We start from the raw sequence: 56861 nt of genomic DNA on the forward strand, positions 1-56861 counted from the left end.
CGAAGCTGTCGAGATTTATAGATAGAGCTACCGCGCGCTGTAGCTGCCATGATGGTATTGCAGCTTGCACCTCAGCAATCGAGTAGCCATGTCAGGCAGATGTATTTATGCCGATTTCGACCCTTGCTGCTCATGCTTGCTGGCCTGCTTGTGCTCGCCGGCTGCTCCAGTTTGATGCTTGCGTCAAGAGGTTCTGATGAGTTCAAAGGTGCGCCTGGCAAAGGTGCCCCTGGGCTTGGCGTCATCGAGTCCGTCGAGAGTGAACTGACCTCTGCGACTGGCTGCACCATTCGTTACCGGCTCTATCGGCCGGCTGAGGTGAGGTCATCCGTGCAGCTGTCTACGCAAGTGATTCTTGCACATGGCTTTCTTCGCTCGCAGCAGCGGATGGCAGGGCTGGCTGAGGCCATCGCGGCTGAGGGGATTCCAGTGGCCACGTTGGATCTGTGCAATATGCAGTTCTGGGATGGTCGGCATCAACAAAACGGGCTGGATATGATCGCCCTCGCACGGCATCTTGAAGCAGGAGCAGCAGCAGGAGCAGCAGGAGCAGCAGGAGCAGCAGATGCTGGCGCGAAGGCAGATCGCACCATTGGTGCTAGCCTTGCTGATCGTGCCGGGGAAGGTGGGCCAGGCGTCATCTATGCTGGCTTCTCGGCCGGTGCGCTGGCAGCACTGGTCGCGGCCCGCAATGATCCGAACGCATTAGGGGTGGTTACCTTGGATCTGGTCGATGCCCAGGGCATCGGCCAGCGTTCTGCTCGTGGCCTTGATAAGCCCTTGATCGGTCTCGCAGGCGAGTCGACCAACTGCAACGCGTATGACAATGCCCGTGAGCTGTTCTCGTCTGGGGATCAGGCTCGCTTGATGCGCATCGCTGGTGCCGGTCACTGTGACTTCGAGGCTCCGACCGATGCCCTCTGCGAGCTGATTTGCACTGATCCCGACCAAGCGGATGCGAGACGCACGGCGCAACTGCGTGAGCAGATCCAGAGCCAAACCCTTGCTGCGATTATGTCATTGATCAATGGTGATGCGGACAACTGGAATCAAACCGCAGTGCTAACCAAGCTACCAGGTCAAGGCTAAACGACGCTCTCTATGCCGGATCGAGATTCAGCGCTTGCGCTTGGCGAAGGCCCGCAGCCGTCCGCGCTTCTGGCGCTGGCGGGGTGTCAGCTCGTTCTTGCGGCCGGCGAAGGGGTTGGCGCCGCTCTTCAGCTCCAGGCGCAGCGGCGTGCCTTGTAACCGGAGCGCATCGCGCAGGCGTTTGATCAGGTAGCGCTGATAGCTCTCGGGTAGGGCTTCGGTCTGGTTGCCATGGATGACGATGATCGGTGGGTTGCGTCCGCCTTGGTGGGCATAGCGCAGCTTGATCCGGCGCCCATGCACCAAGGGTGGTGAATGCTCTTGCACCGCATCTTCCAGTAACCGCGTCAGTAATGGTGTCGGCAGGGTGCGCATCGCGCTCTCGTAGGCACGATCGGCGGCCTCGAGCAACAGCCCGACCCCGCTGCCATGCAGCGCTGAGATCAGGTGCTGCTCGGCAAAGCTGAGGAAAGGCAGTCGGCGCTCGATCGTTGACTTCAGCGCTGCGCGAGCGTCGGGCGTGAGGCCGTCCCACTTGTTCACCGCCACCACCAGCGCCCTGCCGCTGTCGATGAGATGCGCGGCGAGGGTCGCATCTTGCTCGCCGATTCCAGCATGGGCGTCCAACACCAGGATGGCGACATGGCAGGCCTCGATCGCCTGCAGCGTCTTGATCACGCTGAAGTGCTCGACCGGCTCGTTGATGCGCGCGCGGCGTCGCATGCCGGCGGTATCGATCAGCTTGTAGTGCCGCTCGCCAAGGGCGAACGGGATCTCGATGCTATCGCGCGTGGTTCCGGGGCTGTCGAAGACGACGACACGCTCCTCGCCCAAGAGCCGATTGATCAAGGTCGACTTGCCGGCATTCGGCCGGCCGACCACCGCGACCCGGATTGCGGCCTGATCCTCTTCTGTGGGTGGTGCGTCTTCGGCGGCCGGCAGTGCTTCGAGTACCCGCGTCATCAGCGCCGAGACGCCGCGGCCCTGGATGGCAGCGATCGGCTGCGGGTCGCCGAGGCCGAGCTGGTGCAGCTCAGCGGCGGCCAGGTTCCAATCCAGATGGTCGACCTTATTCGCGACCAGGGTCACTGGCTTGCCGGTACGTCGCAGCTCAGCGGCGATCTCGAGATCACCGGGGGTGGTGCCATCGCGTGTATCGACCAAGAACAGCAGCTGATCGGCCTCAGCGATGGCAACGCGAACCTGCTGCTCGCTGAGCGCCTCGATGCCGTCACCGCCGCTGATGCCGCCGGTGTCGACCACCACATAGGGTCTCGGCCCGATGCGGCCGACGCCGTACTGGCGGTCGCGTGTCAGTCCGGGGAAGTCTGCGACCAGGGCATCGCGCGTTCGGGTAAGCCGATTGAACAGCGTCGATTTGCCGACGTTCGGCCGACCCAGCAAGGCGATGACCGGCAGCATGGCGGTCAACCCTGGTGGCCAGAGGATGCTGAAGACGCCCTGGCCAGTCCTGGCAATGCCTTAGCCTCCGTTGCTGGTCCGACCTCAGAGTTTGATGAGATGCTCGATAGGGTAGGCGCCATCTCGGACTGGCTCGCCCGAGCGGCTGTGCTTGACCCTGCGCCGCTGGCGCGTACCGCGGCAATGGTTCCATTATCCAACTGCAGATAGAGCGTCTGACCAACGACCACCGGGGTTGAGGCGACCGCGGCCTTGGCCACGCGCACCCGCCCGAGCAAGCGGCCGTCGCGGCGCGAGACCCAGTGCACATAACCCTCCAGGTCGCCAACCGCCAGCGCGTTGCCGATCACGACAGGTGCGGTCAGCTGCCGAAAGCGCAAGGCGTCTTGGCGCCAGCGTCCGGCGCCATCGGTTGGATCGGCCGCCCACAGCTGATCTTCGGAATCGGTGATATAGAGTGCCTCGGTGGTTGCTGCCAAGCCGGCGTGCGCGGAGAGTTCGCGTCGCCAGAGCACCGCGCCGCTGCCAATGTCGACGGAGGCCAGGTCGCCGTTGAAGCTTGCCACCAACACCTGGCTGCCGAGCACGACCGGGTCGGTGTCGATGTCGGCGATGCGCTCAAGCTCGCTGCGGCCGCTGGGTGGCGAGACCACGACTTCCCAGATCGGGAGTCCTTGGGCCGGGTCGAGGTAGACCAGGCGACCGCTGGAGAGGCCGACGATGATTCCGTCGGGTCCGGCCGTGGGGCTACTACTCCCGCGTAGGGTCAGGATGGGCGCCTGATAGCCGAAGCGCCAGCGCTCGCTGCCGTCATTGCGGTCGAGGCCATAGACGCTGTCGTCGATGGTGTGGACGACGACCAGATCACCGATGATGCGCGGCACGGAGAGGACCTCGCTGCCGAGCTGGGCGCGCCAGCGCTGGCTGCCATCGCGGGCCGAGAAGAGCAGAACCTCGCCGTTCGAGGAGCCGACCACCAGCTGGTCGCCATCGACATCCGGACCGCCGCTGAAGGGAATCCGCGTCTTGCGCTCCCAAACCACGCGTCCATCAGCCGTATTCAGTGCACTGAGGGTGCCGCTATGATCCGCGGCATAGAGCCGATTGCCCGCTACCGCGGGGCGCAGACTGAGCGCGCGGCCGTCGTTGCCCTTGCCAATGCGCGTCGTCCACAGGGTGCGCACCTGCACCTCTTGGGGCGCGGCCTTGGCCAGCTCGGTGGGCGGATTGGGGTCTTTCTCGCGACCGAGGCCGATCCAGCCGAGACTGCCGCAGCCCTGTAACAACAAGGCGCTGGCAAGGCTGAACAGCAGTATCCGGCGTAGCATGCAAGGGGGGCGATGCGCGTTCATGGTGGCTCGGCTCAAGAAGCGGACTGAGGCGCGGCCGGCAGATCTTGGAGCTTGAGCTCGATCAGCCGCGAGAGGCCCGCATTGCCAGCGAGTGCGGCCTCGTAGGCGGCACGCGCGTCGGCGGTTTCACCCTTGGCGAGTGCGATGTCGCCGCGCAGGCCGGCGAAGTCGGCGCTGAAGGCGCCGCCGTCATCGTGCTGCTCGATCACAGCCATGGCTTCGTCGAGCGCCTCACTCGCAATCAAGACCTGCGCGAGGCGGAATGCGGCAAGCGTCGCCAGACTCGGGTCCGGGGCCTTGGAGATCGCAGAGCGCAGTGCTGTGGCCGCACCCTCGAGGTCATCCTGCTCGACGCGGACCTTGGCCAGCGCAAGATCGGCTAAGGCGGCATAAGGCGTGCCGGCGTGCTCATCCGCCAAGGCTTCGGCCTGTTTGGCGGCTGATTCTGGCTGGCCGCTGCTAGCGGTCATCAAGAGTTGCTCGAAGGCGAGCGAGGCGTTTTGGCCGACCTGATCCTGATGGTTGACCCAGGCGCGCCAGCCAAACACGGCGACCAGGCCGATGACGATGCCGGCGACCACCGCGGTCCCGTTCTCCTTCCACCATTTTTTGATCGCTTCGACCTTTTCGTCGTCTGTGGTCAGCTCAGCCATGGGAGTCCTCGGTCAGTGCTCAGAGAAAATCGGGGAGTTGGTCGGCTAGGGCGTCGATGGCGACGCTGGTCTGCTCGGTCTTGGCGTGTGTGTCTTCAGTGGCGCTGACACGCAGCGGCTTGATGCCGATGCGCTGCTGCGCCAGCTCGTCGTCGCCGAGCACCAGCGCGACCTTGGCGCCGCTGCGGTCGGCCCGCTTAAATTGGCTCTTGAAGCTGCCGCCGCCGCAGTGACAGACCAGCCGCAGCTGGGGTAGCGCATCGCGGATCTGCTCGGCGATCGCCATGGCGGCCGCGCTGGCCTGCTCGCCGACTGCGATGAGGTAGGCGTCAACGCTCGCTGGCGGCTCGGTGTGACTCAGCTCGAGCAGGCGTTCGAGTCCGAGCGCGAAGCCGACGGCCGGCGTGGCCTTGCCGCCGAGCTGCTCGACCAGCCCGTCATAACGGCCACCGGCGCAGACGGTACCTTGAGCGCCCAGCGCGTCGGTGATCCATTCGAAGACGGTGCGATTGTAGTAGTCGAGCCCGCGCACCAGTCGCGGATTGACCTGATAGGCGACGCCAGCCTGCTCAAGCCCGCTGCAGAGGGTCTCGAAGTGTGTTCGCGATTCGCTGCCCAGAGCATCGGTGAGGCTCGGTGCCTCGGCGATGAGCTCGGCGAGGTCTGGGTTCTTCGAATCCAGCACCCGCAATGGGTTGGTTTCTAGACGGCGGCGGCTGTCGTCATCGAGGCGGTCTTCGTGCTGGCGCAGGTAGCTCACCAGCTGTTCGCGATAGGCGGCGCGTTCGGCGCTGTCGCCGAGACTGTTGATCTCGAGCTTCAGGTCGGTCAGGCCGAGCGCATCCCAGAGCCGGCGCGTGAGTAGGATCACCTCGAGGTCGATATCGGGGCCGGTGAGACCGAAGACCTCGATGCCGATCTGGTGGAACTGACGATAGCGCCCGCGCTGCGGGCGCTCGCGGCGGAACATCGGTCCGCGATACCAGATGCGGCGTGGTTGATCGAGCAGGCCGTGCTCGATGGCTGCGCGCACGCAGCTCGCGGTGCCTTCGGGGCGCAGGCTGAGCTGGTCGCCACCGCGATCCGCGAAGCTGTACATCTCTTTCTCGACGATGTCGGTGACCTCGCCGATCGAGCGCTTGAACAGCTCGCTTTGCTCGACCAGCGGCGTGCGCATCTCCTTGTAGCCATAGCCTTCGAGGACGGCGCGGGCGCGGTCCTCAAGCTGCTGCCAGCGGGCGCTGTGGTCCGGGAGCAGGTCGTGCATTCCGCGGATTGCGCGCAGGGGGGTCTGCCTTGCCATCAAGTCTGTCCTATTCGCTCTGCCTAGTTGCTCTGCCCGAGTTGCTCTGCCTGGTTGCTCTACTCAGTGTCTGCGTCGGCGCTGGTGTCAGCGCTTGTATCGGTGGTTTGGCGGCTGACTTCGGCCGGGTCGAGCTTGAAGCGGGCCACGTTACCACGGGCGACCGAGGTCAAGTCGAAGGGTTGGCCGGCGACGGTGAGCTTGGCGGCTGCGGCGTTGCCGATCACCAGCGAGTAAGGAGGCTCACCGGCGAGGGTCTCGCGACTGTCGCGGTTCATCTCGCCGAACAGCAGCACCTTGCCGGTACTGTCGCGGATATCGACCCAGCAGGGGCCGCTGAAGGCCAGCTCGATGGTCTGCGAAGTGGAGCCGGTAGCCGCGCGGTCGGTCGCGGTCTCAGCCTCGGACTGCGCACTGGCCTCAGCGTTGGCTGTTGTCAGCGACGCGGCCTGGCGCACGGCGGGGCGCTCGTCCTCTGGACTCGCTGGGGTCGGTAATGGCTCGCTGGCCGGCTGCTGAGCGGAGGCATTGCCGGTTGACGCAGCGGTCAGCGGATCGCGGGGTGATGCGTTCGTGGCGCTTGCGGTTGGTTCGGTTTCGGTTGCTGTTTCCTGGCGCGCTTCGCCTGGCTGATCTGATGTCGAGGGCCGCTGTTGCTCATCTTGTCTTATGACCAGGACGTCGGCGCTTGCGGTTTGCGCTGGTGCAGTGCTGGCCGCCGGCTGAGTCGGCGGCGGCGTTGATGTTGAGCGATCGCCACGCTCTGGCGCCCGGGTCATTGGGGTTTCGGACTCCAGGGGCGAGGGCTGTTGGCGCGGCTCGTCGTCGATCGCTGCAGCGGTTGCTGGTAGCGCTGACGGGGGCTCCCTATCGAACTCGGATTGTTCGGTGGTCTGCTGACTCGGGCTCGGGCGCGAGACCCACCAGCCATAACCGCCTGCGGCCAGTGCAAGGACAACCAGCGCTGTGATGAGGTAGACCGCCAAGCCACCGCCTTCCGGATTGTCTTCATCGCTTTGATGGCTCTCCGTGCGAACGACATGCGGCGTTGGTGGCTCGACATTGGGGTGCAGGCGGCGAAAGCTCTGGTTCAATGGCTCAGGGTCGAGTCCGACCAGTCTGGCATAGCTGCGGATGTAGCCCGAGACAAAGACGGCGCTAGGTAACTGTTGGTAGTCGTCGTGCTCCAGTGCTTCGACCACCTCGGGCGCAATGCGCAGCGAGGTGGCAAGTTGCGAGATGTCGAGCTTGCGTGCCTCGCGCGCCTGCCGAAGCTGCTGACCGGGTGAGTCGGTTGCCGATGTGCTCGCGACGCTGCTCGCGACACTGCTCGCGACACTGCTCGCGACACTGCGGGCGGCGGGCTCGTTAGGGGTGATGGCGTCTGCCTCTTCGGCCATGCTCACAGTTCGATTACCTCGGGCGAATGGGGATAGCGGTTGCGTAAGGCCTGCTCAAGCGTGCGAGCGAGCGTTGCGTTGCCGAGCTGACGCTCGATCCGCGCGGCGAACAAGAGTGCCTCTGCAGAGACCTCGCCGGTGCGAGAATAACGCGTCATCAAAGATCGTGCGCTCTGATAATCGCCGCGCTGGTAAGCGAGCTTGGACAATTCGAGCAGTGCGGGGGCAAAGTTTGGGTTGCGCTCTAACGCTTGACGTAGATAGCGCTCGACATCGCCGCGGCGACCGGCCCGGCGGGAGCAGTCGGCGGCATTCATGAGTGCCACCTCGGGTCCCTGGTAGAGTGGGTCGGCCAGCGCAGTTTGAATCTCGCGCAGTCCTGCGTCGTATTGACCCTCAGCGCAAAGCACGGCGCCCCAAGCGTTGCGATAATCCGGGTTTTTCGGCGCTCGCTCAACCGCTTCAGCGAACTCGCGTTGTGCCTGCTTGCGGTCGCCGAGCCGTTCGTAGACGATGGCGAGGATGTAGCGCGCACGCGCGCTCTTACGGTCGGCGGCTACCGCCTGCTGGGCGCGTCCGAGCGCGGTGTCGAGCTGGCCGCGTTGAATGTACTCGGTGGCGAGGTCGACATAAAGGTCCGCTGGGCTTTCGCCCTCTGGGACATCGCTACGCCTCTCGGCGCTGCCGGCGCATCCGGCAAGTGATAGCGCGAGTGCGATGAGGGCGGGGACGAACGTCGGCCAGCGGCGGGTTGTCGGTTGCATCAGGGGTAGCGCTACATTGATAGACCAATGCTGACAGGCCTCTGGGCTCCGGCACGCGGCAGCCGACGGTTTTGGACCTGGCCAACGAGTTGGCCGCAGGCGGCTGCGATCTCCTCGCCGCGGGTCTTGCGTGTCGTTGCCACCAGGCCAGAGCGTTTCAGCCGTTGCCGGAAGGTCTCGATCCGCTCCGGGTCGCTGGTCTCAAAGCCGCTGTTGGGGAAGGGGTTGAATGGGATCAGATTGACCTTCGACGGGGTTCCTTCGAGCAGGCGGATCAGCGCCTTCGCCTGCCGGTCGCTGTCGTTGACGTCCTTGAGCATGACGTATTCCCAGGTGATGCGCCGGCGCGGCTCGCCACGCAGATAGGCCTTGCAGGCTGGGATGAGCTGTTCAAGGGGATATTTGCGGTTGATCGGGACGATCTGGTCGCGCAGCGCGTTGTCAGGTGCATGCAGCGAGACCGCCAGCGAGACCTCGCTGACCTCGGCCAACCGATAGATGTTGGGCACGATCCCGGAGGTCGAGAGGGTGACCCTGCTCTTGGCCAGCATGTAGGCGAAATCGTCTTGCATGATCGCCATCGCCTTGACCACGGCATCGAAATTGGCCAGTGGCTCGCCCATGCCCATCATGACGATGTTGGTCGGTGGCTTGCCGAGCGCCCGGGTCGCATGCCAGACCTGGCCGATGATCTCACCGGTGCTCAGGTTGCGGCTAAAGCCTTGGCGCGCCGTGGCGCAGAAGCGGCAGTCGAGGGCGCAGCCGACCTGCGACGAGACGCAGAGGGTGCTGCGGCTCTCCTCGGGGATGTAAACGGTCTCGACGCGCTGTCCGTCGTGTAGGTCGAGCAGCCATTTGATGGTGCCGTCGGCGGAGGGCTTCTCGACCGCGACGCGCGGAAGATCGATCCGCGTCTCGGTGGCCAGGCGTTCGCGCAGCGCCTTGGAGAGGTCAGACATTGCGTCGAGTTCTGAGACGCCGTGCTTGTGCAGCCAGCGGAAGAGGTTGCGGCCATGAAAGGGTTTGAAGCCCCAGCCAGCGGCGAGCGCCTCGAAGCCTGGGCGGTCGAGGTCGAGCAGCGGGATACGTAGATCCGGACTGGTGCGAGGGGCGGTTTGCATCGGTTCAGCGCGTACGCTTGCAGATGCCATCCGGGAAGAAGAAGCCGATCTCGCGCTCGGCGGTCTCTGGGGCATCGGAGCCATGCACGGCGTTCTCGGTGAAGGAGTCGGCGAAGTCGGCGCGGATGGTGCCGGGCGCGGCATTGGCTGGGTTGGTGGCGCCCATCAGCTCGCGGTTCTTGGCGATGGCGTCTTCGCCCTGCAGGGCCATAACCAGGACTGGGCCGGAGGTCATGAAACCGACCAGCTCATCGAAGAAGCCTTTACCTTGATGTTCGGCATAGAAGGCACTTGCCTGCTCAAGGCTCATGTGTAGCATGCGAGCGGCGACGATCTGCAGACCGGCTTGCTCGAACCGGCCGCAGATGGCGCCGATGGCGTTCTTGGCAACGGCATTGGGTTTGATGATGGAGAGCGTAAGCTGCTCGGCCATGGGAACTCCTAAAAGGGTGAGGATAAAGAAGACAGCCGCCTATGATAACGGCAGACGAGGCGCTAAATCTATCGCTCCGCCGCTCAATGCTTGCACGAACGGTGGCTGATGCGCGCCTCTCGATCGAGTGTGGTCTCGTCCATCGCAGCCAGCGCGTCGAGGAATTGAACCGCGAAGCTGCCCGGTCCCTGTGCCTGCTGGGCTGCTTGTTGGCCGGCTAGGCCGTAGTAGGCGAGGGCGGCGACGGTGCCTTCGAACGGCGCTGCTTGAGTACCCATCACTTCGGCACCCAGGAAGGCCCCAATGACGCCGGTCAGCGCGCAGCCGAGGGCCGTGACTCTCGGCATCAGAGGATGTCCGTTGTCGATCATTGCAATCCGCTCGCCATCGCAAACGAGGTCGCGCGGGCCGGTCACCGCGATGATGGCGCCGGTCGACCTAGCGAGTTGCTGTGCTGCGGCCTCGGCATGTTCGATCGAGTCGGTGGCGTCGACCCCCTTGCCGCCTCCAGTGGTACGGCTCTGATCATCGATCACCGCGTTCAGCGCGATGATTTCAGAGGTGTTGCCACGGATGACCGTTGGCCTGAGCCTGGCCAGTCGGCGTGCGGCTTGGCGACGAAACGCAGTGGCGCCGACGGCGACGGGGTCGAGCACCCAGGGTGTCCCGGCGCGATTGGCCGCATGCGCAGCCTCACCCATCGCACTGAGCCAGTCGATCGACGGTGTGCCGATGTTGATGGTCAGTGCGCTCGCTAAGCGGGCGAGTTCAGCGGCCTCTTCGCGCGCATGCGCCATGGCCGGTGAGGCGCCGATGGCGAGCAACACGTTGGCCATGGTCTGCATGGCAACATAGTTGGTGATGTTGTGGACGAGCGGCGTGCTGGCGCGCACGCGGGCGAGGGTGACACTGGGGTTGATCATGTCGGGGTCAGCCTTTATGCAAGAACAGCCAAGTCGCGAAGTCGGTCAAGGCGATAAAACCCGCGATGGCGGCGAGTCGATTGTCTTTCATATTGCGATCTTGCTCTGAAACAGTTGCTGTATCGTCGCGAGCGCTATGCCGACGCTGGACACGTTATATCAATGCCTGATGTTGGCGATAGTCTGAGGTGATGGTCGTCAAGGCTGGACTGCGGGCTGATTGCTAAAGTGCAACGCTGATGGTTGCGCCGATCTTGCTGCAGTGCACAAATCGCAGTAAGCTCCCTGCGGGTAATGGCCCTACTGGGCATAAGTGTATTGATGTTCTGTTGAAGAATCTGGGGTTCAGATGGGGACAATGACAGAGTACGCGTTGATCTTGGTCAGCACGGTGTTGGTCAACAACTTCGTGTTGGTCAAGTTTTTGGGACTCTGTCCGTTCATGGGGGTCTCGAAGAAGCTCGAGACCGCGATCGGCATGGGCTTTGCGACGACCTTCGTCCTGACCCTTGCTGCGGTGACGACCTGGATCGTCAATACCTATCTGCTCGTGCCGCTCGGCATCGAATATCTGCGCACCATCGCCTTTATTCTCGTGATTGCGGTGGTGGTGCAGTTCACCGAGACGGTCATGCACAAGACCAGCCCGGTGCTCTACCAGGTGCTCGGTATCTTTCTGCCGTTGATCACCACGAACTGCGCCGTACTGGGTGTTGCGCTGCTCAACCTGCAGGAAGAGCGCGGTTTTCTTGAGTCCGCACTCTACGGCTTCGGCGCCGCGATCGGCTTCTCGTTGGTGCTGGTGCTGTTTGCTGCGATGCGTGAGCGGGTCGCGGTTGCCGACGTGCCGGAGCCGTTCCAGGGCAGTGCCATCGCGATGGTAACAGCGGGCCTGATGTCCCTGGCTTTCATGGGGTTTGCCGGTCTGGTTTCGGTTTAAGCTGAGCGACTCAGGGTAATCAAGCAACGGGGTGGAGGCGATCAGTGTCGCCGCTGCGGATGGGTCAGCGACCCGTCGATGCCGCCTCAGGAGAAGATTGAGATGTTAATAGCAATCGCGGCGATAGCGGGCCTGGCCGTTGGCTTCGGGCTGCTGCTTGGGTACTCGGCGATTCGTTTCCGCGTCGAGGGTGACCCGATTGCCGATCAGGTCGATGCCCTACTGCCGCAGAGTCAGTGCGGCCAGTGCGGTTATCCGGGCTGCCGGCCCTATGCTGAGGCTGTCGCTTCTGGTGAGGCTGAGATCAATCTCTGCGCGCCGGGCGGTGAGGGTACGATGCTCGCGATCGCTGATCTGCTCGGGCGCGAGCCGGTCGAGGTGGGCGAGATCGAAGAGACGCCGAAGCAGGTTGCCGTGATCGACGAGCAGACCTGTATCGGCTGCACCAAGTGTCTGCAGTCTTGCCCCGTCGATGCCATCGTCGGCGCTGCGAAGCAGCTCCATGGCATCGTCGCCAGTGAGTGCACTGGCTGCGGTCTCTGCATTGCTCCATGCCCGGTCGATTGTATCCATCTACAGCCGCTGCCAGAGTCGATCTCGACCTGGAAATGGCCCTATCCGACGCCGCTGCGTCAGCCGGTTGTGCTGCCGCCAGCGTCTGAGCTGCTGCCCGAGCATCGCGAGGCCGCTTGAGGCCGCTTGAAGCCAATTAGAGTGGCCACTTAAGGTCCGCACAAGTCATGTCCAAGAGCGCGCGGCCTGTGTAGCGCTGATGCGCGCTCTCCGTCCGATGCTTGGCTCTTGAGCCGAGCCTCGATCGCATAAACAGCCCGAAACAATCGACTAGATTTATCCGATGTCAGGTCTCAGATCACTCCTTCCTGGTGGTCAGCGCAAGCTGTGGCATTTCCACGGCGGCGTCCATCTTCCCGATGAAAAGACGTTGTCGAACGGCTGTCCGGTCGCCGCTGCGCCGCTCCCCACTCAGCTCATGCTGCCCTTGCAGCAACACATTGGCGCGCCGGCGCGCTGTCGCGTCTCGGTTGGCGACAAGGTGCTGAAAGGGCAGCTCATCGCCGAGCCACAGGGCTACATTAGTGCGCCCGTGCATGCGTCGAGTTCGGGCACCGTGGTCGCGATCGAGTCTCGGCCGATCCCGCATCCGTCGGGGCTGAGTGCGCCTTGCGTGGTGATCGAGACCGATGGCGAGGAGCGCTGGGCGGAGTTGCCAGCGCCGCTGGCTGCGTCCGCGGCGGAGCTGGACGCCTGCGACCCGGCGGCGTTGCGCGAGCGCATCCGTGCGAGTGGCATCGTCGGCATGGGCGGTGCGTCCTTCCCGACCAACGTCAAACTGAATCCGGGCAAGGATCAGCCGATCGACACGGTCGTCATCAATGGAGCCGAGTGCGAGCCGTATATCACCTGCGATGACCTGCTGATGCGCGAGCGCGCCGCCGACATTGTCGACGGGGTGCGTGTGATGCTGCATCTGGTCCAGGCCAAGCGGGCGCTGATCGGCGTTGAGGATAATAAGCCTGACGCGGCGGCGGCGCTCAACCGCGCGATCGCCGATGCCGGGGTTGACGATCGGGTCGAGGTGGTGGTGATTCCGACCCTGTATCCGAGCGGTGGCGAGAAGCAGTTGATCCGCATCTTGACCGGCAAGGAGGTGCCCAGTCACGGCATTCCGGCCCAGATCGGCATCGTCTGCCAGAACGTTGGTACGGCCGCTGCGGTGGCTGATGCGGTCTTGCGCGGGCAGCCGCTGATCGAGCGTCTGGTCACCGTGACTGGGCGGGGTGTGGTCGAGCCGCGAAATTATCGGGTGCCGATCGGGATCTCGGCCGAGGCCTTGATCGCGGCGAGCGGTGGTTATCGTGGCGAACTTGCGAAGCTTGTCGCCGGTGGCCCGATGATGGGCTTCCGGCTCGACACCGATCTGGTGCCGATCACCAAGGCGACCAACTGTCTGCTGGCGCTCACGCCCGAGGAGAGCCCCGATCCGGGAGCGCCGCTGCCCTGCATCCGCTGTGGGCGTTGTGCCGAGGTCTGCCCGGCGAATCTCTTGCCGCAGCAGCTCTATTGGCACGCGCGCGCTAAAGAATTGGATAAGGTGCAGGACTACAATCTATTCGATTGCATTGAATGTGGCTGCTGCGCGCACGTCTGCCCCTCGCACATTCCGCTGGTGCAGTACTACCGTTTCGCCAAGACCGAGAGTTGGGCGCGCGAGCAGGAGAAGCGTGCCGCGGATCATGCCCGTGAGCGCCATGCGGCGCGTGAGGCTCGGCTCGAGCGCCAGGAGCGCGAGCGGAAGGCGAAGCTGCGGAAGAAGAAAGAGGCCGTCGCTGCGGGTGGTACCAAGCCGGCTGCTGCTGGCGCCAAGCCGGCTGCTGGCGGTGCCAAGCCAGCCGTTGGTGGTGCTAAATCTGCGCCTGCTGGCGCCCAGTCGACTGCTGACGCCAAGGCCAAGTCAGAGGCGGCTACGGCGGCTACGGAGGACAGGGCGGATAAACAGGCCTTGATCGAGGCGGCGCGTCGACGCGCTGCGGAGAAGAAGGCGATGCTGGCAAAGGCCCAAGAGACGACGGCGCCCCCTGCCGATCAGGACGCTTCTGCTCAAGACGATGCGGCCGCAACCACGAAACGAGCCCAGCCGCGTGAGGCGGTTGTGGCTGATCAGGAGTGATGCCGGTGGCCATGACCTTTGTCTCGTCGCCGCACAGCGCGCGCGTCAACCGTGTCGATCAGGTGATGTTGCAGGTCTGTCTGGCACTGGTGCCGGGCACCCTGGCCCTGGTCTGGTTCTTTGGCTGGGGCGTGCTCATCAATATGGCGCTGGCGACCCTGTTCGCGGTGCTGGCTGAAGCCTTGGTGATGAAGCTGCGCGGGCGTCCGGCGCTGCCGGCCATCAGTGACTATAGTGCCGTGGTGACGGCGCTGCTGTTTGCGCTGACGATTCCGCCGACCATGCCTTGGTGGATGACCATGCTGGGCATCGTCTTCGCGATCGTCATCGTCAAGCAGCTCTATGGGGGCATCGGCTATAACCCGTTCAATCCGGCGATGGCCGGCTATGTGTTCTTGCTGATCTCTTATCCAGTGGCAACCACGAGCTGGCTGCCCCCGGATGTGCCGGCGCTGCTTGAGGCGCGTGAGCTCTCAACGCTCTCGTTCCTGGACTCGGCTCGCCTGATCTTCATGGGCGCTCTGCCTGAGGGGTTGACCTGGGACGCGGTCAGCGCGGCGACGCCGCTCGACGAGATGCGCACGCTACTCGACCAGGGCCAAACCATCGATGAGATCCGAGCCAGCAGCCCGCTCTGGGGCAGTTTTGGTGGCCGTGGCTGGGAGTGGGTCGGGAACTGGTTCCTGCTCGGTGGGCTCTATCTGCTGTGGCGACGGGTGATCAGCTGGGAGATCCCAGTGGCGGTGTTGGGGGGCCTGTTAGCAGCCTCTGCGGCCTTTTGGCTGGTTGATCCGCAGCATTTTCCGTTCCCGGGCTTTCACCTGTTCTCGGGCGCGGCCATCCTCGGGGCGTTCTTTATCGCCACAGACCCGGTGTCAGCCTGCACCACCCGGCGTGGTCAGCTGATCTACGGCGCAGCGATTGGCGGCACCATCTTTGCGATTCGCACTTGGGGCGGCTATCCGGATGCGGTCGCCTTCGCGGTGTTGTTGATGAACATCGCCGCGCCGATGATCGATCAATATTCTCAGCCTCGGGTCTTCGGCCATCGCCGCAGCGAGCGCAAGAAGGCCTGACGGCATAGCACTGGACAGAAGACAACGACCATGAAAAAGGCACCCATCCTCATTGCCGCGTTCATCTTGGGAAGCTTCGCCGTTGGCGGCGTTGGCCTAGTGGCGGTAACGCATGAGCTGACCGATACCAAGATCGCTGAGAATCAGCGCGCAGCCATGATGGCAAAGTTGGAGGCTATTGTGCCGGAAGGGCGCATGTCGAACGACCCGCTGCAGGATCGTATCGAGGTCAGCGATCCGAAGCTTCTCGGTGCGCCGGTGACCGAAGTCTATCGGGTGCGCGATAAGGATGAGCCGGTCGCGTTAATCCTGAAGCCGGTCGTTCCCGACGGCTATGCGGGTCCGATCAACCTGCTGGTCTCGGTGCTGCATGATGGCACCTTGGGTGGCGTGCGCGTGATCTCGCACCATGAGACGCCCGGCTTGGGTGACAAGATCGAGGAGCGCAAGGATGACTGGATCATCGAGCAGTTCAACGGCCGCTCGCTTGGCGAACCACCGCTGGAGCTGTGGCAGGTGAAGCGGGACGGCGGGGTCTTTGACCAATTCACCGGGGCGACGATTACGCCTCGCTCGGTGGTCAACGCGGTCAAGGGGACGTTGCTGTTTGTGCAGCAGCATGGCGATGCCCTCTACACGAGGCCGGCAACGGGGCAGGCGGACGGCAATCCAGCCCCGGTGCCAGCGCCGATACCAGCGGCAGCAGCCAGCGGAGAGAAGTCGGCGCATGCCCAGCCTGAAGAGGCCTCAGGCCTCCAGGCCATCCAGGAGCCGATTCAGGGACAAGGTCAGGAAAAGGCCGCTACCAAAGAGCCGCGCGCCAACGTCGCTGTGGAGGCTGTCTGATGGCCGAGAAGAGCTATGGGGCCTTAGTCGGCGAGGGGCTCTGGAGCAACAACCAGGCCCTGGTGGCGATGCTTGGGCTCTGCCCGTTGCTGGCGACTACCACGACCGCAACCAATGGGCTCGGCATGGGCTTGGCTACCACCACGGTGCTGGTGCTCTCGAATGCGACCATCTCGCTGATCCGTAATCTGGTCCGTCCGGAGGTTCGGCTGCCGGTGTTCGTGTTGGTGATCGCCTCTTTCGTGACCGCGGTTGAGCTGACCATGCAGGCGCAGTTCTATGAGCTGTACTTGGTGCTTGGGCTCTTCATTCCACTGATTGTCACCAACTGCGCAATCATCGGTCGTGCTGAGGCCTTTGCCTCCAAGGCGCGTCTGGATCGGGCGATTGTCGACGGTTTAGCGATGGGCGTTGGCTTCACGCTCGTGCTCATGGTGCTGGGTGGGATGCGCGAGTTCCTCGGTCAGGGAACGTTGTTCTATCAGGCGGAGCTACTGCTTGGGCCTGCCGCGGAAGGGTTTGGCTTGAACCTCGGTGAGGGCTTCCAAGGCGCGCTGCTGGCGATGCTGCCGCCTGGGGCGTTCATTGGGCTAGGGTTCCTGATTGCGCTGAAGAACATCTTCGACAAGGCCGCGGAGCGCCGGCGGCGCGCGCGACAAACATTGACCAAGTCGGCCCCGATGCACGACATGGCGCCTTCTAGCGGTTGATCTCAGTCGACAAGGTTCTCCGTCGTTGCCACCGATGGTGTCTGAGCCTATGCCAAGGAGGTGGTATATTTGCGCGTTGATCTGATTTCGCAGCTGTAGTCACGTCAGTTGCTGGAGCCTTTTGTGCTTCGGTCGCTGACAGCATCTCAAGAAAGACGGGGAGTTTACGCATGTCTAAGAAACATCCAGTTGTTGCCGTTACCGGCTCGTCTGGGGCAGGGACCACAACGGTCAAGCGCGCCTTCGAGCATATCTTTTATCGTGATGGCATCAACGCCGCGGTGATCGAAGGCGATAGCTTCCACCGTTTCAACCGTAAAGAGATGAAGGCCGAGATGACCAAGGCGGCCGCAGAGCACCGTAACCTGAGCCACTTTGGCCCCGAGGCGAATCATTTCGACCTGATTGCCGAACTCTTTGCGAGCTATGGCGATACCGGTACCGGCAGGAAGCGCTACTACATCCATAGCGATGAAGAGGCGGTTCAGCATAACGCGCGTCTTGGCACGAGCCTCTCGCCAGGCGAGTTCACGCCCTGGGAAGAAGTGCCGGCGGGCACTGATTTGCTGTTCTACGAAGGTCTGCATGGGCTCGCCAAGACCGACGAGGCGGATGTGGCCAAGCATGTCGACCTCGGCATCGGTGTGGTGCCGATCGTCAATCTCGAGTGGATTCAGAAGATCCATCGCGATAATGCCGAGCGTGGCTACTCGGCCGAGGCCATCGTCGATACCATCTTGCGTCGCATGCCGGACTACATCCGGCACATTACGCCGCAGTTCACGCGGACCGATATCAACTTCCAGCGTGTGTCGACGGTGGATACGTCCGACCCATTCATCGCGCGCGATATCCCGACTCCTGACGAAAGTTTCGTCGTCATCCGCTTCAGGCAGCCGGAAAAGATCGAGGTGGATTTTCAGTACCTGCTGTCGATGATCAAGGACTCATTCATGTCTCGGCGCAACACCATCGTGGTGCCCGGTGGCAAGATGGGTTTTGCGATGGAAATCATCCTGCAGCCCATCATTGAGCGCATGATGGCCGAACGGAACGTCTGATTCCGCCGGCAGGCGGCTGCGGCTGCGCGCGTGCTGGACAGTGCGTCCAAGCGCAGCCGATCGCTTGCTTAAAAAGCCTGTACAAGACCGCTTGCGGGCGCTGGATCTCCGCCAAGAACCAAGCGGTTGTTAAGAGAAAACGCTCTAGGTTGATGGCGGTACGCTGTCTGCCTGCTCAGGCGGGCGAACCGTGAGCAGATGTACGCGACGGCTGTCAGCGCGCATGATGGTGAAGCGGAAGCCGTCGATGTCGACCCGTTCGCCGCGTTTTGGCAGGTGGGCGAAGGCGTGCACTACGAGACCGCCGACGGTGTCGAGATCGCCGCCATCGAGCGCAGAGCCGAAGTATTCGTTGAACTCGTCGATTGCGGTGCGCGCCTTGACCGTGTACTCGCCCTTGCCGCGCTTGTAGATGAAGGCGCCCTCGTCGAAGTCGTGCTCATCTTCGATATCGCCGACGATCTGTTCGAGCACATCCTCGATCGTAACCAACCCGGCCGCTGAGCCATATTCATCAACGACGATGGCCATGTGGTTTCGGCTTGCTCGAAATTCCTTGAGGAGCACGTTGAGTCGCTTGCTCTCGGGTACGAACACCGCCGGACGCAGATGGTCGCGGATGTTGAAGGAGCGTCGATTGGTCTCGGAACAGTAGCTCAGCAGGTCTTTCGCTAGCAGGATACCGACCACCTCACCCTTGTCGTCGCCGGTGACGGGGAAGCGGGAATGGGCGCTCTCGACCGCGGTCGTGAGGATGCTCTCGAGCGGGTCGTCGCGGCGGATGTGTACCATCTCGGCGCGCGGGATCATGATGTCGCCGACGCGCAGATCGGCGACCTGTAGCACGGCTTCCATCATCCCGAGTGCTTCTCGGTCGAGCAGACCTCGGCACTCGGCTTGTTGAAGGAGCTCAGTGAGCTGCTCCTTGGTCTTTGGCTCGCGACGGGTAAACCGCCGAATGAGCCCCGCTAAGCCTAGGCGCTGCAGCCAGTGACTGGCTTGAGCGCCGTTTCTAGATCCGTCGTCGCTCGCCATTGGCGTCGTCATTGACCTCGTAAGGTGAAGGGAATCCTAACGCGTCGAGGACGCGAATTTCGAGCGCCTCCATCGGCGCGGCCTCGGTAGGGCTGATGTGGTCGAAGCCGAGTAGATGCAGTGTTCCATGCACCACGAGATGGGCCCAGTGGGCAGTCTCGGTCTTGCCTTGCTCGGCGGCCTCGCGCTGGACTAGCGGTGCGCAGATCACGAGATCACCGAGCAGCCCGCCGATGCCATCATAAGCCGACTCTGCCAGATCGAGTCCTGGCGGCGGCTCGAACGCGAACGAGAGGATGTTGGTTGGCCCGGCGCGGTTGCGGAAGCGTTGATTGAGTTCGGCGCTCTCGGCCTCGTCGGTGATGCGAATGGTCAGCTCGGCCGGCCAGGTTGTCTGGGCATGCCGGAGTGAAAGCCTGGGGTCGAGTGCTGCGAGCGCCCAACGCTGGAGGTCGGCCATGGCGGGCAGCCCGGCGCGTTGATGTCGGCTGAGGCAGCCGAGCTGCAAGTCAATGAGCAGGGCTGGCTGCAGCCGCGGCCCGGGTGATTGTGGCCCAGGCGATTGTGGTCCGGGTGGTTGTTCTGGGTCATGCGTGTCGGTCAGCACGGATGGCTCAGACGCTGGTGTTTCGGTCATGGGCGTCGTAGGCATTGACGATGCGTTGCACCAGGGCGTGGCGGACCACGTCGCGGGCGCTGAAGAAGGAGAAGCTGATGCCCTCGACTGAGCGTAGCACCTCGACAGCCTGTCGCAAGCCCGAGGGCTGGCCGCGCGGTAGGTCGACCTGGGTCACATCACCGGTCACCACCGCCGTCGAGCCGAAGCCGATCCGGGTCAGAAACATCTTCATCTGCTCGGGCGTGGTGTTCTGTGCCTCGTCGAGGATGATGAAGGCGTCATTCAGCGTGCGGCCGCGCATGAAGGCGAGCGGGGCGACCTCGATCACGTTGCGCTCGATGAGCTTATTGACCTTCTCGAAGCCGAGCATCTCGAACAGGGCATCGTAGAGCGGGCGCAGATAAGGGTCGATCTTCTGTGACAGGTCGCCGGGCAGGAAGCCGAGCCGTTCGCCGGCCTCGACCGCTGGGCGCACCAGCAGCACCCGGCGAACACGCTCGGTCTCGAGCGCCTCGACGGCGCAGGCGACGGCGAGGTAGGTTTTGCCAGTGCCGGCGGGGCCAACGCCGAAATTGATGTCGTGGCGCAGGATTGCATGCATGTAGCTGAGCTGCATGGCACCGCGCGGCTTTACCAGGCCGCGCTTGGTCTTGATGACCAGCTCAGGCACCGAGTCTGCGCTAGCGGCGGCAACCGCATCGGCGCCGCATTCGACCAGCTCAAGATGGACGCGCTCCGGGGAAAGCACTTCGTCTGCCGCCGCCGCGTAGAGTCCCTCGAGCACACGGGCGCCCGCTTCGGCCGCTTGGCGCTCACCGATGACGCGAAAGCTCATGCCGCGATTCGCGATCTCGATGCCGAGACGTCGCTCGATCAGGCGCAGATGGGAATCGAACTGGCCGCAGAGGTTCGCCAGGCGCACGTTGTCTTCGGGCGCTAGGCTGAGGTCGATATTGGTGGGCAATGGGGTCAATGGCGAAGCGCATTTGGCGCTGATGTGCGGTGGCGACAGGGGTGGCAGAGCGGTTGCACGGTTGCTGGTGCGTTCGGCGGGACTATGGTCGCGCGTTGTTAAGCCCATGTCCTGAGCTGAGCGGAGCCGGTTGGGTTTCCTGGAGCATGCCACGCAACGAGTTCGGCAGGGCCTCGGTGATCAGTAGGTCAGCGAAGTCGCCAATCAAGGTCTCGGGGCCGTTGAAGTTGACCACCCGGTTGTTCTCGGTGCGCCCGGCGAGCTGTGTCGGATCTTTACGAGAGGGTCCGATCACCAGAACCCGATGGACCTGGCCCACCATCTTGCGACTGATCTGCTGTGCCTGCTGGTTGATCTGCTGTTGCAGCCGGGCGAGCTGTTCTTGCTTGACGGCGGCCGGCACGAGGTCCGGATAGTCGGCTGCAGGCGTTCCAGGGCGTGCACTATAGATGAAACTGAATGATTGGTCGAAGCCGATCTCGCTCACCAGGTTCAGGGTGTCCTGGAAATCGGTCTCGGTCTCGCCGGGGAAACCGACAATGAAATCCGATGAGATGCTGATCCCAGGCCGCGCGCGCTGCAGCCGGCGGATCTTGTCCTTGTATTCGAGCGCTGTGTGACCGCGCTTCATCAGCGCCAGTATCCGATCAGAGCCGCTCTGCACGGGGAGATGCAGATAGCTGACCAGCTCTGGCACCTCGGCATAGGCATCGATCAGGTTGTCGGTGAATTCGACTGGATGGGAGGTGGTAAAGCGGATGCGGTCGATGCCATCGATGGCTGCGCAGTAGCGGATGAGCAGCGCGAGGTCGGCGATCTCGCCATCGTGCATCAGACCACGATAGGCGTTGACGTTTTGCCCCAGTAGATTGACCTCGCGGACGCCCTGCTCGGCGAGACCCGCGACCTCGGCAATCACGTCATCGAAGGGTCGGCTGACCTCCTCGCCTCGGGTGTAGGGAACCACGCAATAGGTGCAGTATTTTGAGCAGCCTTCCATCACCGACACATAGGCGCTCGGGCCATCGGCGCGCGGTTCGGGCAGACGGTCGAATTTCTCGATCTCCGGAAAGCTGACATCGATTTGCGGCTGATGCTGCTGCTCGACGGCATCGAGCATGGCCGGGAGTCGGTGCAGCGTTTGCGGGCCGAACACCAGATCGACGTAGGGCGCGCGCTCGCGGATGGCGTCGCCTTCTTGGCTGGCAACGCAGCCACCGACACCGATGATCAAGCCCGGGCGCGCATCCTTCCATGGCCGCCACCGTCCAAGCTGAGAGAAGACCTTCTCTTGAGCCTTCTCACGGATCGAGCAGGTATTCAGCAGCAGCACGTCGGCCTCTTCTGACCGATGGGTGCGTTCGAGACCATGCGATTCGCGCAGTAGGTCCGCCATCCGAGACGAGTCGTACTCGTTCATCTGGCAGCCGTAGGTTTGGATGAAGACTTTGCGTTGCATGGACTCTGGTGGCTGTACTGGTGGTTGTACTGGAGCTGTTTCAGTAGCTGACTGCGGTGCTCGATCTGGCGTCGACGATGCGGCTGATGTGCTGAACTGATGGATGTGCTGAACTGATGGATGTGCTGAACTGATGGATGTGCTGAACTGATGGGATGAGCTGGGCCTAGTAGCGGTCGGATCGAATGTCTGGCGTGGTGGCTCACTGATTATTAGGCCGTGGCCGCTGCCGACCACGCTAGGTGTCCTGACGAGAGGAGGCGATCTGGCGAGCATCCTCGGGAATGGGGATCATGGTGTCAAGCGGTGCTTTATCAATCGGTTTGCGGTGCTCGGAGGACGGCGCATCCGACCTACCGCTTTCAGGGGATCACGCATGGCGCGTTCCGGGAATCACCTCGATGCTGGCTGGGATCGAGCTGACCTGAGTCAATGCGTTGCCGGCTGTTGTAGCAGACCGCTATCAACAACATCTAGCGTTCGCTATACTCCGCAGCACAATATCTTGTGTCTTCCGTCGGTGAGCGCCTCTATGTCGACCCTTGCTGCCCAACTCGCTGTTTTGCCAACGAGCGTCACCAAACGCGACGGCGAACAGATCCCGTTCGACGCCTCGAAGATCCAGTCGGCGATCGCGCGTGCTGGGCAGGCAACGGGCGAATTCGGCGAGATGGAGGCGCAGCTGCTGACCGCACAGGTGGTCAAGGTGCTCGCGCATCGCTATGGCGAAGGGCGCAACCCGGACATCGAAGGGATTCAGGACGTCGTCGAACAGACCCTGATCAGCGCCAACCATTTCGAGACCGCCCGCTCCTATATCGTCTACCGTGAGCAGCGCGCCAAGCTGCGTGCCGATCGGCGCACGCTGGTGGATGTCTCCAGTTCGATCAACGAGTATCTGGACCGCTCGGACTGGCGCGTCGCCGCCAACGCCAATCAGGGCTACTCGCTCGGCGGGCTGATCCTGAACACCTCGGGCAAGATGATCGCTAACTACTGGCTCTCGCACGTCTATCCGCCACAGGTTGGCGAGGCGCATCGCGAGGGCGACATCCATATCCACGATCTCGACATGCTCGCCGGCTACTGCGCCGGCTGGTCACTGCGCACGCTGCTTACCGAAGGTCTGAATGGTGTGCCAGGCCGGGTCGAGGCCGATCCGCCAAAGCACATGTCGAGCGCGGTCGGGCAGATCGTCAACTTCCTCGGCACCTTGCAAAACGAGTGGGCCGGTGCTCAGGCGTTCTCGAGCTTTGATACCTACATGGCGCCCTATGTGCGTGTCGATGGGCTCGACTACCCGCGCGTCAAGCAGTACATCCAGGAGTTGATCTACAACCTCAATGTGCCCTCGCGTTGGGGCACACAGACGCCCTTTACGAATCTGACCTTCGATTGGGTCTGCCCGCAGGATCTACGTGAGCAGGTGCCGGTGATCGGTGGTGAGGAGCAGCCGTTTACCTACGGCGAGCTGCAGGCCGAGATGGATATGATCAATCGCGCCTACATCGCGGTGATGACCGAGGGCGATGCGAAGGGGCGCATCTTCACCTTCCCGATCCCGACCTACAACATCACCGAGGACTTCCCCTGGGACGGCGAGAACGCCGAGCATCTCTTTGAGATGACGGCCAAGTATGGCTTGCCCTATTTTCAGAATTTCCTCAACTCCGAGCTCTCGCCGAATATGGTGCGCTCGATGTGCTGCCGGCTGCAGCTGGATCTGACCGAGCTGCTCAAGCGCGGTAATGGCCTGTTCGGCTCGGCCGAGCAGACCGGCTCGCTTGGCGTGGTGACGATCAATTGCGCGCGGCTTGGCTATACCCATCGCGGTGATGAAGCGGGGCTGTTCCGGCGCCTCGACGAATTGATGGAGCTCGGCAAGAAGAGCCTCGAGCTGAAGCGCAAGGTGATCCAGCGCCACATGGATGCCGGGCTGTTTCCCTACACCAAGCGCTATCTCGGCACCCTGCGCAATCATTTCAGTACGCTTGGAGTCAATGGCATCAACGAGATGATCCGCAACTTCAGCGCGGATACCGATGACATCACCACCGAGTGGGGCCATGCCTTCGCCTGCCGGCTGCTTGATCACGTGCGCGCGCGGATGGTGCAGTTCCAAGAAGAAACCGGGCACATGTACAACCTGGAGGCGACGCCGGCCGAGGGCACCACCTATCGCTTCGCGCGCGAGGACAAGAAGCGCTTTCCGGACATCCTGCAGGCCGGTACCGAGGACACGCCCTATTACACCAATTCCTCGCAGCTGCCGGTCGGCTACACCGACGACGCTTTCGAGGCATTGGCGGCGCAGGATGAGCTGCAGACCAAGTACACCGGTGGCACCGTGCTGCACCTTTACATGGGCGAGCGCATCGGCTCGACCGATGCCTGCAAGCGGCTGGTGCAGCGGGCGCTGACCAACTTCCGGCTGCCCTATATCACGGTGACGCCGATCTTTTCGGTCTGTCCCACCCACGGCTACATCGCCGGCGAGCACGAGTTCTGCCCCAAGTGTGATGCCGAACTGATCGAGAAGAAGCGCGCCGAGCTGCAAGCTGCAGAGACGGCCTGAGCGCTGCGGAACGGTCGGGTGCGTAAGCTGTCTCGAGCGATTGCAAGCGCAGAAGAACGACGAAGCGAACGAATAGATCATACGAGCTAACGCGGCCGAAAGCCGGCCGTGCCATCCAAATCGACAGGGGTATCCAATGACTGAAACAACGACTGAGCCGACCATCGAGCTACGCGACGAGGAGCGCACCCGCTGCGAGGTCTGGACCCGCGTGATGGGTTATCACCGGCCGGTCTCCGCCTTCAATCGCGGTAAGCAGGCCGAGCATCAGGAGCGCACCTATTTCCAGGAGCGGCCAGCGGGGCGCCTAGATGTACATCCGCACTCGAGCTGGCGCGCGAGCCAGGATTCAGACCAGCAGGCGGCCCTTCGTCCGCATCAGCGCTCTGATGGGGCTCGGCGCGAAGCCGCTTGAACGCTCGCGCTCCTGAGAGAAGGGTCAGGCAACGGCAAGACGACGTTCGCCGATGATCAAGCCCAAGTTCCAGCCTATCTCCACTCGGCTCCGACTCGGCGGGCTGACACCGCTGACCAGCGTCGATTATCCGGGCGAGCTAGCGGCTGTGATCTACTGCCAGGGTTGCCCCTGGCGCTGCCCCTACTGCCATAACGGCCATCTGCTCGATGCCGCGCCTGAAGTTGAAGGTGCGGGTGAAGGGGCAAGCGAAAGGATCGGGCCGGACGCACTCACCTGGTCCGATGTGCTTGAGCTGCTGAGATCCCGTCGTGGTCTGCTCGACGCGGTGGTCTTCAGCGGTGGCGAGCCAACCGCGCAGTCCGCACTCGTCGATGCGATGGCCGAGGTGCGAGCGCTCGGTTTCAAGGTCGGGCTGCACACTGGCGGTCCTTATCCGCAACGCCTGCGCGCCTTGCTGCCTCTGCTCGACTGGGTCGGGCTCGATATCAAGGCCCTGCCCGAGGATTATCCCCAGGTGACCGGTGTGCCCAGCTCCGGCGAGCAGGCTTGGCAGAGTCTGGCACTGCTGCTCGAAGCTAAGGTCTCACTGGAGGTGCGCACCACACCGATGCCGGGGCTTGATGACGATGCCTATCTCTCTCGGCTGATGCACACACTGGCCGAGGCCGGCGTGACCCATTACGCCTTGCAGCAGGCGCAATCCGCTCATCTGCTGGAGCCAGCGCTGCGCCATCAGCTGCGGCATTTTTCCAAGCACGCGCTATCCAATGCCGCGGGGCTTGAGGACCCCGAGGGCGGACTGCCCAATCCGTTCCCGCATTTCGAGCTGCGCGCGGCCTGATCGCGATCCGGCGTGCGATGCCGGTGTTTCAGGCCGGCTTGGCCAAGCTGCCGCGACGGTGCCTGGATCAAGTAAACTCTCGCCTCGAGGTGGCCTTGGGGCCACGGAGCTTTGGGACGGGCACCCTCATCGACATCGGCACACTGATTCTGGTCACCGTGGTCGTCAGCGCGACGCTGTCGATTGTGCTGTTCCTGTTCGCCGATCATTCCGGGCGCGATGGTTTGCCGTTCTGGGGCGTTTCCGCGGGGCTCTATTCCGCTGCCTACGGACTCTTCTTACTACGCGGCTCAGCGAGCGACCTACTCTCGGTTGTCGCGGCCAATATCCTGCTTGCTGCTTCCCTGGCCTTTGCGCTCGAGGCGCTCGCCCGTTTCTTTGGCAAGGGGCCGTCGCGCTGGCTGATCTGGCTGCCAGTGCCGGTGATGGGTGTCGGCATGTTCTGGCTTGGCGAGCAGTTCGAACCGCGCGTGATGTTCAACGCTGCTCTGCTCTGGCTGCAGGTCTTGCTGATGACGATCCTCGTCGTCCGCCACTGGCAGGGCACGCCGGGTCGCGGACGTTATCTGCTGCTGGTCAGTCTGGTCGTCGTCTTGATCTTGCTCGCGGCGCGCCTACTCGGAACGGCGCTTGGGGGCTTGGGGGCGGGCAGCCTGTTCGAGTCCAGTCATTTGCAGACGCTGACCTTCCTCGCGGCCATGCTGTTTCAACTGTTGCTCGCGCTGGCGGTCATCGTCATGGCCCGCGAGCGCATGGAAGAAGAGCTGCGCAGGAACGAGCAGCGGTTTCGCACCCTGGTCGAGGATGCCAACGACGTGATCTATACGCTCGACCTCAATGGCGTCTTCCGCTACCTCTCGCCGAATCTGCGCGAGATCCTGGGCCTGGAGCCGAAGGATGTGGTCGGTCAGCACTTTGCCGCCGTCGTGCACGCCGATGATCTACCTCGCTGCGAGGCCTTCTTGCAGCGCCTGCTGAGCACCCGCACCAAGCAGAGTGGGCTTGAGTATCGGGTGCGCCATGGCGATGGGGGTTGGCGCTGGCATGTGACCAATGCCTCGCCCTTGCTTGACGGCAATGGCGCGCTATCGGGCATGATCGGCATCGGCCACGATGTCAGTGAGCGCAAGCTGGTCGAGGACCAGACCCATCGCTTGGCGCATTATGATGCGCTGACGGAGCTTCCCAATCGCGGCCTCTTCTTTGAGCGACTCCGGCAGGCCATGCGTGAGGCTGAACGCAAGGATGGTCAATTGGCGGTGATGTTCCTCGATCTCGATCGCTTTAAGCCGATCAACGATAGCCATGGACATGCGGTCGGTGATCGCGTGCTGCAGACGCTCGCCGAGCGTCTCAGGGCTTGCCTGCGCGATGCCGATACCATCGGCCGCATCGGTGGCGATGAGTTCCTGATCCTGCTGCCTGAGGTCGGCAGTGCGCGCGATGCCTGTGTGGTGGCGGAGAAGCTGGTGAGGCGGGTACAGACGCCGCTGAATATCGCCGGTCTCCACTTAGAGATCTCTTGCAGCATTGGTGTCGCCCTCTATCCGGCTCATGGTCGCGACGGCACCATGCTGATTCGTCATGCCGATGAGGCGATGTACGAGGCGAAGCGGGCGGGTCGTGATCAGGTGCGGTTGTATGAGGGCGAGGGTCATCAGATGGGTTGATGATCTCACCGAGAGATGCCCTGGCAAGCGCTCGATGACGGCTGATACCGCAGTATGCCTGTCTCGCGCCTTCTGCACGACCTTGGGTCTTTGGCTAGCCTTGCAGGCTGATGAGGACATCGAAGAGGTGTTGTGGGCGCGCGGCGATGAACTGCAATGAATTCAGCGGCTTGTGGCTTGGTCGAGGTCGCGCCTTTCATCATTCGAGGCTGCTTGAATCAGGTATCGGGAGGCGGCCATATATTCAGCATAGATCCGCCAGTCGCGCATGTGCGTTTGGGTGCCAATGGTTGCTGGTATCGGCATTCCCTAGTGCAGCCCTGTTAAATACCTGAGACCGCTCCCAGAGAGTAGCGTTGTCATTCTCATCATTCACATTACTCCTGACCCGAGGTTCTCAACGATGCCACGCTGTAGCGCCGCCCCCATTCACGTCTCCGACAAAGACGCCTGCACCCTGGAGGAACTGGAGCGCCGACACACCGCGCCCAAAGGATTGGTCAAACGCGCCCAGATCATTCTCCTAGCCGCACGTGGGCTCGGTGTGCGCGCCACGGCCGAACGCCTCGGCATCGGGCGGGCGACGGTGCAGCGCTGGCGTCGGCGGTGGTCGCGTGCCGCGGTAACGGAGTCGGCCCTGGAGCGCCTGGTCGATGCCCCGCGCCCGGGCACGCCGCCGACCTTCAGCCCGGAGCAGATCTGCTCGATTCTGGCGCTTGCCTGCGAACCGCCCAAACGCGGTGAACGGGACCTCTCGCACTGGACCCACGCGGACTTGGCCGCTGAGGCCATCGCACGCGGCATCGTCGACTCCATCTCGCCGGACTCCATCGGGCGCTTCCTGCGCGAGGCCGACCTCAAGCCCCACCGCACCCGGGGCTGGATCAACACGCCCCGCGATGCGCAGTTCGACGAGAAGTGCCAGGATGTCTGTGACACCTACCGATGCGCCCCTGAGCGCGCCGCGGCCGGCATCGAGACGCACAGCATCGACGAGATGACCGGCGTACAGGCCCTGGAGCGCGCGGCGGAAACCTTGCCGACGCGCCCCGGTCTGGTCGAACGCCACGCGTTCGAGTCCATCCGCCATGGCACCCTGACCCTGATCGCCGCGTTCGATGTGGTCACGGGCCAGGTCACCTACCGGATCGGTCCAACGCGCACCGAGCAGGACTTTGCTGAGTACTTGGCCGACCTGCTCGCCCAACGCGACGACACCACGCAGTGGCACTTGATCATGGACAACCTCAACATCCACTGCTCGGAAGCGGTTGTGCGCCTCGTCGCCGAGGCCTGCAAGCTCGACATCGATCTTGGCGTCAAAGGCAAATCCGGCATCCTCAAGTCGATGGCCACGCGTGAGCGCTTCCTGCGTGATCCGAGCCACCGCATCCAGTGTCACTTCACGCCCAAGCATGCCTCTTGGCTCAACCAAATCGAGATGTGGTTCTCCATCTTGGCGCGCAAAGTGATCCGCCGCGGCAACGTCCTCTCGGTCGATGATCTCCATGAGAAACTCGCCAACTTCATTGACTTCTTCAACGACAAGCTGGCCAAGCCGTTTCGCTGGACCTATACCGGCAAGCCGCTTGCGGCTTGATTGGCTGTCAGGTATCAGGATTTTCACAGCGAAGCACTAGTCCAGGCGATCTAAGGCAAGCCTGGCAAGCGAGCCTCGTCATTTTGCATTTCGGAGCGCTGAGTGACTGCTTCAACGCGCTTCGCCGCACCTTGCTAGACTCCCCCGATGCGCCACCCCATCGACCCCAAGATCGACTGCGTCTTCAAGGCCCTGCTCGGAGCCGAGTCCAACCGCGCCTTACTGATCCACTTCCTCAACGCCATGCTCGGCGCTGAGCTGCCAGCCCCGATCACCAACGTCGAGATCCTCAATCCCTACAACGAGCGCGAATTCCTCGATGACAAGCTCAGCATCGTCGATGTCAAGGCGCGCGATGAGTATGGCGGTCTGCACCAGATCGAGATCCAGCTGCTGAGCTATCGCGACCTGCCCGCACGCATCAGCTACGGCTGGGCCGATCTCTACAGCTCCCAGCTCAGCAGCGGCGAGTCCTACACCAAGCTCAAGCCCACCTACGCCATCTGGCTGCTCGCCGAAGACCTGCTCCCCGACCATAGCCGCTACCTGCATGACTTCCGCCTGCGCGACGCCCAAGGCCGCAGCCTGGTCGATCACGGTGGTATCTGGCTCTTAGAACTGAACAAGTTTCACGCCGAGCTGGTCAGAACTGAACAAGAACGCTGGCTTAAATTCTTCAAGGAAGGCGCCACCCTCGACAGCAAGGCGCTTCCCCCTTGGATGCAAACCCCCGAGATGAGGCAAGCCATGAGTACCCTAGAACGTTTTTCAGATAAAGACCGTGCTTACCACGCCTATCAAGCACGGCAGAACTACCTGCGCCAGCAGGCCAGTATCCAAGAAGAGCTTGATGACCGGCGCGCTGAGATCGAGCGGGTGCGGGTGCACCTAGAGCAGACGCAGTCGAACCTAGAGCAGACGCAGTCGAACCTAGAGCAGACGCACTCGAACCTAGAGCAGGAGCGTGCAGCCAAAGAATCCGCCCTTGCCGAGCTTGAGCGCCTTAAGGCAAAGCTGCGCACCCAAGAAGGGGAGTAAAGGGCCAGACGCGGGGTGAAAAGAGATCTGGGCCAGCATGAGGTCAGCGGACAGGTCGGCTGGTATGAGCCCTGGCCAAGGCGAGCTGCACGCGGTTCGTGGTGGCAAGACGGGCCTCTGGCGAAGGATTGCAACCAGCTGAGAGACCGGTCTTCTGACTTGATTCCGACAATCAGGGCTGCTACTGTTTTTGCGCGGTTTTTCACTGCAATTAGTCGCGAAACCTGACCAATAAGGTCGACAAAGGAGCCTGCCCGATGACCTTGACCGCGTCCAGCGCCCGTTTCGGCGTGTCCTCCCGCATCATTTCTCTGCTGCTACTCAGCCTATTGTCCTTGCTCCTGCTGAGTCTGGCTCCACGGCCAGCGACAGCCCAAGCGACCTACGCCCCACAAGTCTAGGTCATGTACTTGGCCTACTACGGGCGCCCTGGCGACCCGGTAGGGGTCGATTACTGGGCAGGGCGCCTCGCTGAGGTTGGCGGAAACTGGATCGCTGACTTGGTCGACGCTTTTGGCAATTCCGCTGAATACACCGAGCGCTACGGCGCACTCGACGACCAGACCCTGATCAACAATCTCTTCCTCGGGCTGTTTAACCGCGGCGCCGACGCCTCAGGGCTGGCCTACTATGTCGACCTGCTCAACGGTACCAATGCCTCCGGCCTCAACCCCGAGCGGCGCCAATCGACTCTAGCCCAGATCGCGCTCGACATTGCCAATGGCGTGCAGCCCGGCACGGATGACGAGGGTGTCTTTGCCAACAAGCTCAAGGTCGCTGCCTACTTCACCGATCTGATCCGTACCACTGGCGCGGACTACAGCAGCGATGACATCCCCAACGTCCTCATCCTCATCGCCTCGGTGGGCTTTCAGCCCGACAGCGTCGAGAGCGCTAAGCAGGAGATTGAGCGCGACTTGATCGGTGCGCCCGGCGAGGATGGTGGCGATGATGATATTACTGCTGGTCGGGCAGCCTTGATCGTGCCAGACAAGACCAACTTGGAGACCGTAGAAAACGAGCTTTACCAGATCATGCGCTCTGGTAGCGAGTCGCTCGATCTGATCGACGCTGAGGATATTCGCAGTGGCGAAGCTGATTTGACTCAATACGGCACGCTGTCATGCTTCACTTATGGTCCAGCCTCTGCCGTTGCAGCACTGGATGATCTTGTTGTTGACCGCATCATCGGCGCAGTTGAGCAGGGTGCAACCTTCTTCAGCAGTCGCGAGGCCTGCGGCGGTCGTGTGTTGAGTCGGGCCGGCTATGTGAGTGCTGGGACGCTCGGTGGCTGGTATCCGGCGTTGCGCGATTCCTGGTTCTTTACGGCTACTGCGGCTGATGAGCCTCTGTTGCGCGATATTGATTTGTTCGACGGAGATCCGCAGGCCTATCCTGTCTCACACTGGACCTCGGGGGATCAGTCATTTCTCGGTTTCCGCGTCGATAACAGCGGCACCTATACAGGTTTGTATGGTGTAAGCGCATGGGACACTGATCCCGATGCGTATCTATGTCAGATCTTCTCCACTGGATGGGAGGTCAGTGCGCCGCGGGACGGCTGCTACACTTGGTATCGAGGTCAAGGCCGGTTTGTGGCACTCACACCTCGTTTCTGGACCTTTAACCAATCCGCCCAAACCGGTGGCTACATCGGAATTGCAGGCCGTCAGCTACTGCATAACCTGACGATGGATGTCAGCAATTCACCTGACACAGAGCCACAATATTACAGCATCAGCAGCTCAGCCCATCCAAGCGCTGGAGGCTCTGTCAGTTGCAACCCAAATCCGGTTGCTGGGGGAGAGAGCAGCTCCTGCACGGCAGAACCAAACAGTGGCTACAGCTTCGATGGTTGGAGTGGCGACTGCAGCAGCACCGAGCCGATCTGCATGCTGTCGGGTGTGGCCACCGAGGCAGATGTCGTTGCGCACTTCATCCTCACGAATACGGATGATCCTGGCGATCAGCCCTCGCAGCCAACAACCTACTGCGGCTTCGGCCAATGGCGCGACCACCCCGCGCTCACCGGCGAAGGCTACTGTGACGGTTATGGTGACAACATCACCTCCGCACTCCTTGAGGAGGCCAACTCGGCCACGCACTGCGGAGGCTATTACAAGACCTACGGGCGCTACGACGTAGATGGTCAGCTGATCAATGTCTTCATCTCGAATGGGGCCTGCGAGGCTGCGGCCAAAGTCTTTCGCATTGATCCGCCTGAGCCGCTCGATGAGCATTGCCGCAAGCACGGCGGGACGGGCAATTACCGCTGGATCTATACCACCGACATCCTGCCCTTCGGCGGTTATGGAACCCAAGGCGTCACCTGCGAGGTCGCCTTGGAGTCTAGTCTCCAGACGCCGGTCGGTGTAAGCGATGGTTGGCGCTATCCGGATGCGGATCGCGCCGCGACACGCTGGGATCGCACTACCTATGGCGCTCCCAGCAGCGACCACCTGCAAATGGCCTGGTCGCTCGATCTGGGAGAGGACCGGGTGCACCTACGCAGTGGCGACGTCACTGGCGATGGCCAACTAGAGTTGGTGGTCGTCACCGACCGGACGTTGCAGATCCTCGACAGCACGGGGCAGGCTTTGGTCGCGCCCGTGACGCTGACGCAGCGCTCGGAATTGCCGATCCTCGAGGATCTTGATGGTGATGGCGCGCATGAGATCTTGATTGGCGTGACGGGCACCGCAGACCTGGAAATCTCCGTTTACAACGGCAGCGGCGCATTCGAACAAGACGATTCCAGGCCGCGCAGGCGGCTACGACAGCGTGATGTTTCCGCTCGCGTCTTTGGGTAGCGGCAGACTGATCGCGGGCTACACAAGCGGTTATTCGTTGCGCCCACGCGGCTTCGTCAGCCTGCAGTTCGGTGCCAACCCGGCCGAGGACTGGCATTTTGCGATCGGGCCAGCATTTATCGGTGCGTCGCTCGGCCTAGAAGGACAAGGTCCGACGTTGATGGTCGCCCATGTCGGGACGGTACACAACGGCAATACTGGCTGTGGTCTGGATGCCAACGGCACCTGTACCAACGACGGAGATCTCGCCACCGTGCTAATTGATGCCAACGGCCAGGAGCAGATCGTTCGCACCATCGGCGATGACAATAGCGGTGGGCCGAATGGTGTCTCCCGGCATGTGCTCACCGATCTCGACGGGGATGGAACACTCGAATTGATCGGATCAGTCGATCATGGGCCAACGTATTACGCGGGCACCTCGGCATTGCGGGTCTACTCGCTCAACGGTACCGAGCTGGCACGCGCCTCGCTCGGCCAGAATGTCCGAACGCAATTCCTCGTCGCTAACATCGATGGACAAGGTGCGCAGGAGATTGCCGCCAACGGCCCCGGGAGGACACTGCAGGTCTTCGATGACAGCCTGAACCTTTTGTGGGAAACCAGTGCAGACACTGGCTACCTGATGCTGGCGGCCGACTTGGACGGAGACGGTACCGCCGAGCTTGTCACAGGCGACGATCAGCAGGTGCGGATCTTCGATGGACAAGTGCTGAACGAGAAGTGGAGCTTCGATCTGGGTCAAACGGTGTCTCGGGCCATCACCAGCGACCTCGACGGTGATGGGTTGGCCGAACTCTACGTCGCCGGTCGCGATGGACGGCTAACCGCTTACTCGTTTGCGCCTTGAGCATGCCCTAGAACTTCACCGGTGAGTAAGGCCGGCCTCATCAGAGGTCGGCCAGTAGCGCGATAAAGCGAACTTTTAGGACTGCGACACACCCGAAGCGGTTCTCGTTGAGGCCGCAAGGGAGGCCAGACTGCGCTCTATCACTGACTCCACCGTTTGGGTAGAATCGACATCAGGTTTGCTTTTTAACTCTCGCGTTAAACGCGATTATCGATGATCGATCGCTGGTTTATGCTGAGCCTTATTGATGCCTCGTCCTACGTCGAGAATGGCTCGCCTAGGTATTGGTTCGCTGGCGGCCGACGACGGCTGCTGCTCGCGCTCACCATCGCCCTGGTAGTTGCCGGGCTGCAGGCGGGTTGCGCATCCAAGCCAGCCCCGTCGACGAGCCCTTACGTTGATCGGGTGCTGGTGAAGAAGTCTGAGCGCACCATGGAGCTCCATAAGGACGGTGCTGTCTATCGGACCTATCGCATCTCGTTGGGCGATCAGCCCCGTGGGCACAAGTTTCAAGAGGGCGACGAGCGCACTCCGGAAGGCAACTATGTGCTGGATTGGCGTAATCCGAACAGCTCGTTCTACAAATCCATCCATGTCTCCTATCCCAACGACCTCGATCGCGCGGTCGCTCGCTCGTTCGGGGTCTCGCCGGGCGGCATGATCATGATCCATGGTCTGCCCAACTGGCTCACTTCGCCTCGTTTGGCCGCGGAATATCGGCGCACGGACTGGACCGATGGATGTATCGCGGTAGGCAACGAAGAGATGGATGAGATCTGGCGACTGGTTCGAGATGGCACGCCGATCACCATCATGCCTTAAGCTGATGCTAAGAACCTGTCCATCAACTGCTTCCCGATTTTAAGGCCCGTGTTGAGCGGTCATCGGTAAGTAGAAATGGACAGTCACTTTCGCGATTCCTCACCGGGGTGGCACGGTGCCATGAGCGTTAGGCTCGGTTCGGCCCTGCTGCGCATCTGCTGAGACTTGGCGATCGTACGAGCCGATCGTCGTTCGAGCCGAACATCTTGGCATGGTGGCACTTGGCTCATACTTGACTCATAACTGGTTCATACTTGGGTTCATACTTGACGCACTCTGACGCATAACGCTGGATGCCGCCAGCCGGCGGTGGAGAGAAACAGATGTTGTTCGCGCTATTTTGGGTCCTAGTCGGGCTCTTCATCGGCTGGAATCTTCCCCAGCCAGCCTGGGCCAAGGAGCTGCAAGACAAGGTCGTGGGCCTGGTCAAGGCAGCGCTCGGCAAGTAAAACGCGATCTCGGTTGATCTGCGGCCCGAGCCTGTCGCGGATCAGCTAGGGCGGGTCTCGGCTCCCGGCGGAGTCGGGTCCGCTTGCTCGATCACTCGCGATCAGACACTATTCACGCATGCACTGCTGGGCCCGTTATCTGCTGTATCTGATCATCGCCATCCTTGCGCTGGGCCAGATGGTGACTGCCTGCGGCCAAACAGGCCCGTTGTATCTGCCAGACAATGACGCCGAAGGCCGAGGTCAATCAGCGGCTGTGACTGGCCCGGAGACTTCGCACGAGGGCCTCGATGCGCTTGATGATGTCCCGGTTGTTCTGCCTGAATCGGATGAGTTTTGACCGATTGTTATGGATCATTTCGTCTATCAAGGTGATCAGCTCTGTGCTGAGGACGTGCCACTAGGGACCATCGCCAAGCGTTTCGGCACTCCCTGTTACGTCTACTCGCGCGCGACCCTGACCCGGCATTGGCAGGCCTTCGATGAGGCCTTTGGATCGCACCCACACCTGATCTGTTTCGCGGTCAAGGCCAACTCAAACCTGGCGGTGCTGAACCTGCTCGCGCGCTTGGGGGCGGGCTTCGATATTGTTTCGGTAGGCGAGCTGGAGCGCGTGCTGGCAGCGGGTGGGCGGCCAGACAAGGTGATCTTCTCGGGTGTCGGCAAGCGCATTGATGAGATCCGCCGCGCGCTCGAGATCGGTATCCGCTGCTTCAACGTCGAGTCGGAATCCGAGTTGGCGCGGATCAACGCCATTGCGTTAGAGATTGGCGCTGTGGCGCCGATCTCGATCCGGGTCAATCCCGACGTCGATGCCCAGTCCCATCCCTACATCTCGACCGGGCTGAAAGAGAATAAGTTCGGCATCGACATCCAGGCCGCAGAGGCCGTGTATCGCTATGCAGCCGAGCAGCCCGGGCTGCGCGTGGTCGGGATCGACTGCCATATCGGCTCGCAACTGACCAGTCTTGGCCCCTTTATCGACGCACTGGATCGGGTACTGCTACTTGCTGATCGGCTCGCTGAGCAGGGCATACCGATCGAGCATCTGGATCTGGGCGGTGGTCTTGGCATCCGTTATACCGACGAAGCGCCGCCGTTACCCGATGCCTATGCTGCCGCGCTCTGCGAGCGGCTCGGCGCGCGTTCGGTTGAGGTCATCCTCGAGCCAGGCCGGGCGATCGCTGGCAATGCTGGCGTCCTGTTGACGCGCGTCGAGTATCTGAAACCGACGCCGACGCATCGCTTCGCGATCGTCGATGCGGCGATGAACGATCTGTTGCGCCCGGCTCTCTACGGCGCTGAGCAAGCGATTGTGCCGGTGCAACGGCCGCGTGCTGGTCTGTCGGCGAAGCATCCCGTCGTAGACCCAGGCGATCCGCCGAGCGCGCAGCGGGTGGAGCCGCCAGTCGAGCCAACAGCCGAGCCGCCATTCGATCCAACCGCTGATCCAACCGCTGATCCAACGGTAGAACTCTATGAGATTGTCGGCCCAGTCTGCGAGACGGGTGATTTTCTCGGTCGGGCGCGTCGGTTGACACTGGCAGAGGGCGATCTGCTCGCGATCCGTGGCAGCGGCGCCTATGGGTTCTCGATGAGTTCGAATTACAACAGCCGACCCCGCGCTGCCGAGGTAATGGTTGATGGCGACCAGGCCTATCTGGTCCGTCGGCGAGAGTCGATTCCTGAGTTGTTCGCCGGCGAACAGGTTCTCCCATGATGCGGACGTCCGAACCCGACCTGATGGACACTCAGATCCAAACCCTCAGTCAGCGCGATCTTGCCGTCGCGGACAGGCTGCTCTGATGCGCATGCGTTTCACCAAGATGCAGGGACTCGGCAACGATTTCGTCGTCATCGACGCGATTCGGCAGCAGGTCGACTTGAGTGCCGCACAAGTTCGCCAGCTCGCCGATCGACACTTTGGGGTCGGTTGCGATCAGGTTTTAGTGGTCGAGCCGCCACGCTCGGACGACACTGCATTCCACTATCGGATCTTCAACGCCGATGGCTCCGAGGTCGAGCAATGCGGAAATGGCGCACGCTGTTTCGCGCGCTATGTTCGGGACGAGGGGCTGACCTCTGCCAACTCAATGCGTGTTGGCACCGCGGCGGGTCCGATTACCCTAGAACTCTGTCCCGACGGACAAGTGAGCGTGGACATGGGGTTACCGCGTTTCGACCCTGCTGCCATCCCGCTCGCGGTGCGTGCTCGCGCGCCGGCCTACGATCTTGGTGCCGGCTGTCGCGCGTTGCGGATTGGTGCCCTGTCGATGGGTAATCCGCACGCGGTGCTGGCGGTCAGCGATGATCTTGACCAGGCGCCAGTGTCGGAGATTGGCCCACGCATCGAGCGCGATCCGCTGTTCCCGCACGGGGCGAACGTTGGCTTTATGCAGCGCCAGAGTGCGACGGCCATCCGGCTGCGCGTTTGGGAGCGCGGCGTGGGTGAGACGCTGGCCTGCGGTACGGGTGCTTGTGCCGCCGTGGTGGTCGGGCGCCTGTGGGGCGAACTCGACGAGCGCGTCGAAGTGAGCTTGCCGGGTGGAACCCTGATCATCGATTGGCCCGGAGAAGGCATGCCGGTTCGGATGACGGGCCCCGCCGTCCGCGTCTTCGACGGAAGTATTGAGATGGGACCATTGAGCAATGAATAGCCGCAGCGATGGGATGGCGTCGATCGTCAGTGATGAGACGGTTGCTGCCTGGTTGATGCGGCATCCGGACTTCCTATTGCGCCACGCTGACGTCCTCGCCAAGCTCAATGTGCCGCATGGCAGTGGTGGTGCAACCTCGCTGATCGAGCGCCAGGTGGCCGTGCTACGCGAGCAGCTCGCCCATGAGCGCGGTCGGCTCAACCATCTGGTGGCGCGGGCGCATGATTACGAAGCCTTGCTCGCGCGCCTGCACGAACTGACCCTGCGACTGATCCTGGCTCCCGATCTGCTGCACGCCTGCAACGCCTTGGAGCAGGCGTTGCGCGAGCACTTCAGTGCCGATGCGGTTGCGGTCAAGCTGTTTCCGATCGATGCCAATGAGCGTGCGGCTGACCCACTGGTGCGGAGTTTCGTCGACTTCATCGATCGCGACCGCTGCCTCTGTGGTCCCTTTGCTGCTGAGCAGGCCGCAGACCTATTCGGTGAACTCCCACTCGAGATCCATTCGGCTGCCCTGATCCCGATCCGTGCGCATGAGCAAACCGGTGTGCTGGCGATCGGCAGCGCCGATCCGAAGCGCTTCGCGCCGGATATGGGCACCGACCTGCTCGAGCGTCTTGGCGCGGTCGCCGGCGCTAAGCTCGCCAGCCTTGCCCACTTCGAGCGCGTCCGCTGAGTCTGATGGCTGCGCCGACCGACGATTCGCGATCTGGGCTGAAGACGGACTGGGTCTCGAGTTCAAATACAGCGTCTGCCTCTGCCCATGGCTCTGCCTCAGCCTTGGGTCCAGACGCGGATGATGATTCAGCTTTAGGTCTAGGGCCAGATTCAGACCTGCTACTCCCAGGTTTCCTTGGTCATCTCGCTAACGAGCGACAGGTATCGCCGCACACACTGAGTAATTATCGGCGTGATCTTGAGCGCATCGCCCGCTGGCGAATCGAGCAGGGTATCCAGGCGTGGTCGGATCTTCGCGATGAGGCGATTCGCCGCTATGTCGCAGCTCGGCATCGCACGGGCATCGGTGGTCGCACCTTGGCGCGCGAGCTTTCCGCCTTGCGCACCTTTTTCGACTACTTGCTGCGTGAGCGCCTGGTATCTCATAACCCGGCGCGCGGGCTGCGCGCGCCGAAAAGTGCGAGGCGTCTGCCGAGCAGCCTGGATGCCGATACGCTGAGCGCGTTGCTCGACAGTGACAAACAGGTTGATTCTGACGCTGATGCTGCGGGTCTAGGTACCGTTGCGGCGGACTCAGAGATCGAGAACGAGCCGTTGGCGTTGCGAGATACCGCGATGATTGAACTCTTTTACTCGTCGGGCTTGCGCCTTGCCGAGCTGATCTCGGTGGATGTGCGTGATATCGACCCTGCCGACGCCATGCTGACCGTGGTCGGCAAGGGCTCCAAGACCCGTCGGGTGCCGATAGGTCGGGCAGCGCTGCAAGCCATTGCGGGTTGGCTTGCGGTCCGACCCTTGCTCGCCGCGGCGGACGAGCCAGCCCTTTTCGTCAGCTCGCGCGGTAAGCGCATCCATCCGCGCACCGTGCAGGCGCGTCTCAAGCGCTGGGGGCAGCAACGCTCTGCGGGTCGCCATCTGCATCCGCATCTGTTGCGACACTCCTTCGCCAGTCATCTGCTCGAATCCTCTGGCGACCTGCGTGCTGTTCAAGAGCTACTCGGCCACGCCGACATCGCCACGACCCAGGTCTATACCCACCTCGATTTTCAACACCTTGCGCAGGTCTACGACCAAGCGCATCCACGCGCGCGCAAGCGGCGCTAGGCGTATGGGCGGTCGCACAGGCGCTGGCCAGACTCGTGCCCCGCGAGTGTTGCTCTACAGCAGTCAAGGCTGTGCGCACTGCCGCCAGGCCAAAGCCTTTCTCGATGCGCGCGGTATTGCCTACAGCGAGTTTGATGTCGGGCGCAGCGCCAAGGCGCGCAAGGCCTTGGTGCGCCTTGGCGCCCGCGCGGTGCCGACGATACTGGTCGGTGATCAACGCTTGGACGGCTTCTCAGAGCGCGCCTTCCTCGCCGCCTACAAGCGCCAGCGTGACAGCTGATTTTCGTATCGTTTGGCGTTCTGCCTGCCTTGCTGCCGGTCCTGCTCAATTGCGCTGTCCAAATGCTGCTCTGGCTGGTTTGAACTGGGGCAAGGCCGGCAGACGGGCGGGACAAGGGCGCTGTCGTGCTAAAAGACCATGCTCTTAACTGGGTTTCACTTGGCAAAGGTCGATGCTGTCCTAATATCCAACTCGTAGGGGGCAGAAACATAGGCTTTGAAGATGATTAATGTCTTCTCTGATCTGATTCTGTCCAGGTCCCTGACTTCAAATCATCGACAGCTCGAGGAACCATCCATGACCGACTCGACCACCCGCTCAAATCGTCTTGTTGTCATTCTCGGCCTCAGCATGGCGCTGGGTCCGCTGACCGCCCTCTCGTTCGGTAGCAGGTATGCCGATGAAGAGACTCTCGCTCGCGCCCAGGCCGGTCTACAAAACGCGAAGCCAGCCGACGTGCTCGGGAAGTATGGCGACGTCGACGGTGTGCCGAGCTATGCGAGCTCCAAGACCTTGGCAGACGTCCTCTCTGGCTCGGGCGTGTTCGACGACTTCCGCACGGCGCTGCAGAATAGCGACAAGGCTGACCTGTTGACCGGAACCGGTGCTTATACCCTGTTTGTTCCGAGCGATGAGGCCTTCGCCAGACTGACCGATGAGCAGCGTGCCGCATTGCGTGACGATCCTGCGGCCCTGGCCTCGTTGATCTCGAAGCACATCGTCCCCGGACGCTACAGCGCGACTGATCTGATGCAGATGCGCGAGGCTCGGACCATCGACGGGGCATCGATTGCCGTCGGACCAACGGCTAGTGCTGGTGGCCATATCGGCTTCGGCGGTTCAGACGTGGTGCAGAGTAATCTCCACGCCACTAACGGCATCGTTCACGTCATCGACCGCGTGAATCTGTAACCTGTCGCGCCGCGTCTTAGCTCAGTCGGGGCCAGACGCGCGCCCGACTGGCGCTAACATAGCGAGTAAAATAAAGGCCCGGTCCACCCCTGGTGTGCCGGGCCTTTAGGTTCCCTTGGGGACGGATTGAGCTTCCCTCAAACCCATCGTTGCGGTGTTCGTGAAGGCACGCTGTTATGTACTGGCGCTAGTGCCGATACTCTGGCTCCTGCCTGAGCGCGTTCAGGTAGACCTGTTGCTCGTGTAAGGCCTCGGCTTGGATGGCGAGAAGTTTCTGGTAGTCCTCGGGCAGTTCTTGGTCCATCCCCGTCTCGACAAAGCGCTCTAGTGTCTCGGCGGTGTCGCGTAATAGGCTCTCCAGCTCATTGAGCACATGCCGGTAATCGCTGTCGGACATTCCCGTCATGGGCTCGGGTCGAAGTGGTAGCCGAGGCGTTCGATGTCCGGTGCGAAGTGTTGCGCGACCAGCTCGGCGGTCTCATCGTCGTAATACCGGCGATAGTCGGCGCCTCGGTCGTTGGCCTGCCGGCGGTGCGGGAGTCTCGGTGGCCGGATACCGATGCGTGTGCAAGCCTCTGTGAAGTCTTGCTCGAGACGTTCGTAGCGGCCGATGAAGTCGACGATCAGGTTGCCGCGCAGGTCGATCAAATAGTCGGTCTGGAGTTCGATCGAGGTGTCGATGTGGTATTGCGGCGGTCGTTTGGGGTCGAGCTTCCAACGCAAGAAGGCGGCAAAATTCTGATGGCCACCCAGGTGCTGGGGGCGCTCGCGTCGAATGTGGTGAAAGGAGCTGACCTGCAGATCCCAGGGGTTGCGGACGAATGCAAACTTGAATAAGGCGTCGAAATGCTCGCGCGGCAACAGCTCCTTTGCCGCGATGGCCTTGGCATGGCGTGGCAGCTTGGTGGCAATGCGATGACCGCTCAGGTGACTGAGACGGCTGCAGACAAACATCGGCCAATACCAAGGATCAGTCCAACGCCGACGCGCCAGCGCCGCACGCACACTGGTGCCGCCGGTCTTGGCAATATGGATGAACAGGAACTGATGCTTGATCGAGAGCAGCATGGGGCATTGTATACCGCAAGCGAAGGCTTGGCGTGAGCCTGAGCCTGATCCGCAGCTCAAGATCTCGTGGTCAGTGGTCAGTGCGGATCAGACCTCAGAGGCATTCCAATTATTGAATGCGAGCAACCAAGAGCGAATACCGGGGTTAGCCGCACCCGTCGCCAGCAACTGTTCACCAATCTCGATCATGAGGTTACGGAATTCCCGCACCAGCATGGCCCATTCGGCCTCTGCCAGGCCCGGGTTGTCACTCATGGTCTCGGCGGCCAGCGAGCCGGCACCGGCCCACCAGGCATTACCATCGAGCTGACGCCGCACTTGCGCGGGCGATGTCGGCAGCAGGCCGAGCAGTTCCCTAACCTCAGTGGCGCGCGCATGATCGATACGCTCGAGCAGCTCGGCGAGTCGCTCGAGCGGGCGCACGAAAAGGCTGGGGTCGTCGGAACCCACCTCAGTCAGCAGTGTGCCGAAAGCGGAGGTCTCGGCTGCGGAGACAGGCGTCATGGGTGAGTGATACTCGACTTTCTTTCGGATCTGAGGTTACATCCTACCTGATCTGGAAGGCGGTCTCGCGATCCGCGCAGCGATGGATGGCGGTGATCCTGGCGACCTTTGTGGAACCATGATGATAACAACAAAGTGCTCCGTATCTTCATCGCTAACTGAATTCGGCGATGCGTCGGCCCTGGGTTTGACGCCGCTGAGCAGTGCGGGGCTCGAGGCGCTGGAGCCGATCGACAACCTGTCCTGATGTCGAAGTCGAGTCGCCGAGTCTTGCTCTTCAGGCTGCTGACGCTGCTTGCTCTCGCCTGGATTCAGGCCTGGGGTTCGGCCCACGCCGACCCGGCCTTTGCCGACGTCTTTCGTGATCATGCGGCGACCATGTTGTTGGTCGATCCCGGCAGTGGCGCGATCCGCGATGCGAATGCCGCGGCGGTGCGCTTTTACGGTTATCCCCGGGAGCGCCTGCTTGCGATGCGCATCCAGGACATCAGTACCCTGGCGCCCCTGCGAGTGAACGAAGAGATGGAGCGTGCACAGAGCGGTGAGCGCGAACACTTTGTGTTTCGCCATCGGCTCGCGTCTGGCGAGGAGCGCAAGGTTGCGGTTTGGTCATCGCCGCTGAGCATCGACGGCAAGGTCCAGCTGCTGTCGATCATCTCCGATCTCACCGAGATGCGTGAGGCGAATGATCCTTTCTGGCATTACCAGAGCGGGCTCGAGCATAAGGTCGATCTACAATCGTCGCAGATCGCGGCCTATGTTGCGGAGCGTCGGGAGCAGGATCGGCGTACCATCTTGGTCCTCTTTGTTGGCGTGATGGCCTTGCTGTTTCTCAGCGCGGTGCTCGCTCGTGATGTGCGAAGGCGGCGGCAGGCGGAGGCGACGGCTAAGCAACTGTTGGAGAAAAATGCTCAGGCCAATGGTGCGCTCCAGCGCTTCACCGAGGTCGCCGCTCATCATTTGCAGGAGCCCTGCCGACGTATGGCCAGCTATGCCGGCCTGATTCGACGTCGGCTCGAACGTGGCGCGCAGCTTGCCGAACTGGAGCCGCTGGCGTTGACGCTGGAGACCCAGGCCTTGCGGCAACGAACGCTGGTGCGTGACATGCAGCTTTACCTGGCCGCGGGCCAGGCCAGTGCGCAACAGGGCGTTGATGATCCAGCGGCGCTGACGCGGGAGCTCTTTGCGCGCTTGGCTGATCAGCATTCACAGGCGCCAGTGACCCTGTCTGTCGCTGAGATGCCCCGCATTCCGCTCGATCGTCAATGGCTGAGCTATTGCCTGCGCTGCTTGTTCGAGAACGCGGTTGAGCACGCTGATCCGGAGCAGCCGGTCGAGATTCGGGTCTTTACCCGCGCTGTAGGGGGCGGCTTGCAACTCTTGATCACCGACAATGGGCCGGGGATTCCAACGCCTTATCGCGAGCGCGTCTTCGGCGTCTTTGAGCAGCTGAGTCCACCCATTTCGGCAACGCGCACTGGCATCGGACTGGCGATCGTGAGACGGATCATGGAGACCGTCGGCGGTCGCGCCATGGCAGAGGAGACGCCTGGTGGCGGTACGACGATCGTTCTAGAGTTTACGCGCGAGGAGCTTGCGTCATGATCATCAATCAACCTGTGTTTACCGTCTTGCTCGTCGAAGACGAGATCGCGGATGCCGATCTAGTGCGGATGGCGTTTGAGGAAAGCCGCGTGCTGGTCAGGCTGCATCACGTCGTCGATGGCGTCGAGGCGCTCAAGTTCTTGCGCCGCGAGACCGAGGCGTCTGCGACTGCGGCGCGTCCGGATCTGATCCTGCTCGACCTGAATATGCCGCGGATGAATGGTCGGGAATTCCTGCAGCAGGTGAAGCAGGATGAGGATCTTCGCGCGATTCCGGTGGTGGTGTTGACCACCTCTGATGTTGAGCGCGATGTTGTCGAGAGCTACGGCCTAGGTGCGGCCGGTTATGTCGTCAAGCCGGTCGATCTCGACCAGCTGATCCATGCGATCAAGGGCATGGAGAGCTACTGGTTTACGGTGGTGAAATTGCCGCAGTAGTCTGATCGGCTATCGGCTATCGGCTATCGGCTATCGAGCAATTGCGGAGAACAGGGGCAAGAGCAAGGAGGTAAACGGCACAGGGCAGTGGTCGTCAGTCTGAGACCTCGCCCGGCGAGGTCAGACCCTGCGTCCGACCGCCGTCTCGGGCTGCGGTGATCACGTGCATCTCAGGCGGCTCATTTCCAGGCTGGTGTCGCGCCATGAGCGTCAGGGTTGAAGCCGGGTCTGCCGTTGAACCGTTTACCGTTGAACCTCAGCGATCACTCGGGACCAGATCGCGGTAGGCGTGCCAGGTCGCATGGCCGACCAGTGGCATGGCGATCGCTAAGCCGACATAGAAGGTTAGCAAACCGAGGCCGATGAAGAAGACGATCAGCAGTGCCCATAACGTCATCGGTGCCCAGTTCTGAGTCACTGCCTTGACGCTCGTGCGGATCGCGCTAAAGCCGTCGACCTTACGGTCCATCAGCATGGGAACTGAGATGGCGCTGATGGCGTAGGCCAGCCAGGCCAGCAGGAAGCCAACCGCCATACTCGCGAAGGCGAAGGCGTTGTGCTCGCCAGACAGGAAGACGGTGCTGAAAAAGTTCTCCAGCGGTGGGTGCATGCCGGTGTAGAGCAGCGCGAAGAGCACGAAGTTAGACATCATCCACAGCTGCATGATGATCAGCAGGCCGGCGGTGATGACTCCGAGCTGGGCCTGATTCCGGCGCCAGGCCTCGAGCGCGCTACAGAACTGGATCGGCTCGTTACGCTCGACATGCGCGCTCATCTGGTATAGACCGAGACCGATGATGGGTGCGAGCAGATAGAAGCCGGCGACCAGGAAAGGCACGATAAAGAACATGCCCTCGCTCTTCAGGCCCAGGGTGATCAATCCGCTGATCAGCACGATGGCGGCGCCATAGGTCAGGCTGTAACGGCGGGCTGCAAGCATGTCGCGCCAGCCCTTCTCGATCCACTCCCAGGGCTGGGCGAAGCTGATCTTATTGACGACGATATCCTCGGCTTGGACAGCGTCAACGGCGGTGGTTTGCTCCATCGCGAATTCCTCCGGTATGTATTTGGTCTTGGGATACAAGCCTGGGCTCGATTCCATCGGCGCTATGCAGGATGGGCGGGATGACTTGGAATCGAGCCCTAGTGGCGGGCCTCAGCCGGGCTCCGCGTTATTGTTGTCATCGTATCGCTACGGGTCGGCCTTCGGCTAACAGGCTGGTGATGCAGTTTTTTGGCTCTGGATTGCAGCAACGGTCGGGCTTGGTGAAGGCCTCCGTCGTCCATAATTTGGTCTAGTCACTGATAAAACGCAAGGAATATCCGTAAATATTATGCGGATCACCGGAAAACCCTGCGAAACAGGGTCCACTTGAGGTTCCGCTGCCACTTGAAGTGTCCCTTTGCGTCGTCGGTCAGGATGTGCCGCGCTTGGTGTCGATCTTGATGTGGTGTGACCCTGCCGACTGCGCGCGGCTCAGCCTTGGTGGGTCGACGGTGATCTCCCTGGCGCGAACAACTCCGTTCGCCTGGCGATGGCGCAACGCGGGCCTCCGGCAAACCCGGTCAACCAGTCGGTGACTCGGCCTTATGGCAGCTCGGGGAAGTACTCAGTGGCTGCCCATTTTCTATTTCCCGACGATCGCCCACCATGGACCCTCAAATCGGGTAGAGATTGATGGACAGTTTCTAAGCCTGATCCGGGCTGACATTGACCTGCGGGGCGCCTTTAAACAGCGCCCGTTTGATCCGATCGAAGCGTGCCTCCAGGGCCGCTGAGGCGGCTGCCGGGGAACTCAGGTACCAGTCACGGAGCAGGGTGCTGCTATCGTCATTGCCGTTCGTCTCGCCGTCGCCCATCCGATCACGCAAGCGTTCGACTTGGCGTTGCATGCGTTCGGTCTGTAAGTGCTCTGGCGATGGAACCTGACTGATGATCTCGAGACTCAGGCACAGGGTCTCACGCTGAGCCAGGTTCTCGTTGAGCAGCGCCGCCAGCTTGCTGCGTTGACCCGGCTCGCGGCAACCAGTCAACACCCGGTCGAAGGCCTTATCCATCGCTGCTGCGAGAGCCGCGTCCTCAATGTTCGGCAGGGCCTCCCAGTCCTGCTTGAGCCGATTGCAGTCGTGCCTCTCGTCGGTCGCGTCTTCAACCGGCGTCGTGTTGGTAGCGCCATTGTTCGCTTCAGCGGTGCTCTCAGCGGTTGCGCTCGATGCCGTCGCGGCGAACCGGCGGCCGGCGCTATCACAATAGGCGGCCCGTGTGGCGAGGTGTTCGAGTCCCGCCCAGCGCTGTGCCTCATGCAAATTGGCGAGTCGGTCTTTGACCGCTGCAAGACCTTCGCGCCATTGGCGGTTCAGTGCCGACTGGGCTTGGCGAGGAACCGGCAGCGCCTCGGTGTCATTCCAGCGTATCTTCAATTCGCGGATCTGTTGCTCGAGCGCTTCCGGTGATTGGATGCCGGCGGCGTCCACCAACGCCAAGAGGTCTTGGCAGATGGCCTCGCGTGTCGCCTGATGCTCACGCAGGCTTGCACCGCGCGCCTCGGACTCGGCGGCTCGGCGGGCAAAGATGGCATCACTTGCCGTGCGGAACTGCTGCCACAGCGCATTCTCCTCGCGATGCCGCGCCGGCACGGTGGTCTGCCATCGGCTTTGCAGTTGCTTTGCAGCATCGATCGCCTTGCGCAGATCCGGCTCATCGGCGAGCGCGCGCATCTGCTCGAGCAGGTCCTGTTTCTCCGCTTGGTTGCGCTCACGCTCCTCGGCGAGGCTGCGATCGAGCCGCCGCAGTGCGCGTCGGAAGTGGCCTTCGATCGTGCGATCGCGGGCGCCCTGATTATCGCCGCCTGGGGCTTCGATCAGTCGACTCCAGGCTTGGCGCATCTCGCGCTCGGCGCGGTGCAGCTTCTTCCAATCGACGCGCTCCCAGTCGACCTTGGCGAGGAAGTCTTCGAGCCGCTTCGCCAGCGCCTCGCGCTGCTTGCGGTTTTCGCTGCGCAGGGCTGATTGAGCCTCGAGATAAGGGCGACAGCGCTCGCGGATCTGTTCCGCAGCCTGGCGAAACCGCTCCCAGAGGGCCTCTTCGGCAGGGGCGCCTTGGCGGTCGAGCGTTCGCCATTGATTCTTGAGTTCTTCCAAGCGGTTGATGCTCGGTTCATCGGCATGTTGGGTGTCCGCGGCCAGGGCCTCGATCTGGGCGCAGAGCTGCGCGCGATGCTCGTCGGTGCTCCAGCGTCGCCAGTGGCGTAGCTCGCGAAGCTGCGGTGCAATCTGTTTCAGGCGCTCATCGGTGGCGGACAAGATGTTGCGCCCAACGCCTGCTGCGCGGCTATGATCGAGGGTCGCGCTGATGCTCTGATAGAGCGGATCGGCCTTCTTCAGCTCGCCTTGGTTAAGGTGTTGCTCCAATTCGGTGAGACGCTCGGGCAGGCTTTCCAGTTTGCGCAATAGCTGGTTTTGATGTCGCTCGAAGCGTTGCTCCAGACGCGCTAGCCGCTGGTCGATCTCTTGCAGTGTCGTCAGCTGCGGCTGCGCTTTGGTTTCGGTCTCCGTGATATCAGCTGCATTGGTATCAGCTGCATTGCTTGCATCGGCCGAGACTTCGGACCCGCTCGATGCGGCGGCAAGTGCTGGCTTGTTTGGCAGGCGGCGGCGCCGTTTGCGCCAGGCGTCGATGGTGCGCTGATCAGGTACCGCGTTACGCTCGCTTTGTCGGCGCAGATCAGCAAGCAGCTGATCAGCTGTCTGCTGTGCCTGGTCTGCCTGGCTTGCCTGGCTTGCCTGGCCAAACTGGCCCGTCTGGTTTTCCTGCTCTGCCGGCGTCTGCTGTTGGCGTCGTCGGCGCTGTGCTCGGAGCGCCCGCTCGGCTTCCCGATAGCCCTGCATGAGGGCGGGATGGCCGTCTCCTGACTGATTTTCGGCGTGCTGCAAAGCGATTTGCAGACCTTGTAGCTCCTGCTTGAGGTCGCTCGGGTCAAGCTCGGGTGCTCGTCGGACGAGCGCTTGCAGTGTGTCGATCTGTGCCTGGTGATCCTGGTCGCCAACGGCGAGTGGTTCAGCGGGCTGCTCAATCCCCTGCTCGGCGTCGGGCGCTGCCCGAGCCTCGAGCGGCTGTTCAGCCGGCGTCTCGTGCTCGGTCACAGGCGGTGCCGCCTGTTTCTGCTGGTAGGTCTGATAGTCCTCTAGGAAGCGCTGCCGCAGATGCTCGAAGCGGTCGCGCAGGGCCTGATCCACATCCGTCTCGATCGCTTGCCATTGCTGCTCGAGATGCCCGAGCACAGCCTGATCCTGCAGCCAGTTGTCGTAGCGACCCAGCCCTTCCAGCCGCTCGCAGAGGGTGGTGCCGAGTGCTCGCGCGCGTTGCGGGCGCTCTTCCTGCTCAATGAGCTGCTTGAGTCGCTCGCGCGCGAGCCGGTAGACGCGTTTATCGCGTTTGCCGATGGCCTTGACGATCTGTTCCAGCGCCTGCTTCTGTTGCACGCGCTCGGCGGCGGCGAGCCGATTGCCGGCGACCGCGTCGTTGATGGCGCAGCCCGTCAGGACTGCGGCATCCTCGAGCTGGCTGATCGCGGCCAGGCGCAGCTCGGCGTCACTGGCTTGGGTTGCGGTTTGTGCGAGCAGGTTCGGGTTGGCTGCGCAGCTCAGCTCGGCGAGCCGTGCCTCGAGCGGCGGCGCGTTGGCGTCGAGTCCGCACAGCAGCCGCCGGTAGCGCGCCTCGGCGAGTTCGCGCACGCCAGCGTCGTGATCGGTATCGGCGAGGTCTCGCAGACGCCTGAGATCGGTCAGTTGTCGGCAGGCATTCCGGCGGACAATGACATCGGTACTCTCGAGCGCGGTCGCGACCTCCGTCTGTTGAGCGGCGGGGGCCTTGGTCTCGGCGCGGCGGCCGAACAGACGTTTCAGCAACATGGTAGCGAGGGGCAGGTGGCGGCAAGGTGACCGGCCATTGTATACCGCTCAAGGCTGGTCGACGGATGCAGCGATCATGCCGCGATCAACCCCAGCGTCGTTCGCCGACGAAGGGGTTGGTGCGGCGCTCCTCTCCCAGCGTTCCCATCGGGCCATGCCCGGGGATGAAGCGGACTGCATCGCCGAGCGGAAAGAGGCGCTCTCGGATCGAGGCGAGGAGCTGCGCATGGTCCCCGCGTGGAAAGTCGGTGCGGCCGATCGCGCCGCGGAACAGCACATCGCCAACCTGTGCCAGGCCCGCGGCGCGATCGACGAAGACCAGATGGCCAGGCGTATGGCCGGGACAGTGCAGCACCTCGAGGCGACGCTCGCCGAGCTGCAGCTGCTGGCCATGTTCGAGCCACTGGTCGGGGCTGAACGCGACCTGCGGCGGGAAGCCGAACATCTGTGCTTGCTGTGGCAGCGCATCAAGCCAGAAGGCGTCGTCGTGATGTGGGCCGATGATCGGCAGATTGAGCTGTGCCGCGAGTTCGGGGGCGGCGCCGACATGGTCTAGATGACCATGGGTCAGCAGGATCATGCGGGGTGTCGCGTTGAGACGCTCCAGAGCGGCGATCATCCGCGCTGGCTCGCCGCCCGGATCGACAATGGCGCTCTCCCGCGTTGTTGGGCAGATCAACAGCGTGCAATTCTGCTCGAAGGGCGTGACGGGGATGATCTCAAACTGCATCATTTGGGCTCCTGGCTGGCGCGAGAGTTCGGGCTCGGGCTCGGGCTCGAGCTAGCGCTGGAATTGGGGCCGGAACTGTTGTTGTCATGGTCTTTGCTGCTGCCGCTCACAGAAGCGTTGCGAGCGCCTTTGCTCAGCAGTAGCGTGCGGGTGCCGGCAAGGCGGTCGTACCAGGTGAGTTGGTCGCGATCGAACAGCATCCACCAGAGTCCGAGGCCGGCCGGTGCCAAGGTCAGGATGGCGAAGCCGATGCGGCGCAGTGCATCGACACTGCTGAGCGGCGAGCCGTCTTCGCGCAGGATGAGCAATCGCCAGGCGCGCATCGCTAGCGTTTGGCGGCCAGCAGTCCAGAAGTAGAGATAGTAGCCAACGATGACTGCGAGTAGGTAGAGCTGAAACAGGAAGCCGGCGACGCCCTGGGTAAGGTCAGCGCCGGTGAGACCCTGCACCAGGATGGTGTAGATGAAGGCGGCAGCAAAGAGTACTGAGACGACCAGCAGTAGGTCGTAGAAGATGGTCGCTAGGCGGCGCAGTAGCCCTGGACCCTGGGCCTGGGTGAGGTCGGTCATTCGGTGTCTCGTGGTGTGTGCTAGGGGCGTTAACGTCAATCTCACGCGATGCATTGTCCGGGGTGGCGCGGTGCGGCGCCAGATGAGCGTGAGTGGCGGGCTAGCAGGGTATCGTGGTGGCTGATGGGGCTGATCGGCTAGACTGTCGGCTCGACTGGTGGTTTCAATGTGGGCAGGATGCTGGCATTGCGCGACCTGGGCACCGATGCACCTGATCAAAATCGCTTGGGTCGCTATCTTCCTGAACGGAGCCATTCGCTTGCAATTGGTGGCGTTGTGAAACTACCCCGCATCAGCGTCAAACCGACCCTGTTTACCTTGTTGCGCCGTCTACCGATGCCGGTGATCAGTATCTTCATCGGCCTGATGGCTGGTCTGGCGGTCTGGATCACCTTGGATCAGGTGCAGAGTCGGGCGATTGAGCGCATCTTTGGACGTGAGCTGTCGATGCGTCTGGACTTGAGGGCGCGCGAGAGCCTGATTCGCTTCGATCAGTATATGGCCAACTATGCGTCAACGACCCGTTTGTTGGCTAACCATCGGCGTCTCGCGCAATACCTGGAGCCGCTGTTTTGGTTTCCGGGCGAGGTCGTTGATCCAGTGATCTATGCGGGCTTCCGCCCGTTCTGGCTGCCGGATGTGTTTGGCCGCAATGCGCTGTTGGCGCCGAGCCACGTGCTGCTGGTGGACTCGCGCGGTCTGGTGCGCGAGATCTATCAGGCTGGCGAGCAGCCTTTGCCGGAGGAGTTGACGAATGATCTGGGTGAATGGCTGGGTGATCTCGACGAGGTGCGAACCGTACTGGCCCGCTTCGATGATAGCCCCTACCTGGTGGTGAGCGATCGGGTCGAGGACGCGAGCGGTTACACCATGGGCAGCCTGGTGGTGTTGGTGCCGGTGGATGCGGGTTTTCTGGCCGCCTCCGAGGGCAGTTTCTCCGCCGACAGCTCGGCGGTGGCGCTGGTCGATGCCGATGAGCAGCGCATCCTTGCCAGCAATGAGCCCAAGCAGTTGATTCCTGGCACCTTGCTCAGTGAATGGGGCGATGAGTATCTGGTGACCTCGCAGTCGCTCCCTGCCTACGAAGGTTCGAACTGGAACATGCTGTTCGCGACCTTCATCCCGCAGCGCAGCGTGGCCAAGATGTCGAGCAAGGTGGTCGACTTCGAGCGCAACCAGCGTCTGATCGCCGCGTTGGTCTTCATTACCGTCTTTACGCTGGTGATCTATCTGGTCTCGGCGCGCCTGAATAAGGTATTGAAGCGTATGACGCGCTTTTCTCAGCGAGCGCTCGGGATCGATCAGCCGGGCTTCAACGGTGGTGGCAACCAGCTGTTGCTGCTCGAGGAATGGATGCAGCACTTCACCTCACTGGTGTTGCGTGCGCGTGAGGAGATGCGGCGCAAGCACGAGCATGAGATGCGCGAGACGGAGGCCTTGAAGGCGGCCATCATGGAGGCCTCGCTGGATTCGATCGTGACCCTGAACCGTGCCGGCTCGGTGATCGACTACAACCCGACCGCGGAGTACACCCTAGGCTTCGACCGCGATCAGATCATCGGCACTGATTTCGTGCGCGCCTTTATCGCTCCCAGCGATCGTGCCAATTTCATCGGGCTGCTCCAGGAATCGCGCCGCCGTGGTCCACTCGGCGATCGACCGCACGCCCGCACCGAGCTGCGCGCGGTGCGCAACAACGAGCAGTTGTTCCCGATCGAGATCTCGATCGTGCCGATCGCGCTCGACGATGAGCCGGTTTATACGCTCTATATCCATGACATCACCAAGCGCAAGGAAGCCGAGCGCGAGATCAAAGGCCTGGCGCGCTTCGCCAGCGAGAGCCCGAGCCCGATCTTGCGCGTCAATGGTGCCGCCCGCATCGTCTACGCAAACGCATCGAGTCAGCCGTTGATGACGGCTTGGGAGACCGAGCCGGGCGGGCCGTTGCCAATACGCTGGTGTGATCAGGTGCGAGAAACGCTTGAGGGCGGCGAGACCCGCGAGTATGAGGATGATCTGAGCAGTGCAATCTACTCGCTGCTCTTCGTGCCGATCCAGGAACTCGGCTATGTCAATATCTACGCACGTGACATCACTGCGGTGCGTCGCGCTGAACAGGAGTCACGCCAGCATCAGGCAGAGCTTGTCCATGTCTGCCGCTTGAGTACCATGGGCGAAGTCGCGACCGGGATGGCCCATGAGCTGAACCAGCCGCTATCGGCGATTGTCAATTACGCCAATGGGGCGAGCCGCCGATTGAAAAGCGGGCAGGATGAGCGCGCGCCGTTGATCGATGCGATGGCGCACATCTCCGGGCAGGCGCAACGGGCTGGGGAGATCATCAAGCGGTTACGGGCGCTGGTCGGCAAACAGCAACCGATCCGCTCGGTGGTCGATCTCAATCTGCTGGTGCGCGAGGTCTGTAGCTTTGTCGAATTCGAGACCGCGAAGCTGGACATGCAGATCGAGCAACAGTTGGCCGAGGCGCCGATCCCAGTCGATGTCGATCTGGTCCAGATTGAGCAGGTGCTGCTGAACCTAGTGCGCAACGCGCTGGATGCACTTGAGGAAAGGGCGCCTGGTGAGCGTGCGCTCTTGGTGAGCACGCGGCGTGTCGGCGAGCGCGGGCTGGTGCGCGTAAAGGATAATGGACCGGGCATACCAGTACAGCGAATGGATCTATTGTTCGATCCCTTCTTCACCACTAAAGAAAGCGGAATGGGTATGGGGCTACCAATCAGTTTGACCATCCTCGAAGATCACAACGGCACGATCCGCGCCGAATCCGAGCCCGGTGCTGGTGCGTTGTTCGAGGTCGAGCTGCCGATCGCCGCCGATGCGGCAGGCTCTGGCGACGAACAGACCACGATGGCGCTGGCGGATGCGCGTGATCTGAATCTGCTCGAACTCCCGCGCTTAGAAGGGACGCACGGATGAGCAAGGAGCTGACCATTTTTGTGGTCGACGACGATCAGGCCATGCGCGGCTCGTTGCGGTGGCTCATCGAGTCGGTGGGCATGCGGGTGGAGACCTTCGACTCGGCGCATGCCTTTCTCGATGCCTACTATCCGGGCCGGGCTGGCTGTCTGCTGCTCGATGTGCGTATGCCGGTGATGAGCGGTCTCGAGCTACAGGAATATTTGGGACGACGTGAGATCCGCATCCCGGTGATCATCATCACCGGTCATGGCGATGTCGCGATGGCGGTGAAGGCGATGAAGGCGGGTGCGGTCGACTTTATCGAGAAGCCGTTCGATGACGAGCATCTGCTGAACAGCATCCGTAAGGCGCTGCAATACGACGAGCAGCATCGGGCGTTGCATGCGCGCAAGGCCGAGATCGCCGCGCGGCTGGCGGAGTTGACGCCACGCGAGCATGAGGTGATGGCGATGGTGACCGACGGAAAATCGAACAAAGAGATCGCCGCGGCGCTGAGCGTCAGCGCCAAGACCGTGGAGGTTCATCGGGCGCGGGTGATGGACAAGATGCGTGCCGATTCGCTCGCCGAGCTGGTGCGGATGGCCTTGGTCGCTGGTGGCGACGCGTGAGCCGGGGCGACGGCAGCGAACGCCTGAACGTGAATCTCATGCGATTCATTGTCCGGGGTGGCGCCGCGCGATGAGCGTTAGGCAGCCAAGGCAGGGCCGGGCGCGTCCACCGAGGTGCGCTCTCGCCTGGACGCTGACAGACGAAACCTTCAGCTGCTGATGCCGGCGCCTTCAGATCGGCGCAGCCTGCTGGCCTGGGCCTTTTATGACTGGGCCAACTCGGCCTTCGCGACGGTCGTCATCGCCGGTTTCTTCCCGGTCTTCTTCAGCCAATTCTGGGCGAGCGAGCTGCCGGATACCAAGAGCACCCAGTGGCTCGGCTACGCCAGTAGTGCAGCCAGCCTGATGCTGGTATTGAGTGCGCCCATCCTGGGCGCGCTTGCCGATCAGCTCGGCGCTAAGAAGCGCTTTTTGCTCGGTTTTACGCTGCTAGGTCTGCTCGCGACCGGGGGGCTGTATTGGGTGGGCGCTGGCCAGTGGCCGATGGCGCTGCTGCTCTATCTGGCCGGGCTGCTCGGATTCTTCGGCAGCAACATCTTCAATGATGCGCTGATTACCGATGTCGTCGCGCCGCGCGACTACGAGCGCGCTTCATCGCTGGCCTATGCGCTGGGCTATCTTGGCGGCGGGCTGCTGTTCGCCTTCTTCGTGTTGATGGTGCTGATGCCGGAGCGCTTTGGTCTTGCCGATGAGGCGGCGGCGGTGCGCCTGTCCTTCCTTGGTGTTGCGCTTTGGTGGGCGGTCTTTACCCTGCCGCTGCTGCTGCTCGTGCCCGAGAGCCGAGGGCTGGGCCGACGTCGTTTCCGCGCTGCGGTTCGCGGCGCCTTCGGCGAGCTGGCGCTGACCTTTCGTGAGATCCGCAAGCTGCCGAATACCTTCCTATTCCTGCTCGCCTACTGGTTCTATATCGACGGTGTCGATACCGTGGTGTTTATGGCGGTGAAGTACGGGCTGGATCTTGGTTTCCCCAGCTCGAGCCTGATGGTCGCGCTGCTGATCACGCAGTTCGTCGGTTTCCCGGCGGCCTTGGTGTTCGGCCGGCTTGGGGCGCGCTTCGGACCCAAGCCTTCGATCCTGCTTGCGATCGGCATCTATGTGCTGGTGATCGCGGCCGCCTCGCAAATGAGCCGCGTCGAGCACTTCTACGGTCTGGCGATTGCGATCGGGCTGGTCCAAGGCGGTATTCAAGCCTTGAGTCGGGCGCTGTTCGCGAGTCTGATTCCGGCTGGGCAGACCGCTGAGCTGTTCGGCTTCTACAACATGGTGGGCAAGTTTGCGGCGGTGCTCGGTCCCTTCCTGGTTGGCACCACCGCTGCCGTGGGTGGCGATCCGCGCCTCGCGCTGCTGCCCATCCTGCTGCTGTTCCTGATCGGAGCGCTGCTGTTGTGGCGGGTTGATGTAAGCGCCGGGCGAGCCGCCGTCTCGGCGCTCGCCGGTGCGGCTCACCGGGCTTGAGGCGCTGTTACCAGCAAGGCGCGGCCAGGCTCGACATCACCCCCATCGCGTCACCGGGCGTTGGCATCGGCATGCCGCCCCAAGAGCCGCCGGACTTGAGCCGGATCAGGTACTCGGCCCATTGCAGCGGTCGCGGCAGATAGCCGACCTGTGCCGCAATGCTGCGTAGCTCGCCGACGAAGGCAATGTCACAGGGCGTATCGGAACCGGGCTGCGCGGTGCAGAGATCGTGATGCATGCAGGCGGCATCGAAGGCGTCAACGGGTGGCGGCCAGCCATGGCTAGGATGGTTAATGCCGCACCAATTGCCATAGATCGGCATGCACTTGAAGGCAGCGGCATGGCTTGCCATCAGGAACAGAAAGAGGCCGGTCAGGCCCGCCAAGGCAGGCATCAAAGCAGGTCGCTGGGACATCGGGTTACCTCAGAGCCAGTGTTAAAGGGAGTGTTGTTAAAGGGATCAGGGCCGCCGTGAAACAAGCGCTTCGTCGTCCGGGTTGGTTACGCGCGCTGTCTGTGGTGACGTCTGATCCGAGTGTTTAATGGGCTGATTAGAACAGGGGCGGTCGTTCGCCATGGCAAGGCGTCACGGGTGATCGGTCAGTGTGTGATATCGGTCACCCGCCAGTCAGCGCCGTCGAGTGTCAAAATGACAAAGGTGGGGCTTTCGCCGAGCCGGCCAAGCCGGATGACGAAACGGTTCCAGCCTTCGAAGAAGGCGAAATCGACGGCCGCGATGAAGCGGCTGTCGCCTTGCGGGCCGGCCTCGCTGTCGGCGCGTCGAGCTGCGGCAAGCAGGGTGCTGCGGACCCAGTCGAGGGTGATGGCCTGATCCAGCGCCGCATCACCGAGCTGTTTGAGGTTGCCGGCTAGCCAGCCAAGGACCTTGTCGGCGTCGAGCTGTAGCGCGTCCTGGAGGTTGCTTTGACGGCCATGTTGGCTGCCGGCCGAACGATCGCTCTGGCTGCTGCCGGGTTGACGATTCTGGTCAAGCGGTAAAAGGCTGTCGACGCCACTCTCGATACGCGCCTTGAAGTGTCTTTGAATCGCGACTAAGTCAACGACCGGCGCTAGGGCTTGGGCGTCCGGGCTCTGCAGCGCGTTGTTGATCCGAAAGAGACTGTAGTAGGGCCAAATGCCGTAGAGAACGACGGCGAGCAGGATAGAGAGACCGAGGAAGCGTGCCATGGCGGAAGCGTGAGCGAGTATTAGCGTAGAGGGGCCTACGAGATGGCCCCACATTCTACGAGGCTCGCTGCCGCAGCGCTGAACCTTCTTAGGCTGGCATAATCGGAAGCTGTAACCGATTCGGAGGCGATCTTGCCGACTTGTGATGAGTGACGCTGCCACCTCAGGCCTGGAGTATTACCTCGTTGGCGGTGCTGTGCGCGATCGTCTGCTCGGGATCGAGGTCCAGGAGCGTGATTACGTCGTCATCGGCGTCGATGCCGATGAGATGCTG

The 56861-nt window shown here is 62.3% G+C and carries 52 protein-coding genes and 1 pseudogene (1 of these 53 running past the window's edge); 31 read left to right on the forward strand and 22 right to left on the reverse strand.

From position 1 onward, the window contains the following. The first annotated feature begins 387 nt into the window (after positions 1–387). Positions 388–1089, forward strand: coding sequence for a hypothetical protein (locus CCR96_RS22140; RefSeq protein ID WP_201223818.1), 702 nt, complete (start codon positions 388–390; stop codon positions 1087–1089). Positions 1090–1116: 27 nt separating this feature from the next. Here CCR96_RS22140 and der read toward each other — a convergent pair whose 3' ends face one another. The 9 genes from der to thiM all read right to left on the reverse strand — a co-directional run bounded on the left by der (position 1117) and on the right by thiM (position 10460). After that, entirely contained in the window at positions 1117–2511 is a 1395-nt protein-coding gene (gene der, locus CCR96_RS22145; protein WP_201223827.1) for a ribosome biogenesis GTPase Der, read from the reverse strand. A 5-nt stretch (positions 2512–2516) separates the two neighbouring features. Next, the gene (bamB, locus tag CCR96_RS22150; protein WP_201223829.1) at positions 2517–3863 is read right to left on the reverse strand and encodes an outer membrane protein assembly factor BamB; all 1347 of its coding nucleotides are present in this window, start codon (positions 3861–3863) and stop codon (positions 2517–2519) included. An 11-nt stretch (positions 3864–3874) separates the two neighbouring features. After that, positions 3875–4516, reverse strand: a complete 642-nt coding sequence (locus tag CCR96_RS22155; protein WP_201223831.1) for a YfgM family protein — start codon at positions 4514–4516, stop codon at positions 3875–3877. Between the two features lie 19 nt (positions 4517–4535). Then, complete coding sequence (gene hisS / locus CCR96_RS22160; RefSeq protein WP_201223833.1) at positions 4536–5819, reverse strand: histidine--tRNA ligase; 1284 nt, start codon at positions 5817–5819, stop codon at positions 4536–4538. 59 nt (positions 5820–5878) lie between these two features. Beyond that, a complete protein-coding gene (locus CCR96_RS22165) occupies positions 5879–7219 on the reverse strand; it encodes a helix-turn-helix domain-containing protein (RefSeq protein ID WP_201223834.1) in 1341 nt (446 codons plus the stop codon). 2 nt (positions 7220–7221) lie between these two features. Continuing rightward, entirely contained in the window at positions 7222–7983 is a 762-nt protein-coding gene (gene pilW / locus CCR96_RS22170) for a type IV pilus biogenesis/stability protein PilW (protein WP_201223836.1), read from the reverse strand. 11 nt (positions 7984–7994) lie between these two features. Then, positions 7995–9104 (reverse strand): dual-specificity RNA methyltransferase RlmN, encoded by a 1110-nt coding sequence (gene rlmN / locus CCR96_RS22175; RefSeq protein WP_201223844.1) that lies wholly within the window; start codon positions 9102–9104, stop codon positions 7995–7997. Between the two features lie 4 nt (positions 9105–9108). Continuing rightward, positions 9109–9537, reverse strand: a complete 429-nt coding sequence (gene ndk / locus CCR96_RS22180; RefSeq protein ID WP_200246837.1) for a nucleoside-diphosphate kinase — start codon at positions 9535–9537, stop codon at positions 9109–9111. A gap of 83 nt (positions 9538–9620) precedes the next feature. Next, positions 9621–10460 carry a hydroxyethylthiazole kinase gene (gene thiM / locus CCR96_RS22185; RefSeq protein WP_201223846.1) on the reverse strand — a complete coding sequence of 280 codons (840 nt, stop codon included), beginning with the start codon at positions 10458–10460 and terminating at the stop codon, positions 9621–9623. 358 nt (positions 10461–10818) lie between these two features. Here thiM and rsxA point away from each other — a divergent pair, with 358 nt between their 5' ends. The 7 genes from rsxA (at position 10819) to CCR96_RS22220 (ending at position 17782) form a co-directional block, all read left to right on the forward strand. Then, positions 10819–11400, forward strand: a complete 582-nt coding sequence (gene rsxA / locus CCR96_RS22190) for an electron transport complex subunit RsxA (RefSeq protein WP_200246843.1) — start codon at positions 10819–10821, stop codon at positions 11398–11400. A 102-nt stretch (positions 11401–11502) separates the two neighbouring features. Then, on the forward strand, positions 11503–12093 hold the full coding sequence (gene rsxB, locus CCR96_RS22195) for an electron transport complex subunit RsxB (RefSeq protein WP_201223848.1): 591 nt from the start codon (positions 11503–11505) through the stop codon (positions 12091–12093). Positions 12094–12256: 163 nt separating this feature from the next. Beyond that, entirely contained in the window at positions 12257–14089 is a 1833-nt protein-coding gene (rsxC, locus tag CCR96_RS22200) for an electron transport complex subunit RsxC (RefSeq protein WP_201223850.1), read from the forward strand. Between the two features lie 11 nt (positions 14090–14100). Further along, positions 14101–15165 (forward strand): electron transport complex subunit RsxD, encoded by a 1065-nt coding sequence (rsxD, locus tag CCR96_RS22205; protein WP_201223981.1) that lies wholly within the window; start codon positions 14101–14103, stop codon positions 15163–15165. Between the two features lie 30 nt (positions 15166–15195). After that, the gene (gene rsxG, locus CCR96_RS22210) at positions 15196–16011 is read left to right on the forward strand and encodes an electron transport complex subunit RsxG (RefSeq protein WP_201223852.1); all 816 of its coding nucleotides are present in this window, start codon (positions 15196–15198) and stop codon (positions 16009–16011) included. Further along, positions 16011–16721 carry an electron transport complex subunit E gene (locus CCR96_RS22215; RefSeq protein WP_201223854.1) on the forward strand — a complete coding sequence of 237 codons (711 nt, stop codon included), beginning with the start codon at positions 16011–16013 and terminating at the stop codon, positions 16719–16721. Before rsxG ends, CCR96_RS22215 begins: the two co-directional genes overlap by 1 nt. Positions 16722–16891: 170 nt before the next feature. Further along, the gene (locus tag CCR96_RS22220) at positions 16892–17782 is read left to right on the forward strand and encodes a phosphoribulokinase (protein ID WP_201223856.1); all 891 of its coding nucleotides are present in this window, start codon (positions 16892–16894) and stop codon (positions 17780–17782) included. A 144-nt stretch (positions 17783–17926) separates the two neighbouring features. On the opposite strand, the gene CCR96_RS22225 is transcribed toward CCR96_RS22220, so the two are convergent. From CCR96_RS22225 to miaB, 4 genes are all read right to left on the reverse strand, one after another. Next, entirely contained in the window at positions 17927–18817 is an 891-nt protein-coding gene (locus CCR96_RS22225) for an HlyC/CorC family transporter (protein WP_201223863.1), read from the reverse strand. After that, on the reverse strand, positions 18795–19454 hold the full coding sequence (gene ybeY, locus CCR96_RS22230; RefSeq protein ID WP_201223865.1) for an rRNA maturation RNase YbeY: 660 nt from the start codon (positions 19452–19454) through the stop codon (positions 18795–18797). Before ybeY ends, CCR96_RS22225 begins: the two co-directional genes overlap by 23 nt. After that, complete coding sequence (locus CCR96_RS22235) at positions 19432–20409, reverse strand: PhoH family protein (RefSeq protein ID WP_242519299.1); 978 nt, start codon at positions 20407–20409, stop codon at positions 19432–19434. Before CCR96_RS22235 ends, ybeY begins: the two co-directional genes overlap by 23 nt. An 82-nt stretch (positions 20410–20491) precedes the next feature. Further along, positions 20492–21868, reverse strand: coding sequence for a tRNA (N6-isopentenyl adenosine(37)-C2)-methylthiotransferase MiaB (gene miaB, locus CCR96_RS22240; RefSeq protein ID WP_201223869.1), 1377 nt, complete (start codon positions 21866–21868; stop codon positions 20492–20494). A gap of 532 nt (positions 21869–22400) precedes the next feature. On the opposite strand from miaB, the gene CCR96_RS22245 reads away from it, so the two are divergent. The 17 genes and pseudogenes from CCR96_RS22245 (at position 22401) to CCR96_RS22320 (ending at position 40572) form a co-directional block, all read left to right on the forward strand. Next, positions 22401–24443 carry a ribonucleoside triphosphate reductase gene (locus CCR96_RS22245; protein ID WP_201223871.1) on the forward strand — a complete coding sequence of 681 codons (2043 nt, stop codon included), beginning with the start codon at positions 22401–22403 and terminating at the stop codon, positions 24441–24443. 136 nt (positions 24444–24579) lie between these two features. Beyond that, positions 24580–24747, forward strand: a pseudogene (nrdD, locus tag CCR96_RS24880) (anaerobic ribonucleoside-triphosphate reductase); the annotation flags it as partial. Between the two features lie 163 nt (positions 24748–24910). Further along, the gene (locus tag CCR96_RS22255; protein WP_201223875.1) at positions 24911–25702 is read left to right on the forward strand and encodes an anaerobic ribonucleoside-triphosphate reductase activating protein; all 792 of its coding nucleotides are present in this window, start codon (positions 24911–24913) and stop codon (positions 25700–25702) included. A 95-nt stretch (positions 25703–25797) separates the two neighbouring features. After that, entirely contained in the window at positions 25798–27372 is a 1575-nt protein-coding gene (locus tag CCR96_RS22260) for a sensor domain-containing diguanylate cyclase (RefSeq protein ID WP_207192050.1), read from the forward strand. 403 nt (positions 27373–27775) lie between these two features. Next, positions 27776–28972, forward strand: a complete 1197-nt coding sequence (locus CCR96_RS22265; RefSeq protein WP_201223879.1) for an IS630 family transposase — start codon at positions 27776–27778, stop codon at positions 28970–28972. Positions 28973–29119: 147 nt separating this feature from the next. Continuing rightward, positions 29120–30010 carry an Rpn family recombination-promoting nuclease/putative transposase gene (locus CCR96_RS22270; protein WP_201223881.1) on the forward strand — a complete coding sequence of 297 codons (891 nt, stop codon included), beginning with the start codon at positions 29120–29122 and terminating at the stop codon, positions 30008–30010. Between the two features lie 404 nt (positions 30011–30414). Further along, positions 30415–32820 carry an InlB B-repeat-containing protein gene (locus tag CCR96_RS22275; protein ID WP_201223883.1) on the forward strand — a complete coding sequence of 802 codons (2406 nt, stop codon included), beginning with the start codon at positions 30415–30417 and terminating at the stop codon, positions 32818–32820. After that, entirely contained in the window at positions 32795–33670 is an 876-nt protein-coding gene (locus CCR96_RS22280; protein WP_338035934.1) for an FG-GAP repeat domain-containing protein, read from the forward strand. Before CCR96_RS22275 ends, CCR96_RS22280 begins: the two co-directional genes overlap by 26 nt. Before the next feature lie 231 nt (positions 33671–33901). Continuing rightward, on the forward strand, positions 33902–34492 hold the full coding sequence (locus tag CCR96_RS22285; protein ID WP_201223887.1) for a L,D-transpeptidase family protein: 591 nt from the start codon (positions 33902–33904) through the stop codon (positions 34490–34492). A 323-nt stretch (positions 34493–34815) separates the two neighbouring features. Continuing rightward, positions 34816–34941 carry a hypothetical protein gene (locus CCR96_RS25220; protein WP_274601177.1) on the forward strand — a complete coding sequence of 42 codons (126 nt, stop codon included), beginning with the start codon at positions 34816–34818 and terminating at the stop codon, positions 34939–34941. A gap of 118 nt (positions 34942–35059) precedes the next feature. Further along, entirely contained in the window at positions 35060–35281 is a 222-nt protein-coding gene (lptM, locus tag CCR96_RS22290) for an LPS translocon maturation chaperone LptM (protein WP_201223889.1), read from the forward strand. Between the two features lie 9 nt (positions 35282–35290). Next, entirely contained in the window at positions 35291–36661 is a 1371-nt protein-coding gene (gene lysA, locus CCR96_RS22295; protein ID WP_201223891.1) for a diaminopimelate decarboxylase, read from the forward strand. A gap of 85 nt (positions 36662–36746) precedes the next feature. Continuing rightward, complete coding sequence (gene dapF / locus CCR96_RS22300; protein ID WP_201223893.1) at positions 36747–37598, forward strand: diaminopimelate epimerase; 852 nt, start codon at positions 36747–36749, stop codon at positions 37596–37598. A gap of 13 nt (positions 37599–37611) precedes the next feature. Then, on the forward strand, positions 37612–38274 hold the full coding sequence (locus CCR96_RS22305) for a DUF484 family protein (protein ID WP_242519300.1): 663 nt from the start codon (positions 37612–37614) through the stop codon (positions 38272–38274). Positions 38275–38378: 104 nt separating this feature from the next. Next, positions 38379–39380: a tyrosine recombinase XerC gene (gene xerC, locus CCR96_RS22310; protein ID WP_420827290.1), complete on the forward strand. Its 1002-nt coding sequence runs from the start codon at positions 38379–38381 to the stop codon at positions 39378–39380. Between the two features lie 4 nt (positions 39381–39384). Then, positions 39385–39660, forward strand: a complete 276-nt coding sequence (locus CCR96_RS22315; protein ID WP_201223899.1) for a glutaredoxin family protein — start codon at positions 39385–39387, stop codon at positions 39658–39660. A 297-nt stretch (positions 39661–39957) separates the two neighbouring features. After that, positions 39958–40572 carry a fasciclin domain-containing protein gene (locus CCR96_RS22320; protein WP_201223901.1) on the forward strand — a complete coding sequence of 205 codons (615 nt, stop codon included), beginning with the start codon at positions 39958–39960 and terminating at the stop codon, positions 40570–40572. 187 nt (positions 40573–40759) lie between these two features. Here the strand turns inward: CCR96_RS22320 and CCR96_RS22325 are convergent, their stop codons facing one another. The 3 genes from CCR96_RS22325 to CCR96_RS22335 form a co-directional block, all read right to left on the reverse strand. Continuing rightward, positions 40760–40969, reverse strand: coding sequence for a hypothetical protein (locus CCR96_RS22325; protein WP_201223902.1), 210 nt, complete (start codon positions 40967–40969; stop codon positions 40760–40762). Positions 40970–40974: 5 nt separating this feature from the next. Next, positions 40975–41640: a sulfotransferase family 2 domain-containing protein gene (locus tag CCR96_RS22330; protein ID WP_201223906.1), complete on the reverse strand. Its 666-nt coding sequence runs from the start codon at positions 41638–41640 to the stop codon at positions 40975–40977. Between the two features lie 87 nt (positions 41641–41727). Beyond that, entirely contained in the window at positions 41728–42144 is a 417-nt protein-coding gene (locus CCR96_RS22335; RefSeq protein ID WP_201223909.1) for a hypothetical protein, read from the reverse strand. Between the two features lie 246 nt (positions 42145–42390). Between CCR96_RS22335 and CCR96_RS22340 the strand changes: the two genes are divergently transcribed. Next, complete coding sequence (locus CCR96_RS22340) at positions 42391–43749, forward strand: sensor histidine kinase (RefSeq protein ID WP_201223910.1); 1359 nt, start codon at positions 42391–42393, stop codon at positions 43747–43749. Next, a complete protein-coding gene (locus CCR96_RS22345) occupies positions 43746–44186 on the forward strand; it encodes a response regulator (protein ID WP_201223911.1) in 441 nt (146 codons plus the stop codon). Before CCR96_RS22340 ends, CCR96_RS22345 begins: the two co-directional genes overlap by 4 nt. A gap of 256 nt (positions 44187–44442) precedes the next feature. Here CCR96_RS22345 and CCR96_RS22350 read toward each other — a convergent pair whose 3' ends face one another. The 4 genes from CCR96_RS22350 to CCR96_RS22365 all read right to left on the reverse strand — a co-directional run bounded on the left by CCR96_RS22350 (position 44443) and on the right by CCR96_RS22365 (position 50396). Continuing rightward, positions 44443–45231 (reverse strand): DUF2189 domain-containing protein, encoded by a 789-nt coding sequence (locus CCR96_RS22350; RefSeq protein ID WP_201223913.1) that lies wholly within the window; start codon positions 45229–45231, stop codon positions 44443–44445. A gap of 644 nt (positions 45232–45875) precedes the next feature. After that, positions 45876–49097, reverse strand: coding sequence for a DUF349 domain-containing protein (locus tag CCR96_RS22355; protein WP_201223915.1), 3222 nt, complete (start codon positions 49095–49097; stop codon positions 45876–45878). Positions 49098–49182: 85 nt separating this feature from the next. Beyond that, on the reverse strand, positions 49183–49827 hold the full coding sequence (locus CCR96_RS22360; RefSeq protein ID WP_201223917.1) for an MBL fold metallo-hydrolase: 645 nt from the start codon (positions 49825–49827) through the stop codon (positions 49183–49185). After that, positions 49827–50396 carry an RDD family protein gene (locus CCR96_RS22365; protein ID WP_201223918.1) on the reverse strand — a complete coding sequence of 190 codons (570 nt, stop codon included), beginning with the start codon at positions 50394–50396 and terminating at the stop codon, positions 49827–49829. Before CCR96_RS22365 ends, CCR96_RS22360 begins: the two co-directional genes overlap by 1 nt. A gap of 276 nt (positions 50397–50672) precedes the next feature. Between CCR96_RS22365 and CCR96_RS22370 the strand changes: the two genes are divergently transcribed. The 3 genes from CCR96_RS22370 to CCR96_RS22380 all read left to right on the forward strand — a co-directional run bounded on the left by CCR96_RS22370 (position 50673) and on the right by CCR96_RS22380 (position 55399). Beyond that, positions 50673–53333: a PAS domain-containing sensor histidine kinase gene (locus CCR96_RS22370; protein WP_338035933.1), complete on the forward strand. Its 2661-nt coding sequence runs from the start codon at positions 50673–50675 to the stop codon at positions 53331–53333. Then, positions 53330–53944 carry a response regulator transcription factor gene (locus CCR96_RS22375; protein WP_201223920.1) on the forward strand — a complete coding sequence of 205 codons (615 nt, stop codon included), beginning with the start codon at positions 53330–53332 and terminating at the stop codon, positions 53942–53944. The genes CCR96_RS22370 and CCR96_RS22375 overlap by 4 nt, the downstream gene beginning before the upstream one ends. Before the next feature lie 159 nt (positions 53945–54103). Further along, the gene (locus CCR96_RS22380; protein WP_201223922.1) at positions 54104–55399 is read left to right on the forward strand and encodes an MFS transporter; all 1296 of its coding nucleotides are present in this window, start codon (positions 54104–54106) and stop codon (positions 55397–55399) included. Between the two features lie 7 nt (positions 55400–55406). Here CCR96_RS22380 and CCR96_RS22385 read toward each other — a convergent pair whose 3' ends face one another. Both CCR96_RS22385 and CCR96_RS22390 read right to left on the reverse strand, forming a co-directional pair. Further along, positions 55407–55814, reverse strand: coding sequence for a phospholipase A2 family protein (locus CCR96_RS22385; RefSeq protein WP_242519301.1), 408 nt, complete (start codon positions 55812–55814; stop codon positions 55407–55409). Positions 55815–55999: 185 nt separating this feature from the next. Beyond that, positions 56000–56587: a DUF2939 domain-containing protein gene (locus tag CCR96_RS22390; RefSeq protein ID WP_201223924.1), complete on the reverse strand. Its 588-nt coding sequence runs from the start codon at positions 56585–56587 to the stop codon at positions 56000–56002. A 169-nt stretch (positions 56588–56756) separates the two neighbouring features. Here CCR96_RS22390 and CCR96_RS22395 point away from each other — a divergent pair, with 169 nt between their 5' ends. After that, a protein-coding gene (locus tag CCR96_RS22395) for a multifunctional CCA addition/repair protein (protein WP_201223987.1) crosses the window boundary here: on the forward strand, positions 56757–56861 show its beginning. Its footprint extends 1128 nt past the window's final position; the window shows 105 of its 1233 coding nt (coding positions 1–105); its start codon is at positions 56757–56759; the stop codon falls past the right edge of the window.

The sequence above is a fragment of the Halochromatium roseum genome, assembly GCF_016653315.1.
Lineage (GTDB): Bacteria > Pseudomonadota > Gammaproteobacteria > Chromatiales > Chromatiaceae > Lamprobacter > Lamprobacter roseus.

Excerpts from the sequence above, each read along its gene's own strand:
- CCR96_RS22275 (WP_201223883.1), top strand. The coding sequence starts at position 30,415 with ATGTACTTGGCCTACTACGGGCGCCCTGGCGACCCGGTAGGGGTCGAT.
- lptM (WP_201223889.1), top strand. The coding sequence starts at position 35,060 with ATGCACTGCTGGGCCCGTTATCTGCTGTATCTGATCATCGCCATCCTT.
- dapF (WP_201223893.1), top strand. The coding sequence starts at position 36,747 with ATGCGCATGCGTTTCACCAAGATGCAGGGACTCGGCAACGATTTCGTC.
- CCR96_RS22265 (WP_201223879.1), top strand. The coding sequence starts at position 27,776 with ATGCCACGCTGTAGCGCCGCCCCCATTCACGTCTCCGACAAAGACGCC.
- CCR96_RS22215 (WP_201223854.1), top strand. The coding sequence starts at position 16,011 with ATGGCCGAGAAGAGCTATGGGGCCTTAGTCGGCGAGGGGCTCTGGAGC.
- ndk (WP_200246837.1), bottom strand. The coding sequence starts at position 9,537 with ATGGCCGAGCAGCTTACGCTCTCCATCATCAAACCCAATGCCGTTGCC.
- CCR96_RS22350 (WP_201223913.1), bottom strand. The coding sequence starts at position 45,231 with ATGGAGCAAACCACCGCCGTTGACGCTGTCCAAGCCGAGGATATCGTC.
- CCR96_RS22365 (WP_201223918.1), bottom strand. The coding sequence starts at position 50,396 with ATGACCGACCTCACCCAGGCCCAGGGTCCAGGGCTACTGCGCCGCCTA.
- pilW (WP_201223836.1), bottom strand. The coding sequence starts at position 7,983 with ATGCAACCGACAACCCGCCGCTGGCCGACGTTCGTCCCCGCCCTCATC.
- hisS (WP_201223833.1), bottom strand. The coding sequence starts at position 5,819 with ATGGCAAGGCAGACCCCCCTGCGCGCAATCCGCGGAATGCACGACCTG.
- rsxC (WP_201223850.1), top strand. The coding sequence starts at position 12,257 with ATGTCAGGTCTCAGATCACTCCTTCCTGGTGGTCAGCGCAAGCTGTGG.
- CCR96_RS22355 (WP_201223915.1), bottom strand. The coding sequence starts at position 49,097 with ATGTTGCTGAAACGTCTGTTCGGCCGCCGCGCCGAGACCAAGGCCCCC.
- CCR96_RS22320 (WP_201223901.1), top strand. The coding sequence starts at position 39,958 with ATGACCGACTCGACCACCCGCTCAAATCGTCTTGTTGTCATTCTCGGC.
- lysA (WP_201223891.1), top strand. The coding sequence starts at position 35,291 with ATGGATCATTTCGTCTATCAAGGTGATCAGCTCTGTGCTGAGGACGTG.
- CCR96_RS22330 (WP_201223906.1), bottom strand. The coding sequence starts at position 41,640 with ATGCTGCTCTCGATCAAGCATCAGTTCCTGTTCATCCATATTGCCAAG.
- CCR96_RS22335 (WP_201223909.1), bottom strand. The coding sequence starts at position 42,144 with ATGACGCCTGTCTCCGCAGCCGAGACCTCCGCTTTCGGCACACTGCTG.
- rsxG (WP_201223852.1), top strand. The coding sequence starts at position 15,196 with ATGAAAAAGGCACCCATCCTCATTGCCGCGTTCATCTTGGGAAGCTTC.
- CCR96_RS22375 (WP_201223920.1), top strand. The coding sequence starts at position 53,330 with ATGAGCAAGGAGCTGACCATTTTTGTGGTCGACGACGATCAGGCCATG.
- CCR96_RS22325 (WP_201223902.1), bottom strand. The coding sequence starts at position 40,969 with ATGTCCGACAGCGATTACCGGCATGTGCTCAATGAGCTGGAGAGCCTA.
- rsxD (WP_201223981.1), top strand. The coding sequence starts at position 14,101 with ATGACCTTTGTCTCGTCGCCGCACAGCGCGCGCGTCAACCGTGTCGAT.
- CCR96_RS22155 (WP_201223831.1), bottom strand. The coding sequence starts at position 4,516 with ATGGCTGAGCTGACCACAGACGACGAAAAGGTCGAAGCGATCAAAAAA.
- CCR96_RS22165 (WP_201223834.1), bottom strand. The coding sequence starts at position 7,219 with ATGGCCGAAGAGGCAGACGCCATCACCCCTAACGAGCCCGCCGCCCGC.
- thiM (WP_201223846.1), bottom strand. The coding sequence starts at position 10,460 with ATGATCAACCCCAGTGTCACCCTCGCCCGCGTGCGCGCCAGCACGCCG.
- der (WP_201223827.1), bottom strand. The coding sequence starts at position 2,511 with ATGCTGCCGGTCATCGCCTTGCTGGGTCGGCCGAACGTCGGCAAATCG.
- CCR96_RS22255 (WP_201223875.1), top strand. The coding sequence starts at position 24,911 with ATGATCAAGCCCAAGTTCCAGCCTATCTCCACTCGGCTCCGACTCGGC.
- CCR96_RS22270 (WP_201223881.1), top strand. The coding sequence starts at position 29,120 with ATGCGCCACCCCATCGACCCCAAGATCGACTGCGTCTTCAAGGCCCTG.
- CCR96_RS22345 (WP_201223911.1), top strand. The coding sequence starts at position 43,746 with ATGATCATCAATCAACCTGTGTTTACCGTCTTGCTCGTCGAAGACGAG.
- CCR96_RS22380 (WP_201223922.1), top strand. The coding sequence starts at position 54,104 with ATGCCGGCGCCTTCAGATCGGCGCAGCCTGCTGGCCTGGGCCTTTTAT.
- CCR96_RS22220 (WP_201223856.1), top strand. The coding sequence starts at position 16,892 with ATGTCTAAGAAACATCCAGTTGTTGCCGTTACCGGCTCGTCTGGGGCA.
- bamB (WP_201223829.1), bottom strand. The coding sequence starts at position 3,863 with ATGAACGCGCATCGCCCCCCTTGCATGCTACGCCGGATACTGCTGTTC.
- miaB (WP_201223869.1), bottom strand. The coding sequence starts at position 21,868 with ATGCAACGCAAAGTCTTCATCCAAACCTACGGCTGCCAGATGAACGAG.
- ybeY (WP_201223865.1), bottom strand. The coding sequence starts at position 19,454 with ATGACCGAAACACCAGCGTCTGAGCCATCCGTGCTGACCGACACGCAT.
- CCR96_RS22140 (WP_201223818.1), top strand. The coding sequence starts at position 388 with ATGGCAGGGCTGGCTGAGGCCATCGCGGCTGAGGGGATTCCAGTGGCC.
- rsxB (WP_201223848.1), top strand. The coding sequence starts at position 11,503 with ATGTTAATAGCAATCGCGGCGATAGCGGGCCTGGCCGTTGGCTTCGGG.
- CCR96_RS22225 (WP_201223863.1), bottom strand. The coding sequence starts at position 18,817 with ATGGCGAGCGACGACGGATCTAGAAACGGCGCTCAAGCCAGTCACTGG.
- rlmN (WP_201223844.1), bottom strand. The coding sequence starts at position 9,104 with ATGCAAACCGCCCCTCGCACCAGTCCGGATCTACGTATCCCGCTGCTC.
- CCR96_RS22315 (WP_201223899.1), top strand. The coding sequence starts at position 39,385 with ATGGGCGGTCGCACAGGCGCTGGCCAGACTCGTGCCCCGCGAGTGTTG.
- CCR96_RS22390 (WP_201223924.1), bottom strand. The coding sequence starts at position 56,587 with ATGGCACGCTTCCTCGGTCTCTCTATCCTGCTCGCCGTCGTTCTCTAC.
- CCR96_RS25220 (WP_274601177.1), top strand. The coding sequence starts at position 34,816 with ATGTTGTTCGCGCTATTTTGGGTCCTAGTCGGGCTCTTCATCGGCTGG.
- CCR96_RS22245 (WP_201223871.1), top strand. The coding sequence starts at position 22,401 with ATGTCGACCCTTGCTGCCCAACTCGCTGTTTTGCCAACGAGCGTCACC.
- rsxA (WP_200246843.1), top strand. The coding sequence starts at position 10,819 with ATGACAGAGTACGCGTTGATCTTGGTCAGCACGGTGTTGGTCAACAAC.
- CCR96_RS22385 (WP_242519301.1), bottom strand. The coding sequence starts at position 55,814 with ATGTCCCAGCGACCTGCTTTGATGCCTGCCTTGGCGGGCCTGACCGGC.
- CCR96_RS22305 (WP_242519300.1), top strand. The coding sequence starts at position 37,612 with ATGGCGTCGATCGTCAGTGATGAGACGGTTGCTGCCTGGTTGATGCGG.
- CCR96_RS22360 (WP_201223917.1), bottom strand. The coding sequence starts at position 49,827 with ATGCAGTTTGAGATCATCCCCGTCACGCCCTTCGAGCAGAATTGCACG.
- CCR96_RS22340 (WP_201223910.1), top strand. The coding sequence starts at position 42,391 with ATGTCGAAGTCGAGTCGCCGAGTCTTGCTCTTCAGGCTGCTGACGCTG.
- CCR96_RS22280 (WP_338035934.1), top strand. The coding sequence starts at position 32,795 with ATGTTTCCGCTCGCGTCTTTGGGTAGCGGCAGACTGATCGCGGGCTAC.
- CCR96_RS22285 (WP_201223887.1), top strand. The coding sequence starts at position 33,902 with ATGCTGAGCCTTATTGATGCCTCGTCCTACGTCGAGAATGGCTCGCCT.